Source organism: Pseudomonas sp. CG7 (genome assembly GCF_023701885.1).
Lineage (GTDB): Bacteria > Pseudomonadota > Gammaproteobacteria > Pseudomonadales > Pseudomonadaceae > Aquipseudomonas > Aquipseudomonas zanjanensis.
In genome coordinates this window covers 25259-82730 of record NZ_JABAEE010000002.1, presented here as the reverse complement: position 1 = coordinate 82730, position 57472 = coordinate 25259, and the positions used below count along the sequence as shown (strand labels likewise).

51 protein-coding genes and 1 pseudogene (1 of these 52 only partly in view) are annotated in these 57472 nt (G+C 61.2%); 27 read left to right on the top strand and 25 right to left on the bottom strand.

What is annotated here, in order from left to right; all coding sequences use genetic code 11:
• Positions 1-328: the beginning of a methionine ABC transporter ATP-binding protein gene (locus HGO40_RS01400; protein ID WP_250961581.1), read on the bottom strand. 680 nt of this gene lie to the left of the window's left edge; the window shows 328 of its 1008 coding nt (coding positions 1-328); the start codon lies at positions 326-328; its stop codon lies beyond the left edge, outside the window.
• Positions 329-688: 360 nt separating this feature from the next.
• Between HGO40_RS01400 and katE the strand changes: the two genes are divergently transcribed.
• Positions 689-2827 (top strand): catalase HPII, encoded by a 2139-nt coding sequence (katE, locus tag HGO40_RS01395; RefSeq protein ID WP_250961580.1) that lies wholly within the window; start codon positions 689-691, stop codon positions 2825-2827.
• 132 nt (positions 2828-2959) lie between these two features.
• On the opposite strand, the gene HGO40_RS01390 is transcribed toward katE, so the two are convergent.
• The 4 genes from HGO40_RS01390 to zur are packed head-to-tail and all read right to left on the bottom strand — an operon-like array spanning position 2960 to position 5756.
• A complete protein-coding gene (locus HGO40_RS01390; RefSeq protein WP_250961579.1) occupies positions 2960-3673 on the bottom strand; it encodes a PA5502 family lipoprotein in 714 nt (237 codons plus the stop codon).
• Positions 3674-3710: 37 nt separating this feature from the next.
• The gene (gene znuB, locus HGO40_RS01385; RefSeq protein WP_250961578.1) at positions 3711-4499 is read right to left on the bottom strand and encodes a zinc ABC transporter permease subunit ZnuB; all 789 of its coding nucleotides are present in this window, start codon (positions 4497-4499) and stop codon (positions 3711-3713) included.
• Positions 4492-5274, bottom strand: coding sequence for a zinc ABC transporter ATP-binding protein ZnuC (gene znuC / locus HGO40_RS01380; RefSeq protein ID WP_250961577.1), 783 nt, complete (start codon positions 5272-5274; stop codon positions 4492-4494). The genes znuB and znuC overlap by 8 nt, the downstream gene beginning before the upstream one ends.
• Positions 5274-5756 (bottom strand): zinc uptake transcriptional repressor Zur, encoded by a 483-nt coding sequence (gene zur / locus HGO40_RS01375; RefSeq protein WP_053126886.1) that lies wholly within the window; start codon positions 5754-5756, stop codon positions 5274-5276. Before zur ends, znuC begins: the two co-directional genes overlap by 1 nt.
• 66 nt (positions 5757-5822) lie before the next feature.
• Here zur and znuA point away from each other — a divergent pair, with 66 nt between their 5' ends.
• The gene (znuA, locus tag HGO40_RS01370; RefSeq protein WP_250961576.1) at positions 5823-6755 is read left to right on the top strand and encodes a zinc ABC transporter substrate-binding protein ZnuA; all 933 of its coding nucleotides are present in this window, start codon (positions 5823-5825) and stop codon (positions 6753-6755) included.
• Between the two features lie 131 nt (positions 6756-6886).
• Here znuA and HGO40_RS01365 read toward each other — a convergent pair whose 3' ends face one another.
• Together HGO40_RS01365 and HGO40_RS01360 are read right to left on the bottom strand one after the other, a co-directional pair.
• The gene (locus HGO40_RS01365; RefSeq protein ID WP_250961575.1) at positions 6887-7837 is read right to left on the bottom strand and encodes a homoserine kinase; all 951 of its coding nucleotides are present in this window, start codon (positions 7835-7837) and stop codon (positions 6887-6889) included.
• 58 nt (positions 7838-7895) lie between these two features.
• Positions 7896-8183: a DUF2782 domain-containing protein gene (locus HGO40_RS01360; protein WP_053126892.1), complete on the bottom strand. Its 288-nt coding sequence runs from the start codon at positions 8181-8183 to the stop codon at positions 7896-7898.
• A gap of 74 nt (positions 8184-8257) precedes the next feature.
• Here HGO40_RS01360 and polA point away from each other — a divergent pair, with 74 nt between their 5' ends.
• On the top strand, positions 8258-11026 hold the full coding sequence (gene polA, locus HGO40_RS01355; RefSeq protein ID WP_250961574.1) for a DNA polymerase I: 2769 nt from the start codon (positions 8258-8260) through the stop codon (positions 11024-11026).
• A 548-nt stretch (positions 11027-11574) separates the two neighbouring features.
• Here the strand turns inward: polA and yihA are convergent.
• Positions 11575-12216: a ribosome biogenesis GTP-binding protein YihA/YsxC gene (gene yihA / locus HGO40_RS01350; RefSeq protein ID WP_250961573.1), complete on the bottom strand. Its 642-nt coding sequence runs from the start codon at positions 12214-12216 to the stop codon at positions 11575-11577.
• Between the two features lie 191 nt (positions 12217-12407).
• On the opposite strand from yihA, the gene HGO40_RS01345 reads away from it, so the two are divergent.
• The 7 genes from HGO40_RS01345 (at position 12408) to HGO40_RS01315 (ending at position 19699) form a co-directional block, all read left to right on the top strand.
• The gene (locus tag HGO40_RS01345) at positions 12408-12698 is read left to right on the top strand and encodes a c-type cytochrome (protein WP_003196231.1); all 291 of its coding nucleotides are present in this window, start codon (positions 12408-12410) and stop codon (positions 12696-12698) included.
• A 46-nt stretch (positions 12699-12744) separates the two neighbouring features.
• The gene (locus tag HGO40_RS01340) at positions 12745-13356 is read left to right on the top strand and encodes a c-type cytochrome (protein WP_250961572.1); all 612 of its coding nucleotides are present in this window, start codon (positions 12745-12747) and stop codon (positions 13354-13356) included.
• A 187-nt stretch (positions 13357-13543) separates the two neighbouring features.
• Positions 13544-14185 (top strand): thiol:disulfide interchange protein DsbA/DsbL, encoded by a 642-nt coding sequence (locus tag HGO40_RS01335; RefSeq protein ID WP_250961571.1) that lies wholly within the window; start codon positions 13544-13546, stop codon positions 14183-14185.
• A 15-nt stretch (positions 14186-14200) separates the two neighbouring features.
• A complete protein-coding gene (locus tag HGO40_RS01330; RefSeq protein WP_250961570.1) occupies positions 14201-15079 on the top strand; it encodes an endonuclease/exonuclease/phosphatase family protein in 879 nt (292 codons plus the stop codon).
• Positions 15076-17127, top strand: a complete 2052-nt coding sequence (locus tag HGO40_RS01325) for a diguanylate cyclase (RefSeq protein ID WP_250961569.1) — start codon at positions 15076-15078, stop codon at positions 17125-17127. Before HGO40_RS01330 ends, HGO40_RS01325 begins: the two co-directional genes overlap by 4 nt.
• Before the next feature lie 103 nt (positions 17128-17230).
• Positions 17231-18010: an N-acetylmuramoyl-L-alanine amidase gene (locus HGO40_RS01320; RefSeq protein ID WP_250961568.1), complete on the top strand. Its 780-nt coding sequence runs from the start codon at positions 17231-17233 to the stop codon at positions 18008-18010.
• 75 nt (positions 18011-18085) lie between these two features.
• On the top strand, positions 18086-19699 hold the full coding sequence (locus tag HGO40_RS01315) for an EAL domain-containing protein (RefSeq protein ID WP_250961567.1): 1614 nt from the start codon (positions 18086-18088) through the stop codon (positions 19697-19699).
• Positions 19700-19707: 8 nt separating this feature from the next.
• On the opposite strand, the gene HGO40_RS01310 is transcribed toward HGO40_RS01315, so the two are convergent.
• Positions 19708-21498, bottom strand: a complete 1791-nt coding sequence (locus HGO40_RS01310; RefSeq protein WP_250961566.1) for an ATP-binding protein — start codon at positions 21496-21498, stop codon at positions 19708-19710.
• A 10-nt stretch (positions 21499-21508) separates the two neighbouring features.
• Positions 21509-22855, bottom strand: coding sequence for a sigma-54-dependent response regulator transcription factor AlgB (gene algB, locus HGO40_RS01305; RefSeq protein WP_250961565.1), 1347 nt, complete (start codon positions 22853-22855; stop codon positions 21509-21511).
• 439 nt (positions 22856-23294) lie between these two features.
• Here algB and HGO40_RS01300 point away from each other — a divergent pair, with 439 nt between their 5' ends.
• From HGO40_RS01300 to HGO40_RS01280, 5 genes are all read left to right on the top strand, one after another.
• Positions 23295-23600: a hypothetical protein gene (locus HGO40_RS01300; RefSeq protein WP_250961564.1), complete on the top strand. Its 306-nt coding sequence runs from the start codon at positions 23295-23297 to the stop codon at positions 23598-23600.
• An 80-nt stretch (positions 23601-23680) separates the two neighbouring features.
• Positions 23681-23845: a DUF1328 domain-containing protein gene (locus tag HGO40_RS01295; RefSeq protein WP_003177151.1), complete on the top strand. Its 165-nt coding sequence runs from the start codon at positions 23681-23683 to the stop codon at positions 23843-23845.
• A gap of 2 nt (positions 23846-23847) precedes the next feature.
• The gene (locus tag HGO40_RS01290) at positions 23848-24315 is read left to right on the top strand and encodes an inhibitor of vertebrate lysozyme family protein (protein ID WP_250961563.1); all 468 of its coding nucleotides are present in this window, start codon (positions 23848-23850) and stop codon (positions 24313-24315) included.
• 702 nt (positions 24316-25017) lie between these two features.
• Positions 25018-26349, top strand: a complete 1332-nt coding sequence (gene gltP, locus HGO40_RS01285; RefSeq protein ID WP_250961562.1) for a glutamate/aspartate:proton symporter GltP — start codon at positions 25018-25020, stop codon at positions 26347-26349.
• Positions 26350-26539: 190 nt separating this feature from the next.
• On the top strand, positions 26540-27769 hold the full coding sequence (locus HGO40_RS01280) for a spore maturation protein (RefSeq protein ID WP_250961561.1): 1230 nt from the start codon (positions 26540-26542) through the stop codon (positions 27767-27769).
• 232 nt (positions 27770-28001) lie between these two features.
• Here HGO40_RS01280 and HGO40_RS01275 read toward each other — a convergent pair whose 3' ends face one another.
• The 6 genes from HGO40_RS01275 to HGO40_RS01250 all read right to left on the bottom strand — a co-directional run bounded on the left by HGO40_RS01275 (position 28002) and on the right by HGO40_RS01250 (position 35802).
• Positions 28002-29009, bottom strand: coding sequence for a DUF5924 family protein (locus tag HGO40_RS01275; RefSeq protein ID WP_186706417.1), 1008 nt, complete (start codon positions 29007-29009; stop codon positions 28002-28004).
• Between the two features lie 263 nt (positions 29010-29272).
• Positions 29273-30661, bottom strand: coding sequence for a M16 family metallopeptidase (locus tag HGO40_RS01270; protein ID WP_250961560.1), 1389 nt, complete (start codon positions 30659-30661; stop codon positions 29273-29275).
• Between the two features lie 215 nt (positions 30662-30876).
• Positions 30877-32535: a Na/Pi cotransporter family protein gene (locus HGO40_RS01265; protein ID WP_250961559.1), complete on the bottom strand. Its 1659-nt coding sequence runs from the start codon at positions 32533-32535 to the stop codon at positions 30877-30879.
• Positions 32536-32863: 328 nt separating this feature from the next.
• Positions 32864-33631 carry a TerC family protein gene (locus HGO40_RS01260; protein ID WP_186706414.1) on the bottom strand — a complete coding sequence of 256 codons (768 nt, stop codon included), beginning with the start codon at positions 33629-33631 and terminating at the stop codon, positions 32864-32866.
• A gap of 77 nt (positions 33632-33708) precedes the next feature.
• Entirely contained in the window at positions 33709-35016 is a 1308-nt protein-coding gene (locus tag HGO40_RS01255) for a CitMHS family transporter (RefSeq protein ID WP_250961558.1), read from the bottom strand.
• Positions 35017-35463: 447 nt separating this feature from the next.
• Positions 35464-35802: a DOPA 4,5-dioxygenase family protein gene (locus HGO40_RS01250; RefSeq protein ID WP_186706413.1), complete on the bottom strand. Its 339-nt coding sequence runs from the start codon at positions 35800-35802 to the stop codon at positions 35464-35466.
• Between the two features lie 84 nt (positions 35803-35886).
• Between HGO40_RS01250 and HGO40_RS01245 the strand changes: the two genes are divergently transcribed.
• Positions 35887-36546, top strand: coding sequence for an NAD(P)-dependent oxidoreductase (locus HGO40_RS01245; RefSeq protein WP_250961557.1), 660 nt, complete (start codon positions 35887-35889; stop codon positions 36544-36546).
• A gap of 73 nt (positions 36547-36619) precedes the next feature.
• Here HGO40_RS01245 and HGO40_RS01240 read toward each other — a convergent pair whose 3' ends face one another.
• Positions 36620-37570: a choline sulfate utilization transcriptional regulator gene (locus HGO40_RS01240; RefSeq protein ID WP_250961556.1), complete on the bottom strand. Its 951-nt coding sequence runs from the start codon at positions 37568-37570 to the stop codon at positions 36620-36622.
• Between the two features lie 114 nt (positions 37571-37684).
• On the opposite strand from HGO40_RS01240, the gene betC reads away from it, so the two are divergent.
• From betC to HGO40_RS01225, 3 genes are all read left to right on the top strand, one after another.
• Positions 37685-39199, top strand: coding sequence for a choline-sulfatase (gene betC / locus HGO40_RS01235; RefSeq protein WP_250961555.1), 1515 nt, complete (start codon positions 37685-37687; stop codon positions 39197-39199).
• A gap of 15 nt (positions 39200-39214) precedes the next feature.
• The gene (gene choX, locus HGO40_RS01230) at positions 39215-40135 is read left to right on the top strand and encodes a choline ABC transporter substrate-binding protein (protein WP_250961554.1); all 921 of its coding nucleotides are present in this window, start codon (positions 39215-39217) and stop codon (positions 40133-40135) included.
• Between the two features lie 161 nt (positions 40136-40296).
• The gene (locus HGO40_RS01225; protein WP_250961553.1) at positions 40297-41865 is read left to right on the top strand and encodes a SulP family inorganic anion transporter; all 1569 of its coding nucleotides are present in this window, start codon (positions 40297-40299) and stop codon (positions 41863-41865) included.
• 201 nt (positions 41866-42066) lie between these two features.
• On the opposite strand, the gene aroE is transcribed toward HGO40_RS01225, so the two are convergent.
• Both aroE and hemF read right to left on the bottom strand, forming a co-directional pair.
• Complete coding sequence (aroE, locus tag HGO40_RS01220; RefSeq protein ID WP_250961552.1) at positions 42067-42888, bottom strand: shikimate dehydrogenase; 822 nt, start codon at positions 42886-42888, stop codon at positions 42067-42069.
• 13 nt (positions 42889-42901) lie between these two features.
• Positions 42902-43816, bottom strand: a complete 915-nt coding sequence (hemF, locus tag HGO40_RS01215; RefSeq protein ID WP_250961551.1) for an oxygen-dependent coproporphyrinogen oxidase — start codon at positions 43814-43816, stop codon at positions 42902-42904.
• 164 nt (positions 43817-43980) lie between these two features.
• Here hemF and HGO40_RS01210 point away from each other — a divergent pair, with 164 nt between their 5' ends.
• On the top strand, positions 43981-44958 hold the full coding sequence (locus tag HGO40_RS01210) for an NADPH:quinone reductase (protein ID WP_250961550.1): 978 nt from the start codon (positions 43981-43983) through the stop codon (positions 44956-44958).
• Between the two features lie 423 nt (positions 44959-45381).
• On the opposite strand, the gene tsaC is transcribed toward HGO40_RS01210, so the two are convergent.
• The 3 genes from tsaC to HGO40_RS01195 all read right to left on the bottom strand — a co-directional run bounded on the left by tsaC (position 45382) and on the right by HGO40_RS01195 (position 48201).
• A complete protein-coding gene (gene tsaC, locus HGO40_RS01205; RefSeq protein ID WP_250961549.1) occupies positions 45382-45939 on the bottom strand; it encodes an L-threonylcarbamoyladenylate synthase type 1 TsaC in 558 nt (185 codons plus the stop codon).
• A gap of 61 nt (positions 45940-46000) precedes the next feature.
• On the bottom strand, positions 46001-47095 hold the full coding sequence (gene dprA / locus HGO40_RS01200) for a DNA-processing protein DprA (protein WP_250961548.1): 1095 nt from the start codon (positions 47093-47095) through the stop codon (positions 46001-46003).
• A gap of 80 nt (positions 47096-47175) precedes the next feature.
• A complete protein-coding gene (locus HGO40_RS01195; protein WP_250961547.1) occupies positions 47176-48201 on the bottom strand; it encodes a LysM peptidoglycan-binding domain-containing protein in 1026 nt (341 codons plus the stop codon).
• A gap of 154 nt (positions 48202-48355) precedes the next feature.
• On the opposite strand from HGO40_RS01195, the gene def reads away from it, so the two are divergent.
• The 5 genes from def to HGO40_RS01170 all read left to right on the top strand — a co-directional run bounded on the left by def (position 48356) and on the right by HGO40_RS01170 (position 53085).
• Entirely contained in the window at positions 48356-48862 is a 507-nt protein-coding gene (def, locus tag HGO40_RS01190) for a peptide deformylase (RefSeq protein WP_030138961.1), read from the top strand.
• A 71-nt stretch (positions 48863-48933) separates the two neighbouring features.
• A complete protein-coding gene (gene fmt / locus HGO40_RS01185) occupies positions 48934-49893 on the top strand; it encodes a methionyl-tRNA formyltransferase (RefSeq protein ID WP_250961546.1) in 960 nt (319 codons plus the stop codon).
• Positions 49890-51200, top strand: a complete 1311-nt coding sequence (gene rsmB, locus HGO40_RS01180) for a 16S rRNA (cytosine(967)-C(5))-methyltransferase RsmB (RefSeq protein ID WP_250961545.1) — start codon at positions 49890-49892, stop codon at positions 51198-51200. The genes fmt and rsmB overlap by 4 nt, the downstream gene beginning before the upstream one ends.
• 24 nt (positions 51201-51224) lie before the next feature.
• Positions 51225-52598: a Trk system potassium transporter TrkA gene (trkA, locus tag HGO40_RS01175; protein WP_250961544.1), complete on the top strand. Its 1374-nt coding sequence runs from the start codon at positions 51225-51227 to the stop codon at positions 52596-52598.
• 175 nt (positions 52599-52773) lie between these two features.
• Positions 52774-53085, top strand: coding sequence for a tetratricopeptide repeat protein (locus HGO40_RS01170; protein ID WP_250961543.1), 312 nt, complete (start codon positions 52774-52776; stop codon positions 53083-53085).
• Positions 53086-53105: 20 nt separating this feature from the next.
• Here HGO40_RS01170 and HGO40_RS01165 read toward each other — a convergent pair whose 3' ends face one another.
• From HGO40_RS01165 to HGO40_RS01155, 3 genes are all read right to left on the bottom strand, one after another.
• Positions 53106-54278 carry an MFS transporter gene (locus HGO40_RS01165; protein ID WP_250961542.1) on the bottom strand — a complete coding sequence of 391 codons (1173 nt, stop codon included), beginning with the start codon at positions 54276-54278 and terminating at the stop codon, positions 53106-53108.
• A gap of 286 nt (positions 54279-54564) precedes the next feature.
• The gene (locus tag HGO40_RS01160) at positions 54565-55473 is read right to left on the bottom strand and encodes a DMT family transporter (protein WP_250961541.1); all 909 of its coding nucleotides are present in this window, start codon (positions 55471-55473) and stop codon (positions 54565-54567) included.
• Positions 55474-55476: 3 nt separating this feature from the next.
• On the bottom strand, positions 55477-56451 hold the full coding sequence (locus HGO40_RS01155; protein ID WP_250961540.1) for an aKG-HExxH-type peptide beta-hydroxylase: 975 nt from the start codon (positions 56449-56451) through the stop codon (positions 55477-55479).
• Between the two features lie 521 nt (positions 56452-56972).
• On the opposite strand from HGO40_RS01155, the pseudogene HGO40_RS30710 reads away from it, so the two are divergent.
• Both HGO40_RS30710 and HGO40_RS01150 read left to right on the top strand, forming a co-directional pair.
• Positions 56973-57068, top strand: a pseudogene (locus HGO40_RS30710) (potassium transporter peripheral membrane component); the annotation flags it as partial.
• Between the two features lie 92 nt (positions 57069-57160).
• A complete protein-coding gene (locus HGO40_RS01150; RefSeq protein WP_250961539.1) occupies positions 57161-57472 on the top strand; it encodes a tetratricopeptide repeat protein in 312 nt (103 codons plus the stop codon).

The following is a 57472-nucleotide window of genomic DNA, read 5'->3' as shown; positions in this document are numbered from 1 at the left end:
CCAGGGTCAGCGGCAGTGCCACGTTGTCGGCCACGGTCTTGGACGCCAGCAGGTTGAAGTGCTGGAAGATCATCCCGACCTGTTGGCGGAAACGGCGCAGGCCACTGGCGTCCAGGGCGGTGACTTCTTCACCGTCGACAATGATCTTGCCGCCCGTGGAATCTTCCAGGCGATTGATCAGGCGCAGCAGGGTACTTTTTCCTGCACCGGAATGGCCAATCAGGCCGAAGACCTGACCGTTCTCAATCGTCAGACTGGTCGGATGCAGGGCGGGGATATCCCTACCGGCAACCCGGTAGGTTTTATGGACGTTTTGAAACTCGATCACGTAGCGAACCTTGTGGGGCGCGTTGGAAAAGGATCAGCGGTTAGCCGGGCGCGCATTTTAGCCTGTCCGTATAGAGGTTCTTAGCATTTATTTGCGATCGGACCAGTCATTTGGCAATAACGCGATCAAAGGCCATAAAAAAGGAACACAGCCAAACGGCATGGGTCACTCATTAAGCCACTCGAAACTGCGTCGAACTCCAGAGTCCAGTCTACGGCGTAGACGTTGTTCATTGAATGAAATGACCGTGGCGAGGGAGCTTGCTCCCGCTGGGATGCGTAGCAGCCCTTTGTGAGCGCTTTGCGCGAAAGCGGGAGCAAGCTCCCTCGCCACAGGGAACGCAAAGAGGAGTCATGCCTGATGAGTATCAACAAGCCCACGGTCGACAAGAGCCAACTGGCCGGGACCGACACCTTGGACCGCGGTAACACCAACGCCAAGCTCGAAAGCCTGGAACAGTTTCGCTCCGACGCCACCGAGCAGGCGCTGCGCACCAACCAGGGCGTGAAGATCGCCGATAACCAGAACACCCTGCGCGCCGGCCCACGCGGGCCCTCGCTGCTGGAAGACTTCATCATGCGTGAAAAAATCACGCACTTTGACCATGAACGGATCCCGGAGCGCATCGTTCACGCCCGAGGCACCGGTGCCCATGGTTACTTTCAGGCCTATGAATCCCATGCGGCCCTGACCAAGGCTGGTTTCCTACAAGACCCGAGTAAAAAGACGCCAGTGTTCGTGCGCTTTTCCACAGTGCAAGGTCCACGGGGGTCCGGTGACACCGTGCGGGACGTGCGCGGCTTTGCCGTGAAGTTCTTTACCGACGAAGGCAACTTCGACTTGGTGGGCAACAACATGCCGGTGTTTTTCATTCAGGACGCGGTGAAGTTTCCAGACTTTGTCCACGCGGTAAAACCCGAGCCCCATAACGAAATTCCTACGGGCGGCTCGGCCCACGACACGTTCTGGGATTTTGTCTCGCTGGTGCCGGAATCGGCCCACATGGTGATCTGGGCGATGTCTGACCGGGCCATTCCAAAAAGCCTACGCACGATGCAGGGCTTTGGCGTGCACACCTTCCGTATGATCAATGCGGAAGGCCGCAGTAGCTTCGTCAAGTTTCACTGGCGACCCAAGGCCGGGACCTGTTCCCTGGTGTGGGACGAAGCCCAGAAACTCGCGGGCAAGGACACCGACTACCACCGTCGCGACCTGTGGGAATCCATTGAGCTGGGCGACTACCCGGAATGGGAGTTCGGCGTGCAGATCGTTGCCGAGGAGGACGAGCACAAATTCGACTTCGACCTGCTCGACCCGACCAAGATCATTCCCGAAGAACTTGTGCCTATCACCCCGTTGGGCAAGATGGTGCTTAACCGCAACCCGGATAACTTCTTCGCCGAAGTCGAGCAAATCGCTTTCTGCCCTGGGCACATCGTGCCGGGCATCGACTTTTCCAACGACCCGCTGCTGCAAGGCCGGCTGTTTTCCTACACCGATACGCAGATCAGCCGACTCGGTGGGCCGAATTTTCATGAGCTACCGATCAACCGGGCGATTACGCCGGTGCACAACGGCCAGCGCGATGCCATGCACCGCACCACCATCGACAAGGGGCGGGCGTCCTATGAGCCGAACTCCATCGACGGTGGTTGGCCGAAGGAAACTCCGCCGGGTCCGCAGGACGGTGGCTTCGAAAGTTACCCAGAGCGTATCGATGCCTACAAGATCCGCCAACGCAGCGATTCGTTCTCTGATCATTTCTCCCAGGCGCGGCTGTTCTACAAGAGCATGAGCCCCCACGAAAAAGAGCACATCATCGCCGCCTACAGCTTCGAGTTGGGCAAGGTCGAGCGGGAGTTCATCCGGGCGCGGCAGGTCAATGAGATCCTGGCCAACATCGACTTGGAACTGGCCGGGCGGGTAGCAAAAAACCTCGGCTTGCCGGCACCGACCGCAGGTACTGTCGATGTTCCGACGCCTTCGCTGGAACAATCCCCGGCCTTGAGCCAGGCGAACCTGCTGTCCGGTGACATCAAGACGCGCAAAGTGGCGGTGTTGGTGGCCAACGGTGTCGATGGGGCGATCATCGATACGCTCAAGCAGGCTCTGGAGGCTGAGGGCGCCCACGCCAAAGTGCTGGGGCCGACCTCGGCGCCGGTCACCACGGCCGATGGGAAAACCCTGGCGGTGGATGCCTCCATGGAAGGCTTGCCGTCGATTGCCTTTGACGCGGTGTTCGTGCCCGGTGGCGCGGAGTCGATCAAGGCCTTGAGTCGCGACGGCGTGGCGTTGCATTACGTGCTGGAGGCCTACAAGCATCTGAAAGCCATCGGCCTTCATGGTGAGGCCCGGCAGTTGTTGGTGGAGTTGAAGCTGGAGGTGGATGCGGGGTTGATCGAAGACGCGGATGCGAGCGGTTTTTCGCGGTTTTTCGCGGCGATTGCTCAGCATCGGGTTTGGGCGCGGGAGCCCAAGGCGAAGGCGGTTCCGGCTTGATGGCTGCCTGAAAGGGATTTGTTGTCTGGTAGGGCGCTATCGCGAGCAAGCTCGCTCCCACAGTGGTTTTGTGTCGATCACAAAATCTCATGTGGGAGCGAGCTTGCTCCGGGCGGCGTTCCGACGATGCCTTTAGGGCTTACGCGGTGTCAAAACAACCTGCGCCGGCACACTGCGCAAAATCTGCTTCTGCAGCTTCAGGTCAAACCCCGGGTCCAGCTTCTTGACCCGCTTGCTCAGCAACGTCGCCAACCACGGATAATCATCGGTACGCGGCGCCTGGATGCTGACGTCGCACTGATAATTCACCACATCGGCGGCGATGGCGTCCAATTGCCGACGCATTTGCTGGATATCGGCTATGTTGAGCGCAACGGTAGTGCTGGGTGCGCTCGGGTCGATCAACTTGGCGACCGGTTTGGCTTCGGCGGCCTTGAGGTCGGCCTCGGCTTTTTCCAGGTCGGCCTTGCGGGCTTCGGCGATGGCGCTGTTGACCTCGCCAGTGCGCGCTGGGGCCTTGGGCATCAACGCTCGGGCACGGCTCAGGGCGGTGGCGGCGGCGTTGACATCGCCTTTTTGCAGGTCGATCTGGCTGCGGCGCAGATACGCCTCGGCCAATTGCCGCTGGTAGGGTTCCAGCGTCGGGTCTTCGGGCGACTGGGCTTGCAAGGCGGCCAACTGGCCTTCAGCGGTGGCCAGCTCATTGCTGGCCAAGCTTTGTTCGAGCTGCGCGATGGCCGGGCCCCGCGTATCGGGAGCCTGGGTGCCCGGCGGAGTACTCTGGCACGCGCCCAGCAGCAGGGAAAATGCGACAAGGAGCAGATAACGGGAGGCGAACGGCTTCATTCCTGCGACTCTCTATTTGCGCAAAAAGCGAGCAAGTCTACACCCCTCGACGGGGCAGGACAAAACTCAGCAGAAACAACGCAGCGGCGCTGACCACAATCGACGGGCCGGCCGGGGTGTCCTTGAACCAGGAAAGGGCCAGGCCGCCACACACCGCGAGCATGCCCAGCCGGCTTGCGCCCAAGGCCATTTGCTCGGGTGAGCGGGCGTGACGCTGTGCCGCAGCCGCCGGAATGATCAGCAATGAAGTAATCAGCAACACACCGACAATCTTCATCGCCACGGCGATGACCACCGCAATCAGCAGCATCAGCGCCAAGCGCAGGCTGACCACGGGTAAACCCTCGACCCGCGCCAGTTCTTCATGGACGGTGACCGCCAGCAACGGTCGCCACAGCGCCACCAGCAACAGCAACACCGCCGCGCTGCCGCCCAGGATCCAGGCAAGGTCCGTAGGACTGATCGCCAGCAGATCGCCGAACAGATAGGCCATCAGGTCGATCCGCACGTCGCGCATGAAGCTCAGCACCACCAGCCCGAGGGACAACGTGCTCGGCGCGAGGATGCCCAGCAGCGTGTCGGACGCCAGTGGCTGGCGCTGTTGCAGGGTGACCAGCACCACCGCCAGCAACAGGCAGCCAACGGTCACCGCGATGGCCGGGCTGACATCCAGCAGAAAACCCAGGGCCACGCCCAGCAGTGCCGCGTGGGACAAGGTGTCGCCGAAATAGGCCATGCGCCGCCAGACCACAAACGAACCCAGCGGACCGGCGACCAGGGCGAGTGCCAAGCCTGCGAGCAGGGCGTACAACAGAAAATCAGCCATGCTTGCAGCCGTCTCCATGAACATGATTGGAAGCAGAAGGGGCGCTGACCACCGAGCCATGAAGGTCATGGGCGTGGTCATGGTGGTGGTGATAAATCGCCAGGCTTTGTGCGTTCTTTCCGAACAACTCGACGAAGGCCGGATCGCCGCTGACTTGCTCGGGATGCCCGGAGCAGCAGACGTGGCGGTTGAGGCAGACCACCTGGTCGGTGGTGCTCATCACCAGGTGCAAGTCATGGGAGACCATCAGCACGCCGCAGCCGTGGCGGTCGCGCAGGCGCGTGATCAGGCTGTACAGCTCGGCCTGCCCCGCCACATCGACGCCTTGCACCGGCTCATCGAGCACCAACAATTCAGGCTCGCGCAGCAGGGCGCGGGCCAGCAGCACGCGTTGCATCTCGCCACCGGACACGCTTTGCACTGGGCTGTCGCTCACCTGTTCGGCGCCGACCTCGTTGAGCGCAGCCAAGGCCCGGGCGCGGTCCACGCCAGGCACCAGGCGCAGGAAACGCAGCACCGACAGTGGCAGCGTCGGGTCGACGTGGAGTTTTTGCGGCATGTAGCCGACGCGCAACCTGGGCTTGCGCCAGACGCTGCCGCTGTCGGGCTTGAGCAAACCCAGCACGGCGCGTACCAGGGTGGTCTTGCCGGCGCCGTTGGGGCCGATCAAGGTCACGATCTGCCCCGGCTCGACGCTCAGGTGGATGTTGTCCAGCACGTTCTGCCCGGCGAACGTCACGGCCACCTGCTCGCGGCGGATCAGCGCGTTGCTCATCAGGCCCCCTGGCAGCCGGAGCAGAGGCCGACGACTTCGACGGTCTGGGTGTCGACGACGAAACCGACGTCCTTGGCGCTGGCGACGATGGCATCGCTGATGGATTTCTGTTCCAGCTCGATGGCAGCGTGGCATTCGCGGCAAATCAGGAATTGGCCTTGGTGGGCGTGCTCCGGATGGTTGCAGCCGACGAAGGCGTTGAGCGACGAAATCCGATGCACCAGACCGTTTTCCAGGAGGAAATCCAGCGCCCGATAGACGGTTGGCGGCGCGGCGCGGCGGCCGTCCTGTTCGCTGAGCACCGCGAGGATGTCGTAGGCGCCCAGTGGCTTGTGGCTTTGCCAGACCAGTTCCAGCACGCGCCGCCGCAGGGCGGTCAGGCGCAACCCTTGGCGCGCGCAGATGGCGTCGGCCTCGGACAGCGCGCTGTGCACGCAGTGGGAGTGATCGTGGGGACGACTGGCAAGGGGTGTAATAGGCATGGGCAGCGACGAGTTTAGTGAGAGACGTTATTATGTTACCCGTTCTCGCCTCTACGAGTGGTCATCGTGTCCCGATTTTTTTCGCTCTTTGTCGCTTTTGTCGCAAGTGTTCTACTGATCGGCCCGGCCCAGGCCGACGTCAAGGTCCTCACCAGCATCAAGCCGCTGCAGTTGATCGCCGCCGCCGTGCAGGACGGCGTGGCCGTTCCAGAAGTGTTGCTGCCCCCGGGGGCTTCGCCGCATCACTACGCGTTGCGGCCCTCCGATGTACGCAAGGTGCAGTCGGTGGACCTGCTGTACTGGATTGGGCCGGACATGGAAGGTTTCCTACCGCGCGTGTTGAACGGTCGTACCCTGCCCTCCGTTGCGGTGCAGGAGCTGCCCGGGCTCAAGTTGCGTCACTTCGCCCAGGACAGTGCGTCCCACGAGGATCATGACCATGATGAGGGCGATGATCACGATCACGACCATCGCCCCGGCACCGTGGACGCCCACCTGTGGCTGTCGCCGCACAATGCGCGGGTGATTGCTGCCAGGATGGCGGCTGACCTGAGCGCGGCGGATCCAGCGAATGCGGCCCGCTATCAAAACAACCTCAAGGGCTTCAACCAGCGCCTCGATGCCTTGGACACGCGCCTCAAGACGCGCCTGGCCGGGGTTGCGGGCAAGCCGTACTTCGTCTTCCACGAGGCGTTCGATTATTTCGAAGACAACTACGGCCTCAAGCACGCCGGGGTGTTCGCCGTGGCTGCCGAAGTCCAGCCCGGCGCCCAGCATGTGGCGGCGATGCGCACGCGCTTGCAGGCGGTGGGCAAGACCTGCGTCTTCAGCGAACCGCCCCTGCGCCCGCGCCTGGCCGAAACCCTGGTGGCCGGGTTGCCGGTGAAACTGGCGGAACTGGATGCACTGGGCGGCTACACCCCGGCGACGGCGCAGGGGTATGAGCAGTTGTTGGAGAAGTTGGGCAATGATTTGGCGGGGTGCCTGGAGTCGTTATAACCCCACTGCTCTTGTGGCGAGGGCGCTTGCTACCGCTGGGCCGCGAAGCGGCCCTAAAAAATCTTGCGGTCGCTGCGCAACCGAGCGGGAGCAAGCTCCCTCGCCACAAAGGCATTCAGATCCACTAGGTGTCAGAGGGCGAACGGCAACACCGTATGAACCGTCTGCCGCTGCGCCAACCGCTGCTGGAACTCCTTTGGGTCATGGATCAACACATCCTGCCCGGCAACCGATTCGGCGGCGATCAACCGCGACAGCCAGAACCGCACGCATGCCACGCGCAACAGGGTCGGCCATAGCTCGGCCTCGGCAGCCGTGAACGGCCGCAACGCTGCATAAGCACCCAGCAACGCCCGGGCCCGGGCGCCATCGAGCACGCCGTCGTCATCCGAGCACCAGTCATTCAGGGCGATGGCGACGTCATACAGCATCGGCCCGGAGCAGGCGTTATAGAAGTCGATCAGCCCGGTCAGGTGCGTGCCTTCGAACATCGCATTGTCGCGGAACAGATCGGCATGGATGTTGGCCCGGGGCAGCGCCAGGATGCCGACCTTCTTTAACGAAATTTCCTCCAGCGCAGCCTCCAGCAGCTGACGCGGTTCGGCGTCGAGGTGCGAAAGCAGCTTGCCGCCCTCCTCCTCCATCCAATCCAGGCCGCGATCGGTCTTGCGCTTGATCATGTTGTCGCGGGTCGCCAGGTGCAGATGGGCGAGCAATTCGCCGACTTGGGCGCAATGCTGAGCGTTGGCCTGCTTGATGTGCTTGCCGGCCAGGCGCGGTTGCAGCAGCGCCGGTTTGCCCGCCAGCTCCCGCAGCGCGACGCCGTCGGTGGTGCGCAAGGCGTAAGGCACCGGCAGGTTGGCGTCGTGCAGCACGTCCAGCAGCTCAATGAAGAACGGCATTTCCTGCACCGGTCCGCGTTCGACCAGGGTCAGGACGAACTCGCCCTGCTCCAGGCTGATAAAGAAATTGGTATTTTCGCTGCCAGCGGCGATCCCCTGGAAATCAAGCAAGCGGCCGAGCCCGTAAGGGGCGAGAAAGGTTTCCAGCTCGGGCCGAGCCAGGGGCGTGAACACAGACATGGTTAAACTGCCAGTACGGGCGCCCTTCAGCGGGCGCCGGTTGAAGTCGCGAGCGGTATTACCACTCAAAGATTTTCCACGAAGGGATCAGCATATCCGGCTGGTCCGAGCGGATGAAGTTTGCATCAGTGCCATCGGCGCGTACCAGGAAATAAGGCTTGCCGTTCTTGGGCGTGACCTTGATCGCGTACAAAAAGCCGTTTTGCCGATACTCCTGAATGGTTTTATCGCCTTCGGTGCGGATGGTGACATCCGGGTCCGCCGAGGGTGCGTCATCCGCTGCCATGACGGCCAACGGGGTGAATGCAAACAAGCCAGCCAGTAACAGGCGATTTAGTGTACGCATGATAACCTTGTCCCTTTGTCGTCAACGGTCCCGCTATTCTAGCCCCGGACCCGCCGAAAAGGTTGATCCTGCTCATGAGCCAAGCCCCCCTCGTCCTGGTGGACGGTTCTTCTTATCTGTACCGCGCCTTCCACGCGCTGCCACCGCTGACCACGTCCAAAGGCCTGCCGACCGGTGCGGTCAAGGGCGTGCTGAACATGCTCAAGAGCCTGCGCAAGCAGTATCCGGACAGTCCGTTCGCCGTGGTGTTCGACGCCAAGGGTGGGACGTTTCGCGATGCACTGTACGCCGAATACAAGGCCAACCGCCCGAGCATGCCCGACGACATGCGCGTGCAGATCGAACCGCTGCACGCCAGCGTCAAGGCCCTGGGCTTCCCGTTGCTGTGCGTGGACAACGTCGAGGCCGATGACGTGATCGGCACCCTGGCCCGCAGCAGCGCGGCGGCCGACCGTCCGGTGGTGATCTCCACGGGCGACAAGGACATGGCGCAGTTGGTCGACGGGCACATTACCTTGGTCAATACCATGACCGGTAGCGCCCTGGACGTGGCTGGCGTGAAGGAGAAGTTTGGCGTCGCTCCGGAGCAGATCATCGATTACCTGGCGTTGATGGGCGATTCGTCCGACAACATCCCGGGCGTCCCGGGTATCGGACCGAAGACCGCTTCCGGCCTGCTGGTTGGCGTCAACGGCGGCCTGACCGAGTTGTACGCGCAACTGGACATCGTCGCCACCTTGCCGATCCGTGGCGCCAAGACCCTCGCCGCCAAGCTCGAAGAGCACAAGGAAATGGCGTTCCTGTCCTACGAACTGGCGACCATCAAGACCGACGTACCGTTGGATGTCGGTCTCGACGACCTGCAAATGGGCACGCCCGACCACGAGAAACTGGCCGAGTTGTATACGTTGCTAGAGTTCAAGAGCTGGTTCGAAGAAAACCAGCGGGACGCCAAGCGTGCCGGCCAGGAGATCCTCGAAGTGGCCGAAGAACAGCCCGGCGCTGCCGAGGCCAAGTACGAAGTCATCCTCGCCCAGGCGCGCTTCGATGCGTGGCTGGCGAAACTGGAAAAAGCTCCGCTGTTTGCCTTCGTCACCGAAACCGACGGCGGCGATGCCCAGCATTCGCAACTCGTCGGCTTGTCGTTCGCCGTGGCCCCGTTCGAGGCGGCCTACATCCCGCTGACCCATTCCTACATGGGCGTGCCGGAGCAACTGGACCGCGACACAGTGCTCAAGGCGCTCAAGCCGCTGCTGGAAAACCCGGACAAGCTCAAGGTTGGCCAGCACGCCAAGTTCGAAACCAACATCCTGGCCAATTGCGCCATTGGCGGTGACCAGAACAACGGCATCCTGGTCCAGGGCATCGCCTTTGACACCATGCTGGAATCCTACGTGCTGGATTCCACTGCGACCCGTCACGACATGGACAGCCTGGCGCTCAAATACCTGGGCCAAAGCAAGACCGATTTCCAGGACATCGCCGGCAAAGGGGTCAAGCAACTGACCTTCGACCAGATTTCCCTGGAACTGGCCGGCCCTTACGCCGCCGAAGACGCCGACGTGACTTTCCGCCTGCACCAGGCCTTGCAGGAAAAGCTGGCCGCCACGCCAAGCCTGGGCCCGGTGCTCAACGACATCGAAATGCCGCTGATGCCGGTCCTGGCGCGCATCGAGCGCCAGGGCGCGCTGGAGGATGCCAACCTGCTGGGCGTACAAAGTGGTGAGTTGGGCGAGAAGTTGGTGGCGCTGGAGCGTGAGGCGTTTGCCATCGCCGGTGAGGAATTCACCCTCGGTTCGCCGAAGCAATTGGGCGTGATCCTGTACGAAAAGCTCGGCTTGCCGGTGCTCAGCAAAACCGCCAAGGGCCAGGCTTCCACCGCCGAAGCGGTGCTCGCCGAATTGGCGGAGCAGGATTACCCGCTGCCCAAGGTGCTGATGCAGTACCGCTCCCTGAGCAAGCTCAAGAGCACCTACACCGATCGCCTGCCGGAACAGATCAACAGCCGCACCGGCCGCGTCCATACCAATTACCAGCAAGCCGTCGCCGCGACCGGGCGGCTGTCATCCATCGACCCGAACTTGCAGAACATTCCGATTCGGACCGCCGAAGGCCGGCGCATCCGCCAGGCGTTCGTTGCGCCGAAAGGCTACAAGCTGCTGGCGGCGGACTATTCGCAGATCGAACTGCGGATCATGGCGCACCTGGCCAAGGATGAAGGGTTGCTCCACGCCTTTCGCAATGACCTGGACGTGCACCGGGCCACGGCCGCCGAGGTGTTCGGCGTCGACCTGGAAGCCGTCACCCATGACCAACGCCGCAGCGCCAAGGCGATCAACTTCGGCTTGATCTACGGCATGAGCGCGTTCGGCCTGGCCAAGCAGATTGGCGTCGATCGCAAGCAGTCCCAGGCCTACATCGACCGCTACTTCGCCCGCTACCCGGGTGTGCTGGCCTACATGGAGCGCACCCGCGCCCAGGCGGCCGAGCAAGGTTTTGTCGAAACCATTTTTGGTCGTCGCCTGTACCTGCCGGACATCAACGCGAAAAACCCGGCCCTGCGCAAAGGCGCCGAGCGCACCGCCATCAACGCGCCGATGCAAGGCACGGCGGCTGACATCATCAAGAAAGCCATGGTTGCCGTGGATGGCTGGCTGCCGGCGTCAGGGCTGGATGCGAAAGTCATCCTGCAGGTCCACGACGAACTGGTGCGGGAAGTGCGTGAAGACTTGGTCGACCAGGTGCGCGAAGAGATCCGCCAGCACATGAGCGCCGCCGCCACGCTGGACGTGCCGCTGCTGGTGGAAGTGGGCGTGGGCAATAACTGGGACGAGGCGCACTGATTCCCACGTCCTGAGGCCTAGGGCTCTTGTGGCGAGGGAGCTTGCTCCCGCTCGGCTGCGCAGCAGCCGTAAACCGGGCGATGCGGTCTGCTGGAAAAATGCAGGGGCCTGCTGCGCAGGCCAGCGGGAGCAAGCTCCCTCGCCACAGGGGATTGGTGTCAGGATAGGGAGATGGCCATCGCGAGCAAGCTCGCTCCCACATGGGGTTTGTGTCGAGCCGAAGATCGAGCCCAACACCTACCCCACTGTGGGAGCGAGCTTGCTCGCGATAGCGTCAGCCCAGGCAATCGATGCCGCATTGAATCACCGCAAACCCAGGTATGGCTTCGTTAGCTCGGAAAATTCCTACGGTTATTTCCAAAAAAATCTGAACTAAACCCGTGAATCGCCACTCAGAGATTCTGAATGGCTGGTGAAGCCCTTCAATGCTCCTATGTTGTGTTAAGTGTTGGCAGATATCTGGACCCCGCCCTAGCGGTCCGGAACTTGGACCCCGAACTTCCCCCTCCCCATAAGAAGTCCGGGGTTTTTTTTGCCTGCGATTTGGCTTATTCGGCCTCTTCGCTGCCCTTGTCCGCCAATTCCATCCAGTCCGCCAGCACGGTATAGGCTTCTTCCAAGCCCATGCGCTTGGGTGCCGAGAACAGTTGGATGGTGATCGCGTCGCCCCAGCCCTTGCGAATTTCCGATTGCACTTTGAGCAAGGTATTTTTCGCCGCGCCGTAGGTGAGCTTGTCGGCCTTGGTCAGCAGAATGTGCATCGGCATGCCGCTGGCGACCGCCCAATCGAGCATCAACAGGTCGAAGTCGGTCATCGGATGGCGAATATCCATCATCAAAATCAGGCCTTTCAGACTCTCGCGGCTGCCCAGGTAGGCTTCCAAGTGACGCTGCCAGTGTTGCTTGAGCGGGATCGGTACCTTGGCGTAGCCGTAGCCGGGCAGGTCGACCAAACGCCGTTCATCGTCTAGCTTGAAGAAGTTCAAGAGCTGCGTACGACCCGGGGTTTTCGAGGTGCGTGCCAGGCTCGCAGGGGTCAAGGTGTGCAGCGCGCTGGATTTGCCGGCGTTGGAACGGCCGGCAAACGCCACTTCAAAGCCTTCGTCGTCTGGGCATTGATCGACTTTGGCGGCGCTGAGCATGAAGGTGGACTGTTGGCACAGGCCAAGGATAGGGTTCTTCAGTTGCATGGGATTTCCGATGTGGGCGGCGTCGGGAATGGACGCGGCAAGCTGTGTCGTTTCCGTTTCAGTGACGCCAGTATATAATGCCGCAGATTTTGTGTGCGCTTTGTCCCAGCGTAGGATGAAGCTCACGGGAGCGACCGACCGAAATTGCGCATTAGAACGCAGCTCGTTCCCAACCCTGAAAAGGTCGTTTTATGACGAAATGGCTGCTAGCTGCCGGTGTCTTGATGCCGCTTTACAGCGCTCAGGCTACACAGGATCCGGAAGCTGTGTACAACCGTGTTTGTGGTGCCTGTCATTCCGGCCAACTCCCCATGGCGCCCCGCAAGGGCGATCAGGAAGCTTGGACGCCGAGGTTGGCGAAAGGTATGGAGACGCTGGTGCAACACGTGACCCAGGGTTTCAAGGCGATGCCGCCGCGTGGTTTGTGCATGGACTGCAGTGCCGAGGATTACCGAGCCATCATCCAGTGGATGAGCGAGTGAACCCGGTCCATAACTCTTTAACCCTTAGCCGTAGTTGGATTAGCTGATGAACAAACTGATCGTGAGTCTGCTGTTGACCTTGGGGATATCCGGCGTAGCCCACGCCGCTGGCAACGCCGCTGCCGGTCAGGCGAAAGCGGCCGTATGCGGGGCCTGCCACGGCCCGGATGGCAATAGCATGGCGCCCAACTTTCCGAAACTGGCGGGCCAGGGCGAGCGCTACTTGACCAAGCCGCTGAAGGAAATCAAGGACGGCAAGCGTGTCGTGCTGGAAATGACCGGCCTGCTGACCAACCTGAGCGATCAGGACCTGGAGGACATCGCGGCCTACTTCGCCAGCCAGAAGGGCAGCGTTGGCGCCGCCGATCCAAAACTCGTGGCTCGTGGTGAAGCGCTGTTCCGCGGCGGCAACCTGGAAAAAGGCCTGCCAGCCTGCACTGGCTGCCATTCCCCTGACGGCAAGGGCAACGCCGCTGCCGGTTTCCCACACTTGGGCGGCCAGCATGCCCAGTACATCACCAAGCAACTGACCGATTTCCGCAAGGAAGAAGGCGGTCGTGCCAACGACGGTGACGCGATGACCATGCGCACCATTGCCCGCAAGCTGAGCGACGAAGATATCGCCGCCGTTTCCAGCTACATCCAGGGCCTGCACTAAGGCCGTTGCGAGGGGATACACCTCTTGCAACGTTAACGCTCGATTAATCTGTCGATGCGAGCATCAAAAGGGTGGCTTTGGCCGCCCTTTTTTGTGGCCGCTGCCGTTACACTAGAGAACTTGAACCCGCCACGGTCTGTCTTAGAAACAGGCCTTGCCAGGTCCCCTCATTGTCCAGGAGTAAAGCATGCGTAATCTGATCATCAGCGCCGCGCTCGTCGCCGCCAGCCTGTTCGGCATGACTGCCCAAGCGGCTGAAAAGCCCGCCGCCCCCTATGTCGAATTGACCAACCCCGTTCCGGTGGCAGCGCCTGGCAAGATCGAAGTCGTGGAGCTGTTCTGGTACGGCTGCCCGCATTGCTACGCTTTTGAACCGGTGATCAACCCATGGGCTGAAAAACTGCCTTCGGACGTCAATTTCGTCCGCATTCCTGCCATGTTCGGTGGCCCATGGGACGCCCATGGCCAGATGTTCCTGACCCTCGAAGCGATGGGTGTCGAGCACAAGGTTCACGCGGCGGTATTCAACGCGATCCAGAAAGAAGGCAAGAAGCTGGTCAAGAAAGATGAGATGGCGGACTTCCTCGCCACCCAGGGCGTCGATAAGGACAAGTTCCTCGCCACCTTCGATTCCTTCGCTATCCAGGGCCAGATCAAGAAGGCCCGCGAGCTGGCGAAGAAATACGAAATCACCGGCGTACCGACCATGGTCGTCAACGGCAAATACCGCTTTGACATCGGCTCTGCCGGCGGTGCCGAACAAGCCCTGCAACTGGCCGACCAGTTGATCGCCAAAGAGCGAGCGGCCACCAAGGCTGCTGCCAACTAAGCGCGGCCCACGCCCATGGCCCGCTGGAGTACCGAACGCATCGTTGGCCTGCATGAACCACGGGTCAACGAGCATCATGTCACGTCCACGGGCCTGCCTGGCGACAGCCGCTTGCGGCTGCTCAGCTTCAATATCCAGGTGGGCATCAGCACCGAACGCTACCGGCATTACCTGACCCGCGGCTGGCAACATTTGCTGCCGCACACCGGGCGTGCCGGCAACCTGCAGAAAATCGGCGACCTGCTCAAGGACTTCGACCTGGTGGCCTTGCAAGAGGCCGACGGCGGAAGCTTGCGCTCAGGCTACGTCAATCAGGTGGAACACCTGGCCCAACTGGGCGCTTTTCCCTACTGGTACCAGCAACTCAATCGCAACCTCGGACGCCTCGGCCAGCACAGCAATGGCGTGTTGAGTCGCCTGCGCCCGTGGGCGATCGAAGATCATCCGCTGCCGGGCCCCAAGGGCCGCGGGGCGATCCTGGCGCGTTTCGGCGAAGGGCCGGAGGCGCTGGTCGTGGTCATGATGCATTTGGCCCTCGGGGCGCGTACCCGGACAATGCAGCTGGCCTATATTCGCGAGCTGATCGGCGGCTACAAACATCAGATCCTGATGGGTGACATGAACACTCACGCCACTGACTTGCTGCAGACCTCGCCCTTGCGCGATCTCGGCTTGCTCGCCCCGCAACTGGAAGCGACATTCCCCAGCTGGCGCCCACAGCGCTGCCTGGACCATATTCTATTGAGCCCGACCCTGACCCTCGAACGCGTCGAGGTGCTGGCCCAACCCATTTCCGATCACCTGCCGGTCGCGGTAGACATTCGTTTGCCGGGTTCGCTCACGGCCGATGCATTCCCCGCGCTGAGTACTGCCCTCGCGGATCCGAATGAATGAGCGACGACGCCGAACGTTGGAGAGAGAAATACCTCAAGAGCATCGAACAGCAGGAAAAGCTCGAGCGCCGCTGGGATGCTCGGCTCGACTTGCTGCGTCGTGGCCTGGTACGCAGCACCCTGGCCGCCGAGGGCACTGACCGGGCTGTCGATCAATGCATGAAAGAGATGCGCGAGGTGGTGCGCACCGATGACATGGATGCCGGCCTCGCTGCCCTGCTGCCGCGCCTGGAGAAAGCCGTACTCGATTCCGAGCAACGCCGCGAAACCCGGGTCGAGCAGACGAGCGCTGCGTTGACGGCCCTGGTCGCCCAGTTGCAGAGGCTGCCGTTGCCCAAAGAAGTCAGCCGGCCGCTGAAGAAGTTTGCCAAGCAACTGGAGGACCGGGCCGGCCAGGCCCGGGAGATTCCGCTGCTGCTCAGCGAACTGAGCGGTTTGCAAGGCAAGGCACTGAGCGCCTTGGACGCCCCTGTCGAACCGAATCGACCCGGTCTGCTGCAACGGCTGTTTGGCGGCCAAGGCCATGAGGAATCGGCGCCGCAGCCCCACGAGCCCGCCCAGGCCAGCGTGGCGCCTGCGTCAGAAACGACTCTGCCGGTAGCCGTTGGGCCGGCAGATGATGCAGCCTCCGTCGCACCAGGGCCAGCACCGCAGCCATTGGTCGCGGCGCAAGCACCCGAGGCGACGCCCGATCCGGTCGGCCCGGTTGCGCCGCAGAGCCACGGCGCGGCGTCCCCCACTCCGACACCCGTCGCCGAAGTGATTCAGCCAACCAGCGAGCTGGACGAAGCAACCGAGCCCGCCCCGCCGCAACCACCGGTCGCCCACGAGCTCCCGGTAGCGGCGTCCAGCCCGGAGAATCCCGACGAGCTGATGCCCGAGGAGGAGCCTCAGGCCTTCCCCGCCCCTTCGTCGCCGCCAACAGAAGTCGAGCCCGACGAACCCCTGGCCGCCGCCGATATCGTAGACGCCCACTACGCCCTTCCCGACTCGCCGGAACCGTCCTACAGCTCGGTCGCCAAACACATTGACGACACCTTGTTGGGCCTGTTGGGCGACCTGACCTTGCCCGAACGCCATCGCCCACAAGCCGAAGCCATGCGTGAGCGGCTGCGAAATGGGCTGAACTGGTACGAACTGCTGCCGATCCTCGATGATCTGGCGGTATTGATGCTGGCCATCACCGACACCGGCCAGCATGAATTCGAAGCGTACTTGCAGCGCCTCAACGATCGGCTGGAGTCCTTCCAGAGCAGCCTGCAAGCCGCCAGTGAAGACCACGCCGACAACCTGTCGGCCTCCCGGGAAATGGACACCCAGATTCGCGAACAGGTGGACGGGCTGCAAAGCAGCGTGCAACAAGCCGATGACCTGGAAGGCCTCAAGCAGGTGCTGGAAAATCATCTCGAAGGCTTGCTCGGCACAATGGACCAACACCGCGAGCAACGGGATCAGCGCGAGCAGGAAGTCTCGCCGCGCCTGAAAAGCCTGGCCGATCGTGTCGCGCTGATGGAGCAGGATGCCCAGGTCGTGCGGGAAAATCTCGAAGAGCAACGGCAAAAAGCGCTGGTCGATCCGCTCACCGGGTTGCCCAACCGTGCTGCCTGGTCCGAGCGGCTGGAACATGAAGTTGGCCAGTGGCAGCAACACGGCAACAGCTTGCTGCTGGCCATGCTCGACCTCGATCATTTCAAGCGCATCAATGACAACTACGGCCATCTGGCCGGCGACCGGGTGTTGAAATTGATCGCTTCAGTCCTGCGCAAGCGCCTGCGTGGCGGCGATTTCATTGCACGTTTCGGTGGCGAAGAGTTTGTCCTGCTGGTGCCGGATACGCCCCTGGCCGCTGGCGCCAAGCTGGCCGAGGCGCTGCGCCTGGCCATCGAAGCTTGCCCATTCCATTTCAAGGGCGAGCCGGTGACCGTGACGGTATCGGTGGGCATGACGGCCTTCAAGCCGGGCGAACACAGCGATTCAGTGCTTAAAAGAGCCGATCAGGCGCTCTACCGGGCGAAAAATGCCGGGCGCAACCGCGTGGAGTTGGGCTGAGGGCTAATTGTTCCAATTTGTTTATTATCGTCCCGCGCACCGGATCATCGCGGGGCGATACGTTACACTGTTGCATTACTTCCAGCACGTAATGCCTTTCGCCATGAAATTTCTTTCGCTCATCGTTGCTTTAATTGTCCTGGCCGGCTGCACCAGCGGCCCGCGGTTCGACACCAGTCACCCTTCCGTCAACCATGACAACCGCATCCAATTCGTGGTGGTGCACTACACCTCGGCTTCCCTGGAACGTTCCCTGGCCCTGCTGACCCACGGCGAAGTCAGTGCCCATTACCTGATTGGCGACGATAAGGACGCAACCATCTACAAGTTGGTGGATGAAAGCCGACGTGCCTGGCACGCCGGGGAAAGTGAATGGGAAGGTCGGACCTGGCTCAATTCCAGTTCCATTGGCATCGAAATCGTCAATCCGGGTTTCATCGACACGCCCACCGGGCGTCTCTGGTATCCCTACAGCGAAGCCCAGGTCCAGGCCCTGACCGTCTTGCTCAAGGACATCCTGAAGCGCAACGGGCTCACCCCGCGCAGCATCATCGGCCACAGCGACATCGCGCCCCTGCGCAAGCTCGATCCGGGGCCATTGTTCCCTTGGAAGCGCCTGGCGCAGGCGGGCTTGGGAGTATGGCCGGACGAGCAGGCCGTCGCGCGCCAGCAGGTGCTCTTCGCAGCACAGCTACCGCCCGCCAGCTGGTTCCAGGCCGAACTGGCCCGCCTGGGCTACCCAACGCCCCGGACCGGCGAATGGGACGTGGCCACCCAGCAGGTGCTGGCCGCCTTCCAGATGCACTACCGTCCGACCCGCTTCGACGGCACACCGGACGCGCAAAGCGCGGCGATTCTGCAGGTGCTCAACCAGACAAAATAATGACGCCCGTCCGACGAATCGGGCCAAATCCAAATCAGAGGCTATAACTCATTGGTAACTTTCGGATTACCGATGATGACGGCTGCCCGCGAAAACCTACAGAGCTGGCTCCATCGCCCCTTTTTCCTGGCGATGATAGCGGCTGCCTTGAGTACCGTCCTGCTGCTGGCGGGCAGTCTGTTCGTGGTCGTGCAGCAGATCCAGCAGCGTGAAAGCGACCAGATGAATGCCCAGGGCGAGCGCTTCCTGCTCCGCCTGGAACAGCTCTTCGGGCAACTGCGTGAAAGCCTCGACGACCTGCAAAACCAGCCCTTGCGCGGCTGCGACGATGACATGATCGCGACCTTGCGCGAGGTCAGCTTCAACTACCGTTTCGTTTATGAAGCGGTGTACATCGATGGCAGCGGCGTTTGTACCAATCGCCCGCGCCCGAGTGGATTGTCGGTGACCCGCCCGCCCGACCTCCGGGGCCCGACCTACAGTTATTGGCTCAATACCACCACCGAACCCGATGAAGACCGCGCGGCGTTGATGCTAGGGCGCGGCAATTTCCGCGTCGCGCCCTCCCGTGGACATCTGGCCGACGTGGTCGACCTGCCACCCGGCAGCAGCTTGCTAGTGGTCCTGGATCATGGCGAGCGAGCCATTCCCGTGTTGGGCACCCAACAACGCTGGCCACCTGCGGAGCCTTGGCCGCCGAAAAGCCAAAATGCCCTGCAGGTGACGCAGACCCGATTGATCTATCGGATGCCCACCGACAGCCCGGAATATCAGCTAGTGCTGATTGCCCAGCGCAACGGTTTCAAGGTTCCGCCCTATGCTTGGTGGATGTTGCCCGTCAGCCTGGTGCTGGGCCTGGGGATTGGTTTCCAGGTGTTTCTGCTGGCACGCCACCGCCAGTCCATGGATGCCGAACTGCACGGGGCCATTCGGCGCGGTGAACTACAGGTGTTGTACCAGCCGATTTTCGACCTCGACAGCCGCAACTGCGTCGGCGCCGAAGCCTTGCTGCGCTGGCGACGACCGGACGGCACCCTGACCAGCCCGGACTTGTTTATCCCGATGGCCGAGAACACCGGGCAGATCCGCCAGATCACCGATTTCGTGCTGCAACGACTGTTCGACCAATTGGGCCAGCTGTTGCGAGCCAATCCGCAGTTGTATATCTCGGTGAACCTGGCGGCCTGCGATGTAATGGTGCCGCGTATAGGCGAAGTCATTGCGCGCCTGTTGGCCCTGCATCGGGTCTCGGCGAACCAGATAGCTTTCGAAGTGACCGAGCGCGGGCTGATCGATGTGTTGGTCGCCCGGGATAACCTGCAATCGCTGCGTGATGTCGGGCATCAGGTGCTGATCGACGATTTTGGCACCGGTTATTGCAGCCTGGCCTACCTGCAGACTCTGCCGGTGGACTGCCTGAAAATCGACAAGGCTTTCATCGACGCCTTGGGCCACGACGCCGCCAGCAGCGGTGTGGCCCCGCACATCATTCGCATGGCCCACGCCCTGGAACTCAAAGTGATCGCCGAAGGCATCGAGCATGAAGCCCAAGCCTCCTATTTGAGCAGCGAAGGGGTGAGGTTCGGCCAGGGCTGGCTGTTCGCCCATGCCCTCAGCGCGGTGCAGCTCATTGAGTTGATTACCCGCGGCCGACGCCTGCGCGGACGTCGCCTTGATGATGAAGCCTAAGCCGTGAGTCAGACCGTCAGCGCCATGTAGAACTGCGTGCCCTGCCCCGGCCTGGAATACACGCCCATGCGGCCGCCGTGGAGCTGGACGATTTCCTTGCACAGGGCCAGGCCGAGGCCGGCGCCACCCTTCTTGCGTCCGACTTGGACGAAAGGCTCGAAGATCCGTCCCTGTTGGCCGTAGGCAATGCCTTCACCGTTGTCTTCCACGCTGATGATCACCCGCTCGCCATGGCGTCGGGCCTGCAAGCGGATCTGGCCGTCTTCGCCGGTGTGGCGCATGGCGTTGTCGATCAGGTTGTCGAGCACGCGATCCAGCTGCCCGGCGTCGGCATGCAGCCGTGGCAACGGACCCTGGATGGCCACGAGCAGCTCGATACCCTTGGCGTGGGCCTGTTCGGCGAACCGCAACCGGGCATCCTCCAGCAGGTCGTCGATGGAGCAAGGCGCCAGGGTCAGCTTTTGCAGGCCGTTCTGGTAGCGAGAGAAATTCAGCAGGTCATTGATCAGTTGCATCAGCCGCTGCATTTCTTCCGTGACGGTGTTAAGCAGGTCCGCCTCGCGGGACTCCGGCGGGAAGTGCAGGCGTTCCTGCAACAGGCCGAATGCCATGTGCATGCCCGTCACCGGCGTGCGCAGCTCGTGGGAGGCACGCAGGACGAACTCGCTGCGCACCCGTTCGAAGGCGCGCTGTTCGGTGACGTCATGCAGCACCATGACCGCGCCGAGGATGTGGCCCTGGGTATGACTGACCGGCGTGAGGCTGTAGGTCAGCACCCGCGACTCGCCGTCGACCTCGATGCTCAGGTCTTCCGGCGCGCGCTCCAGGGTTCCACCGCGCAATACCAGGTGCAATTCTTCATCCAGTTCCAGGCGTCCCAAGGCCTCGCCCAGCCCTTGGCCCAGGCGCGCCTCATCCCAGCCCAATTGGCGCTGGGCCACCGGGTTGAGGTGTTCCAACTGGCCTTGGCGGTCAATCATCAGCAAGCCGTCGTCGATGCTGTCGAGCACGGCTTGCAAACGCTGCTGGCCGGCGAGCAGTTCATCGACATTGGTGGCCTGGTGTTCGCGCAGTGCCTGGGCCATGCCCCCGAAGCGACGGGTCAGCAGATTCAACTCCGCGGCGGAAGAAATGGGCAGCGTGACCTCGAAATTGCCCTGGCCGATGTCATCCGCCGCCGCGGCCAGCGCCTCGATCGGCGCGCCGAAACGCCGGGCAATGCCGTGGGCCGTGATAAAGCCGATGATCAGCACCGCCAGCCCCACCAGGCCCAGCAGCCCGGAAATCCACAACGCACGTTTCCGGGCGCGGTCCTGGGTTTCACTGATGTTGCTCAAGGCCTCGCGATAACCCTCGATCAACCCGTTACGCAGCACGTTGAATTTCTCGGTGAGCGCCTTGATGCCGGTGAGCTGGCTCGCCTGCTGGCGAGCCGCGGTGAAAGCCTCGAGACACTCGACATAGTCGGCCTTGGCCCGGCTGAAGCTGACCGCTGCATCGTCCAGTTTCCGTTCGTGGGCAATCCCCTCGTCGCTCAACGCCAGGTATTGCTGCTTGGATGCCTCCAGCGCAGCCAGGTCGGGCGTGTCGTCGAGCATGATTATCAACTGATCGCCCAGGGTCTGGCGCAGCTTGAGGCCCAGGTCCAGCAGGATGAAGTTGTCGCGTACCGATTGTTCCTGGGTGTTGGCCATCTGCATCACGCTGACCAGGCCAAGCACCAGCCCCAGCAAGGCCACGGTGATCAGCGCCGAGATGCTGAGAAACAGTCGCGTGCGCAGCTTCATCGCCAGTTTCATAAGGTGTCGCTCACAGGTTGTACTGCTTGCGTTTGCGATACAGCGTGGAAGCATCGATACCCAGGGTCTTGGCCGCCTGGTCGAGGGTGTCGGCCGTGGCCAGTACTGCACCGATGTGGGCCTTTTCCAGTTCATCGAGGCTCAAAGCGGCACCGATGCGCGGCGCATTGTTGACCGGCTGCTCGGCCATGCCCAAGTGACTGATTTCGACTTTTTCCTGTGGGCAGATGATGCTGGCCCGCTCGACCACGTTGCGCAGTTCGCGGATGTTGCCGGGCCAGCGATAGCCTAGCAGCGCTTCACGCGCCTCGTCGCTGAAGCCCCGGGCCGGGCGCGCGTACTCCTTGACGAAGCGGGCCAGGAAGCGATCAGCCAGGGGCAGGATGTCTTCGGCGCGCTCACGCAACGGCGGCAGGTGCAGGGTGATGACATTCAGGCGATACAGCAGGTCTTCGCGAAAGCGCCCGTCGCGCACCATGTCTTCGAGGTTGAGGTTGGTGGCGGCGAGAATTCGCACATCGGCGCGGCGAGTGACCGGGTCCCCTACCCGCTCATATTCCTTGTCTTGGATGAAACGCAACAACTTGGGTTGCAAAGTCAGCGGAAAATCGCCGATCTCGTCGAGAAACAGGGTGCCGCCGTCGGCCTGGTTGACCCGGCCCAAGGTACTTTCGCTGGCGCCGGTGAACGCCCCTCGGCTATGGCCAAACAACTCGCTTTCCATCAATTCGGCAGTCAGTGACGGGCAATTGATGGTGACGCAGGATTTCTTCGCGCGCTTGCTCCAGCCGTGGATCGCTCGAGCCAGCTCGCCTTTACCGGTGCCGGATTCGCCGAGGATCAGGATGTTGGCGTCGGTGCTCGCCACTTGGCGCGCGGTCTCCAGCACGCCTTTCATCGCCGGACTGTGGGAGTCGAGGCCGTCCTTGGGTTTACGCACCTCGCCTTCCAAGGCTTCGAGCCTTGCCGACAGTTGGCGCACTTCCAGTTGCTTGGCGGTGGCCAGGCGCAGCTGATCCGGGCTGCAAGGCTTGACCAGGTAATCGGCGGCGCCGGCCTGGATGGCATCGACCGCGGTGTCGACGGCCGAGTGGGCGGTGACGATCACCACTCGCATCCACGGCGCCTGGATACGCATTTGTGCCAGGACATCCAAGCCGTTGTCTTCCCCCAGGCGCAGGTCGAGAAAACACAGGTCGAACACCTGGCGTTGCAGCAGTGCGTCGGCTTGGGCAGCGCTGTTGGCCGTGGCGACGGTATAGCCTTCGTCTTCCAGGCAGTAACGGAACGTACGCAGGATGGCGGACTCGTCGTCTACCAGCAGAATGCGGCCTTGGTGCTCAGTGGCGGATTCCATTTTTCCTACGCTCCTTTAATGAATGATGTTGGTTAGTGTCAGAAAAATCGGGCAAGTTGCATGGTCGATTCTGAGGGGATATTACCCACCGAGCGTGCCTCTGTGGATGTCTGACTCCTAAAAGCCTGATTTGAGTTCCTTTTTTTCTGCTTCCTACGGGTCGGACGGTTCGTATCGCTGATTCCGACGGCTGTTTCTGACAGGCCATTCCAAAACAACCTAACGCCTTTTTCCTTCCCGTCGTGCAATACGCACGACGTGCGCGCGGGCCATCGTGCAGGATGCGCTCCTCATGCTTCGCAAATATTTCATAACACGTTGATTTTAAAGGAATTTAGATCAATAAAGTTCCTGGCACGCCGGCTGCAATGTTCTGGTCAACGTGGCGTAAGAGCGCCTCAAACCAGATCACCACACCCGGGTGGGGAGGAATTTCAGGATGAATCGTCAAAGTGCCGCCCAATTTAAAAGCGCCGCCCAATTTCGACTCTCTTCTCTGCACTTCCAGCAGGGCTTGTGGGCTGCCCTGGCCCTGTTGGTCACGCTCGTGATTGGCCAGCAATGGTTGCTCTGGCAAGAGCGCCAGCAACCCGAAGCGCCGCAAGTTTCGATTCATCGCGCCCCACAAACCCACTTCAGCGCCGTCAGCAACCTCAAGGAAGCGTCCGCTGCCATGCGCATGATGGATGTCGATCAGGTTCAACCAGTGACCGACATGCCGCGTGAAGAGCGCTGGGTGTTTTAACCCGATGTACCGGTCGTCCACTGCGCCGGAACCATCACCGCCAGACCCTCACTAAATAGAAAAGCGTAAGGAGAATCACCATGTTGAGCTGGGCAATTACCTTCCTGATCATTGCCATCATCGCCGCCGTACTGGGCTTCGGTGGTATCGCAGGCACCGCCACGGGCATCGCCAAGATTCTCTTTGTCGTGTTCCTGGTGATGTTCATTGCTTCCTTCTTCTTTGGCCGTCGTGGCCGAGGCTGACCATGAGCGTTTCATTCAAAGGACTGGCCGCCGCCCTGTTGCTGGGCGGCAGTGCCATGGCAATGGCTGCCAATGACGGACAGATGCGCGTCAACCAAGTGCTGCAGGCGGACCCGCAATACCGCGAGACTTGGCAGCACGTCGTGAAAAAAGAAGAACGCTTGCCGGAATGGGTGATGAACCTCTCAGGCAAGTCGGAACAACAGATGAATGCGGTCGAGGAAGACGGCGAGAAGTATTTGGTGGGCCCGCTCTGTGAGCTTGAGGCGTCGTGTCTTAATCAGCGTCTGATCGTTGCCTTCAGTTTCGACAAGGACGAGGCCTATGCCATGTTGGTGGAAGTCCCTGCCGGACTGCCCGCCGACAAGTCCCCGACCCGTCATGCCGATTACCGTTTCCTCGGTAATCCCAATGAAGGTATGCAAGAACTGTTGATGGAACAACTCAAGAAAGATCCGAACTGGTACTGATTCTGAAAATGGGAAAAGCAGCCCTGCTTTTCCCTGCTGCACAGCCCGAGGAGGGCCGGTGCATGACCAAGGGGCCGGGATGTTCTGACGGATGAGCGTCGGAGTGACCTACGGGCACAAGGGGTGCCTGCGAAAGGGCCGGGTCAGGTAAAAGCTGCGACGCAAGTTCGCAAAGCCGCACGGCTTGGCGAACTTGCGTAGAGCTTCGTGTCGCACAATGCGTGAGCCAGAGCGATTGGGGTCTTCTGGCGTCATACGCCGGCCGCGATGCGGCATTTTGTCTCCTCCCACCAATTTATTGCCCTTTCCCCGACCGTATATCGGAGAATGCCGAGATAAATTGTCTCGTGGGCTGCGCCTCGTTGCGTCGCCATTTCATCGGTTTCCCAACCCAGGCGGAATCAGCCCAGCTACGCTGAAATGGCCGCTTCACGGCACTTATGCCTGCACAAATGGCGCATTCGAACCGCTTGCAAGGCGGGTTTCGTTTGGAAAATCTCATGCCGATTCGGCATGGGGTAGGCGGTTACGGCATTAGACGATCCCCCCTGGCATCGCAATAGTTGCGCCTTTTTTCGCCTGCCAGTAAGCCGCTCGCGCGCGCTCGGGGTGACCTTATACGGGGGCAGGGGCGTGAATGTTTTTCGTCATCGACGAGCATTCGCGCCCCTGCCCGAGTCCAACTGAAGTAAGGGTAACGATATGAAGAAGGCACGACTAAGCCTCGCCTGGCAGATCCTCATCGGTCTGGTGCTAGGGATTGCATTGGGCGCGCTGCTCAACCATTTCAGTGCCGAGAAGGCCTGGTGGATCAGCAACGTGCTGCAACCGGCGGGCGATATCTTTATCCGTCTGATCAAGATGATCGTGATCCCGATCGTGATTTCCTCGCTGATCGTCGGTATCGCCGGGGTGGGTGATGCCAAGAAGCTCGGGCGTATCGGTCTCAAGACCATCCTTTACTTCGAAATCGTCACCACCATTGCCATCGTCGTCGGCTTGCTGTTGGCCAACTTCTTCCAGCCGGGCACTGGCATCGACATGAGCACCCTGGGCACGGTGGATATTTCCAAGTACCAGGCCACGGCGGCGGAAGTCCAGCATGAACATGCGTTCATCGAGACCATCCTCAACCTGATCCCGTCGAACATCTTTGCCGCCGTCGCCCGTGGCGAAATGCTGCCGATCATTTTCTTCTCCGTCTTGTTCGGCCTGGGCCTGTCCAGCCTGCAATCGGACCTGCGCGAGCCGCTGGTGAAAATGTTCCAGGGCGTGTCGGAGAGCATGTTCAAAGTCACCCACATGATCATGCAATACGCCCCGATCGGTGTGTTTGCCCTGATCGCGGTGACAGTCGCCAACTTCGGCTTCGCCTCCCTGCTGCCGTTGGCGAAACTGGTGATCCTGGTTTACGTCGCCATCGCCTTCTTCGCCTTCGTGGTGCTGGGCCTGATCGCCCGACTGTTCGGCTTCTCGGTGCTCAAGCTGATGCGCATCTTCAAGGATGAGCTGGTGCTGGCCTACTCCACCGCCAGTTCCGAAACCGTGCTGCCGCGCGTGATCGAGAAGATGGAAGCCTACGGTGCGCCGAAAGCCATCTGCAGCTTCGTGGTGCCGACCGGGTATTCCTTCAACCTCGACGGTTCGACCCTGTACCAGAGCATCGCGGCGATTTTCATCGCCCAGCTGTACGGCATCGACCTGTCCATCAGCCAGCAATTGCTGCTGGTGTTGACCCTGATGGTCACGTCCAAGGGCATCGCCGGCGTGCCGGGCGTGTCGTTCGTGGTGCTGCTGGCCACCTTGGGCAGCGTGGGCATTCCGCTGGAAGGCCTGGCCTTCATCGCCGGTGTCGACCGCATCATGGACATGGCCCGTACTGCGCTGAACGTTATTGGCAACGCCCTGGCGGTGTTGGTCATCGCGCGTTGGGAAGGCATGTACGACGATGCCAAGGGCCAGCGCTACTGGAACTCCCTGCCGCACTGGCGCAGCAAGGAGCCGTTGCCAGCGGGGGAAACTTCCAGCAATTGATGCCTGCCTTGAGGCCGCCATCGCGAGCAGGCTCGCTCCCACACTGACGAGTGTTCCCTGTGGGAGCGAGCCTGCTCGCGATGGCGGCGGCACATTCAACATCAAGCCAACCAAACCCCGGAGCAATCCGGGGTTTGTCGTTTCTGCCAGCCCCGCTATCATTCGCGGCATCTTCCGAGGGACTTAACCGATGCTCAATGGCCTGTGGCTTGGCTTCTTTATCGTGGCAGCCGTATCGGCGCTGGCGCAGTGGCTGATTGGCGGCAACGCCGGGATATTCGCCGCCATGGTGGAAAGCATTTTCGCCATGGCCAAGCTGTCGGTGGAGGTGATGGTCCTGCTGTTCGGCACCCTGACCCTGTGGCTGGGCTTCCTGCGCATCGCTGAAAAGGCCGGCATCGTCGACTGGCTGGCCAAGGCCCTCGGCCCGCTGTTCTTGCGCTTGATGCCGGAAGTGCCTGCCGGCCATCCTGCGATCGGCCTGATCACCCTCAACTTTGCCGCCAACGGCCTGGGGCTGGACAACGCGGCCACCCCCATCGGCCTCAAGGCCATGCGCGCCCTGCAAGACCTCAACCCCAGCCCGACCATCGCCAGCAACGCACAGATTCTGTTTCTGGTGCTCAATGCCTCGTCGCTGACCCTGCTGCCGGTGACCATCTTCATGTACCGCGCCCAGCAAGGCGCGCCGGATCCGACCCTGGTGTTCCTGCCGATCCTGCTCGCCACCAGCGCCTCGACCCTGATGGGGCTGTTGTCCGTGGCGTTCATGCTACGCCTGCGGCTGTGGGACCCGGTGGTGCTGGCTTACCTGATTCCGGGTGCGCTGGGGCTGGGTGGCTTCATGGCGCTGTTGGCGACGCTCTCGGCCACGGCGCTGGCGGGGTTGTCATCGATCCTCGGCAACCTGACGCTGTTCGGCCTGATCATCTTGTTCCTGGTGGTGGGCTCACTGCGCAAGGTCAAGGTGTATGAGGCCTTTGTCGAAGGCGCGAAAGAAGGGTTCGACGTTGCCAAGAGCCTGCTGCCGTACCTGGTGGCCATGCTCTGCGCCGTCGGCGTGCTGCGGGCCTCGGGCGCGCTGGATTTCGGCCTGGACGGTATCCGCCACCTGGTGCAGTGGGCCGGCCTGGACACGCGGTTCGTCGATGCCTTGCCGACCGCCATGGTCAAGCCGTTCTCTGGCAGCGCCGCCCGGGCCATGTTGATCGAGACCATGAAGACCTCCGGCGTGGACAGCTTCCCGGCCCTGGTGGCGGCGACCATCCAGGGCAGCACCGAGCCCACGTTCTACGTGCTGGCAGTGTATTTCGGTGCCGTGGGCATCCAGCGGGCGCGCCATGCCGTGGGCTGCGCGCTGCTGGCGGAATTGGCCGGGGTCGTGGCGGCGATTGGCGTTTGCTACTGGTTCTTTGGCTAAGCGGTGGGAGTGAGTTTGCTTGCGATAGCGGTGGTTCAGCTGACAGCGCTGCTGGATGTGCCGCCGTCATCGCGAGCAAGCTCGGCTCCCACAGGACAAGTGTCCTGCCCAAAGCCATGAACACCGCCAATTCCCTGTGAAGGCAAGCAAGCTTGGCTTGCTCCTCCCAAAGCCATGCACGCCGCGAATCCCTGTGGGAGCGAGCTTGCTCGCGATAAGGTCCGAAGGACCTTCAGTCCGTCACCTCGAAACGCAGCACGCCGATCATCTGGCCGTTTTCCGTGAGCACTCGCACTTGCCATTTGCCGGTCGAATTTTCCGGGAAGTTCTGCTTATGGGTCCAGGCGCGATAGCCTTCCTTGCGCCCGCCATGGATGTCCAGGGCGATGCGGTCGACTTCTTTGCCGTTGAACTGCCAGACATGATAAATCCGCTCATCGAGCCCTCGCGGCGCATTGATGGCCGTGTAGGCGTACAGGCCGTTGCCGCGAATCTGCGCCGCGCTGACCTGCTTGAGGCTGGCGCCCGGCGTGCGGTCCTCCAGCTGGGTGCTGATGGCCACTTCGGTCATCCACAGCGTGGCCGGTGGCACCCAGGAGCGCAGCATCCACCCAGCGGCCCCAATCCCCACGGTGATGCAGAGGATCGCCAGGGCGTTGCGCACGGTGCGGATCGGGAAGATCGAGGCCAGGCTGGGAAACGACAGCAACATGGCAGTGCCCAGCGCCAGCTTGAAGCTCTGGTCGGTGGTCAGGTGCAGGATCACCGGCAATGCGGTGAGCAGGGCGGCGAACAGCGTCAGCGTGTGCAGCGCCAGGAACGCCCAGCGCCGGGGCGCCAGCCATTTGTAGTACAGCGGATCGGTGATCGAAATCAGCGCCGCGATGGTCAGCAGCCCGGTGAACAGCAGCTGGCTACTGTTCCAGGTGGTGGTGATAAAAAAGAACGGTAGGACAAAAAACAGGCTTTCCTGGTGAATCATCTGCGTGGCATAGCGCAACAGCGGCTGAGGGATTTCCCGTTTGAAAATCCGCGTGAACAGCCGGGTCATGCTGTTCTCCACCATCAGCCAGAGCCAGCTCACCAGCATCATGATGGCGATCCAGGTCGCCAGGCCCTGCTGGCGGTCCACCAGCATGAAACTGCCGACCCCGGAGATGAAACCACCGAGCGCAATGACCCCTGGATAGCGCTTCATCAATTCAAGGATGCGCTGGAGATAGACCGTCAGGTTTTGCATTCAGTGGTTTCACAGTAAGTCGTAGGAAATATCCCTGACAGAGTATCGCCAGGACGATGACAAGGCGAGGAGCGCGACGCCTACCGTGGCTATCTTTTGTGGCGAGGGAGCTTGCTCCCGCTGGCCTGCGAAGCAGGCCCCTGCATTTCTTCAGACAGACCGCATTGCCCGGGGTTGCGACTGCTGCGCAGCCGAGCGGGAGCAAGCTCCCTCGCCACGGGATTTGAGTGCTCCTGAGCGAGGGTCATCGCGAGCAAGCTCGCTCAATCAGACGTCGGTCGCGCCCTGCGACTCCATCGCCACCCAATCCCCACCAGCAGCAACCCCAGCAAACCAGCCAGCCCCCAGACAAGCTCATCATCACTGAGCAACGGCTTCTCGATGCGCAAATACCCCGGGTCCTTGAGCAGTTCGCGCAGGGCCGTGTTGGCCTGTTCCAGGCTCACCCCCTGCAGGCGGACCGCCGGGTTGGCGAAGCGGCCGTCTTCGTAGTCACCCAGGGCGCTCCAGTAGTAATCGGCCAGGGCGCTGTTGCCTTGAACCGCCCAGGACTGATGGGCGATGGCCGCGCGTTTGATGCGCACGAAACTGGCCGGGTCCAGGCCATCCTTGAGCAAGGTCTTGCGCAGTTCTTCGAGGGCTTGTTCGGCTTCGGGCAGGTCCTCGCGGGACAGGTCGGCGTTCAGGCTGAAGAAGCCAACGCCGCCGAACACTTCGCGCTCGGTCCACGGCCCGTAGGACAGGCTGCGGGCCAGGCGCAATTGACGGTAGAGCGCCCAATCCAGGTAATCCTTGAGCAGGTCGAACGTCTCGTCATGTTGCTCGTCCAGCACCGGCTCGGGGAACAGCCAATGCAGCTTGGCGCTGTCGCCGACCAGGCCACGGATCAGATTGCGCTTGGTGACCGCCTTGTAGCGGATCTGCGGCAGCGCCTCGTGGACACTGGGCTCCACCGGTTCGAGCTCGCCAAAGGCGCGTTCCAGGTAGGCCGGCAGCAGTCGGTCGAGATCGCCGACGATGATCAGCGTCATGTTGTTCGGCGCATACCAGTCCTTGCGCACTTGTTCGAGGCGGGCGAGGGTATGGCGCTGGACCTCGGGCCGTTCCGCGCAGCGCAGGCCCAACTCAACCGCCAACTGATTGCTGGCCGTGTGGCCCAGGTCTTGGCGATCGAGCCAGCGTTGCAGGTGGGTGTAGTGGCCGCCGTCTTCGCGCTCCACCACCCGCTTGGCCGCTTCCAGGGCTTTTTCATCGATGCGGGTGCGGGTCAACAGCGCCAGCAGCAGGTCCAGGACCTTGCGTTGATTGCGTGCCGGCGCCTCGATGACAAACGTGGTGTCGGCGTTGCTGGTGAACGCGTTCCACTCGCCACCCAAGGCTTGCATGCGCTCTTCCAGGCCGCCTTCGCCGCTTTCGTCGACGCCGCTGAACAGCAGGTGTTCGAGCAGGTGCGGCAGTTCTTTGTCGGCGCAACTGAAGTCGTCCAGGCCCACGCCCACCACCAGCCGGATCGCCACGTGCCCGCGCTCGGTGCCCGGCTTGAGCAGCAATTGCAGGCCGTTGGGCAGCGTATAGCCTTCGACCTGGAACCGGTCGAGGGCAACCACGGGCAATGAACCGAGCAAAAGAAAGGCGAGCAACAGACAACGCATAAAGGCTTCCTGGCGGCTGGGTGGAGGTCCATGGTGTCGGGCAGGCCGTCAACGGCGGAGTGTCGCCCGGAGTCGGCTCGCTCCCCCTATCGAATCTATGCGGTGTTCATGACAACGGGAGCAGGCGGGCCGGTGAACGGTTTCAGGCCCTAGCCATTGTTTTTGACTGACGTTTTTCACTGACATTGTTACTGACTGACCAATGCGCCAGTCGTTCACGGCGAATGGGTAATGTCGGAAATTTCATCGGCCGCCAGGGCGCCGATCTCGGACGTTTCCAGCACCACGTAGGCACTGCCGCAAAACAGCGAATTGAGGCGTCGCATGTCAGCGATCAGCTCCAGGTGCAGGGAACTGGTCTCCATGCTTTGTACGACTTTGCGTTGCAAACGGCTGACATGGGCGTGGGCCATGCGCCGCTCCTGCGCCCGAAAGCGACGTTTCTCACGCAACAACTGCCGGGCGCTTTCCCGGTCGGCGCTGAGGAATACCGACAGGCCCAATCGCAGGTTGGCGATCAAGTGGCTGTGCAACCCCGCCAATTCCTCCAGGCCGACCTCGGAAAAGGAACGACGTTGCGAGGATTTCTGCTGCTGGACCTTGCGCAACATGCGCTCGATGAGGTCGCTGGCCAGCTTGAGGTTGATCGCCAGTTCGATGATCTCCGCGCAGCGGCGGCTGTCCTGTTCGCTGAGGTCCTCACGGGGCATTTGCGCCATGTACAACTTGATGGCGCTGCACAGCGCTTCGACGTCATCGCTCATGCGCCGGACGTCCTGGGTCACCGCCGTTTGCGCACCGCGCAGCACGTCCAGCATGGCTTCGAGCATGTTTTCGATCAGGTCGCCGATGCGCAAGGTTTCCCGGGCCGCGTTCGCCAGGGCCAGGCTAGGGGTGGCGAGGGCGGTGGCGTCCAGGTGGCGGGGCTTGGCCGTGCCGTTGGTCTCGGGCCGCTCCGGCAGTAGCCAGGCACAAAGCCTGGCCATCGGGCCGACGCTGGGCAGCAACACCAGGCACCGCACGGCGTTGTAGAGCAGATGGAAGCCGATCACGGTTTCCTGGGGGCTGAAATCCAGGCTATCGAGCCAGCCCACCAGCGGATCGAGCACCGGAATGATCAACACCAGCCCGATCAGCTTGTACAGCAGGCTGCCAAGCGCCACCTGGCGTCCGGCGGTGTTCTGCATGCTGGTGCTGAGGAACGCCAGGATGCCGCTGCCGATGTTGGCGCCGATCACCAGGCCGATGGCCACCGGCAGGCTGATCACCGCGGCGCCGGCCAGTGTCGCGGTCAGCAGCACGGCAGCGAGGCTGGAGTAGGAGACCATCGCGAACAGCGCGCCGACCAGCGCATCGAGCAGGATGTCGCCGGTCAGTGAAGCGAAGATCACTTTCACGCCTTGGGCGTGGGTGATGGGCGCGGCGGCTTCGACGATTAACTGCAAGGCGAGGATGATCAGGCCCAGGCCGATGCTGACCCGGCCCATTTGCCCGACGCGCGTCTGTTTGCGCGAGAGGAAAAAAATCACCCCGAGGAAAATCAGCAGCGGTGACAACCACGACAGGTCGAGGGTCAGCACCCGCGCCATCAGCGCGGTACCGACATCGGCGCCGAGCATCGTCGCCAGGGCCGGGGTCAGCGCCATCAGGCCCTGGCCGACGAACGAGGTGACGAGCATGGCCGTGGCGTTACTGCTCTGGACCATGGCCGTGACCATGATGCCGGCGATGAACGCCAGCCAGCGCCGGGACATGTTCTGGCTGATGACGTGGCGCAGGTTCGAGCCATAGACCCGCAGGATGCCAGTACGCACGATATGCGTGCCCCAGATCAGCAGGGCCACGGCGGAGAGCAAATTGAGCAGGGTCAGCATGAGAGGCCCCCTGTTAGCGTCCCAAAGGAACAAATGGGTGATGCCACATTCTTCGTTCTTGTACTTAAGCTGTAGTTGGCGAACGGTACGGGCGCCAGCATTGCACAGCTAAAGAATTGATTGAAACAAAACTGTCATGAAAATAAATTCCTCAAACACCCCTGTGGGAGCGAGCTTGCTCGCGATGAGGCCATAACATCCAACATCTTCTTCGACTGTCAGGCCGCTATCGCGAGCAAGCTCGCTCCCACAGGTATTGCATCCGGCCGCTTTCCCGCAGGCATGAAAAAGGGGCTCCAAGAGCCCCTTTCATTCACTGCCCTCTACCTTACTGACCCGGCATGTCCTTGCGCAGTTTCACCGGATCCTGTTGCTTGCGCTTGCGTGCCATCGCGGTGCGCATCTTGATGTTGACTGCTTCCACCGCCAGGGAGAACGCCATGGCGAAGTAGACGTAGCCTTTTGGCACGTGCACGTCGAACGACTCGGCGATCAACACGGTACCGACCACCAGCAGGAACGACAGCGCCAGCATTTTCAGCGACGGGTGCTTGTCGATGAATGTGCTGATGGTGCCCGAAGCCAGCATCATCACCAGTACGGCGACGATGATTGCCGCGACCATGACCGGCACATGGGAAACCATGCCGACCGCGGTGATGACCGAGTCCAGGGAGAACACGATGTCGATGATCGCGATCTGGATGATGGTGTAGATGAAATTGCCGCCCTTGCCCGAAGGCGCGTCGCTGCTTTCATCTTCGCCTTCCAGCGCGTGGTACATCTCTTGGGAGCTTTTCCACAGCAGGAACAGGCCGCCGAAGAACAGGATCAGGTCACGACCGGAGATGCCCTGGCCGAACACTTCGAACAAATCGGCCGTCAGGCGCATGACCCAGGTGATGGACAGCAGCAACAGGATCCGCGTGATCATGGCCAGCGCCAGACCGAAAATCCGGGTGCGCGCCTGCATGTGCTTGGGCATGCGGCTGACCAGGATCGAGATCATGATGATGTTATCGATGCCCAGAACGATTTCCAGGGCAGTCAGGGTAAAGAAGGCAACCCAGATTTCCGGGTTGGTCAGCCATTCCATGTGAGTTCCTTTGAGCGAGTGTTAGGCCGCGCCGCGCCTTCGGTTACCCGAGAGGGGCGACGCAGCGGGCGTTGCTTTTATAGAGTGCTGAACAGCGGAAAAATCCCCATCAGCAAGGCGGCGAACATTATGCACAGGCAAACCAGTACTGCCCACTTCAAGGTGAAGCGTTGGTGATCGCCGAACTCGATTCCCGCCAGGGCCACCAGCAGATAAGTCGACGGATCCAACGGACTCAGCAGATGCACGGGCTGGCCAACGATGGAGGCACGGGCCATTTCGACGGCGGTGATGCCGTAATGACTGGCGGCTTCGGCCAAAACCGGTAACACCCCGTAATAAAATGCATCGTTGGACATGAAGAACGTGAACGGCATGCTCACCAATGCGGTGATGACCGCCAGGTAAGGACCGAGGAATTCCGGAATCACCGCCAGCAGGCTCTTGGACATGGCGTCGACCATGCCGGTGCCGGACAGGATGCCGGTGAAAATCCCTGCCGCAAAGATCAGCCCGACCACCGCCAGTACACTACCGGCGTGCGCCGCGACGCGGTCTTTCTGCTGTTGCAGGCACGGGTAGTTGACGATCATCGCGATGCTGAAGGCCACCATGAACAGCACCGGCAATGGCAACAGGCCGGCGATCAGGGTGCACATCAGGGCCAGGGTCAGCGCGCCGTTGAACCAGATCAGCTTCGGACGGCGAGCGTCCGGGAACTGGGACACGCTGATTTCGCTGTGGTCGATCTCGTCGCTCGCCAAGTGCAATTCACCCAGGCGCGCCCGCTCGCGTTTGCCATACATGTAGGCGATTGCCAGGATTGCCACGACACCGGCCAGCATGGCGGGAATCATCGGCACGAAGATGTCGGACGGGTCCACGTGCAGCGCACTGGCCGCCCGGGCGGTCGGGCCACCCCACGGGGTCATGTTCATCACGCCGCCGGCAAGGATGATCAGGCCAGCCATGATGCGCGGGCTCATGCCGATGCGGCTGTAGAGCGGCAGCATCGCGGCCACGCAGATCATGTAAGTGGTCGCGCCGTCACCATCAAGGGAAACGACGAGCGCCAGAACGGCGGTACCGACCGAAACTTTCAACGGGTCGCCCTTGACCAGCTTGAGAATCTTGCGCACGGCCGGGTCGAACAGGCCGGAGTCGATCATCAGGGCAAAATACAGAATCGCGAACATCAGCATCACCCCGGTCGGGGCGAGCTTGGTGATGCCTTCGAGCATCATCGGGCCGATTTTCGGCGCGAAGCCACCGAACAGGGCGAACAGGATCGGGATGATGATCAGGGCGATCAGCGCGGACAGGCGCTTGGTCATGATCAGGAACATGAACGTGATGACCATGGCGAAGCCAAGGAAAGTCAGCATGGGAAATACTCCAGGCGTGGCGCGGCTATGGAAGGCGAACCGGACAGGTCAGCGCAGGATGCAAAGCACGGGGCGGACGAATGGAGTGGGTGCAGCGGGACGGGTAGCAGCGGACATCAGAATCACCATTGTTGTTGTTAAAAAGGCCGAACGAGCATCAGAAAAACTCGTTGTAGGCCACCGGTCTGTTGCCGGTAGGTGAGGCGCTCCTAATCGCGCAAGCTTTCAGCAGCCTTTCGCCGCTGCAATGGTTGATGACTGGCCAAGCGAGCCGTGTTGCGGAGTTGTTGTGTGCTGCTGTGCTGCTGTGCTGATGTGCTGCTGTGCTGCTGTGCTGCTGTGCTTTTGTGGCGAGGGAGCTTGCTCCCGCTGGGCTGCGCAGCGGCCCCAGGATTTTGCGGCCGCTGCGCAACCGAGCGGGAGCAAGCTCCCTCGCCACAAAAGCAGTCAGGTTTTTGCTTTAAAGGCTGAAAGATTCAACGGCCGCACCGCCCCCATCCAGATCGCATGGTCGGTGTGATCGGCCAGGTCATCGCCGGTCTCCGGGTGCAGGAAAATCACCAGCCCCTTGCGATTCAGGGCCAGCCACGGCAGGACCACGCCGATGTACTGCGGATCGAAGGCCAGCTGACAACTCCAGTCCGGGTGGGGGCCGACCGGGCGTTGATGGACGCGGCCCATTTTCAGCGGGAACAACTGCGCCGCTTCCTCACACAGCGCCCGCGCCTGGTCGAGGGTGTTGGCATCGAAATACACGTGGGCGTGGTAGCCCTTGATCCGCTGCATCTGTTTCTCCTTGAAAAGAGGCCGAACCCTCGCCGCTTGCCGCGGGTCAGAGCCTTTACAGGCGGGACAACGAGGAAAACAGCCATGAAAAACGCCGAAACCCCGGTCATCAAAGTGGTGCTCTATGGTGCCATGAGCAGCCTCGGCAGTGCGTTGATGGCTGAACTGCTACGGCGCCAGCATGAGGTCATCGCCATTCTCGACGACCTCACCGCCCTGGCCCCACGCCCGGGCCTGCGAACCAAGACCGGCGATCTGTTCGACCCGGAGCGGGTCAAGCAAAGTGTCGCCGGCGCCAGCGCCGTGGTGTGCCTGTTGAACGCACCAGGGTTGCCGATGAACAGCGAACAGGTGGAGCGCACCTTGATTCCCGGCCCGGTGGAGCAGGTCCTGGCAGTGGATGCCCTGATCGCCGGCATGCAGGCGGTGAACATGACACGGCTGTTCCTGGTGGGCGATTTTGCGATGCTGGACGAAGAACAGGCCGACGATGATTTGCAGCGCCATGCCGCCGAAGAGATGCTCGACGCCCTGAAGAGCAGTGCCTTGCAGTGGACCTTGATCAACGCGCCCTACGCCGCGCCTGGCCTGGGCATCGAACATTTCAGCCAGGTCAGTACCAGCCTGGAACCCGGTCTGGCCGAAACCTTGGAGCGGCTCAACCGCGTGGCGGTCGGCATCGCCGACGAGCTGCGCCTGAACCTGCACGTGGGCGAGCACGTCAACTTCGTGCCCGCCAATTAGCGATGGACATCCCGTGGCGAGGGAGCTTGCTCCCGCTGGGCTGCGAAGCAGCCCTAAAACGATGGCCACGTACTCAAACAGCAATCGACGGCAACGGCAATCCCGTGAGCGATTCGGCGCTGTTGGCCTGTTCTTCCATCAGCCAATCGACGAATTGCCGGATCAACACACCGCGCCGTTTACGCTGGGGCAAGACCACGTAATACCCCAGCCGCGACAGCACCGTTTCCGCGATCGGACGACACAACAGGCCCTGGGCCAATAAGTTATCCACAAGGTGCCGCCAGCCAATCGCGACGCCTTGGCCGCCAATCGCCGCCTGGATGAGCAGCGTGTAGTTGTCGAAGCGCAACTGTCCGGGCGCCGGCGGCGAGGTGATGCCCAATTCGCGGAATACACCACTCCAGTCGAACCAGCTGTTGCTGTTGCTCGCGCGCAAATGCAGCAACGGAAATTCCGCCAAGGCCTGGGCGGGCAAGGGCAGGGGACGTTCCTTGCGCAGCAGCGGGCTGCACACCGGGAAGACTTCTTCGCTGAACAGCCAGCGACTTTCGCCTTGTTTGAAGCGACCGTCGCCGAACAGTACGGCAACGTCGATATCGGTGCGGAGCATGTTGTGGTTGCGTTCACTGGTCACCAGGCTCACGTCCACCTGCGGGTTGGCGGCGTGAAAGCGATGCAGGCGCGGCATCAGCCAATAGGCGGCGAAGGCGAAGTCCGTGGCGACTTGCAGCACCTCATGCTGGTGTTGGGCGGTGATGGCGCTGAGCCCGGCATCGATGCTCTGCAAACCGGCCTGCACCTGCTCGAACAGGATCGTCCCGGCCTCGGTCAGTTCGATGCCGCGGTAGATGCGATCGAACAACCGCGTGCCCAGTTGCTCTTCCAGGCGCTTGATCTGCTGGCTGATGGCCGGTTGCGTGGTGCCCAGCTCAATCGCCGCCGCGGTAAAGCTTTGTTGGCGGGCCGCGGCTTCAAAGGCTCGGAACAGTTCCAGGGACAGGTTACCCAGGGCGTCATACATAAGCTGTGCTTATCCTAGTCATTATCCTGCATGGGCTTTACCCCAAAACCCGGGGGCTACATGCTCAATCGCAGCAATGTCGCATAACTGCCTACTATGGAATGCCGCGAATACATGAAGCGCAAGAACATTCTTTTCATCATGGCCGATCAAATGGCCGCGCCAATGTTGCCGATCTACGGTCCTTCACCGATCAAGCTGCCGAACCTGTCACGCCTGGCCGCCGAGGGCGTGGTGTTCGACGCCGCCTATTGCAACAGCCCGCTGTGCGCGCCGTCGCGGTTTACCCTGGTGAGCGGCCAGTTGCCAAGCAAGATCGGCGCGTACGACAACGCGGCGGACTTTCCCGCAGATGTGCCGACCTACGCCCATTACCTGCGCCGCCTCGGCTATCGCACGGCGTTGTCCGGCAAGATGCACTTTTGTGGCCCCGACCAACTGCACGGCTACGAAGAGCGGCTGACCAGCGACATTTACCCGGCCGACTACGGTTGGGCGGTGAACTGGGACGAGCCGGACGTGCGGCCCAGTTGGTACCACAACATGTCGTCGGTGTTGCAGGCCGGGCCTTGCGTGCGCACCAACCAATTGGAATTCGATGAAGAAGTGGTGTTCAAGGCCCAGCAGTACCTGTTCGACCACATCCGCGAGGACGGTGAACAGCCGTTCTGCCTCACCGTGTCGATGACCCACCCACACGACCCGTACACGATTCCCAAGGCCTTTTGGGATTTGTATGACGACAACGACATCCCATTGCCCCAGACCCCGGCGCAAACGGACCTCGATCCACATTCCCAGCGACTGCTGAAGGTCTATGACTTGTGGGACAAGCCGCTGCCTGTGGATAAGATTCGCGATGCCCGTCGCGCCTATTTCGGCGCATGCAGCTACATTGACAGCAACGTCGGCAAGCGGCTGCAAACCCTGGAGGACACCGGTCTGCTGGACGATACGATTATCGTGTTCTCCGGCGATCACGGGGACATGCTCGGCGAAAAGGGCCTCTGGTACAAAATGCACTGGTTCGAAATGGCCGCTCGCGTACCGTTGCTGATCAGCGCACCAGGGCAGTTCGCCAGCGCCCGGGTGGGCGCGGCCGTGTCCACCGCCGACTTGCTGCCGACCCTGGTGGAACTGGCCGGGGGCACGCTGGAACCGGGCTTGCCGCTGGATGGCCGTTCGCTGGTGCCGCACCTGCAAGGGCAGGGCGGCCATGATGAAGTCTTCGGTGAGTACATGGCCGAAGGCACCATCAGCCCGTTGATGATGATCCGTCGTGGCCCTTGGAAATTCATCTACAGCGAAGATGACCCGTGCCTGCTGTTCGATGTTCGCAACGATCCCAAGGAATTGGAAGATCTCAGCCAATCCGCCGAGCATCTGTCCCTGTTCAGCGATTTTCTCGCCGAAGCCCGCGCCAAGTGGGATATTTCGACCATTCACCAACAGGTTCTTGCCAGCCAGCGCCGCCGCCGTTTCGTCGCCCAGGCGCTGACCCTGGGCAAACTCAAGAGCTGGGATCACCAGCCGCTGGTGGACGCCAGCCAGCAGTACATGCGTAACCACATCGACCTCGACGATCTGGAGCGCAAGGCCCGTTATCCACAACCCTGCCAAAACCAATAACGTAAGGGGCAAGCCATGCAAAAGTTATCCACAGTACTGACCGCTGGGCTGTTGGCATTGAGCAGCGTTTCGGCCTGGGCCGAGCAAAGCTGCGAAACGGTGAAGATGGCCGATCCGGGCTGGAGCGACATTGCCGCCACCAATGCCATCACCGGTTTCCTGCTGGACGGGATGGGCTACAAGGCCAAGGTCGACACCCTCGCCGTGCCGATCACCTTCGGCGGCCTCAAGGACGGCCAGGTGGATGTGTTCCTGGGTAACTGGATGCCGGCGCAGCAGGGCTTCTATGACAAATTCGTGGCCAATGGCGACGTCACGCAACTGGCCAAGAACCTGGACGGCACCGAGTTCACCCTGGCGGTCCCGGACTATGTCTGGGACGCGGGTGTGCATAACTTTGCCGACCTGAACAAATTCGCCGACAAGTTCGACAAGAAGATCTACGGCATTGGTTCCGGCGCCCCGGCCAACCTCTCCCTTAAAGAGATCATCAAGACCAACGACTTCGGCATGGGCGAGTGGAAACTGGTGGAGTCCAGCGAGCAGGCGATGTTGGCGGAAGTCTCCCGGGCGGTGAAAAAACAGAAGTTCGTGACCTTCCTCGGCTGGACCCCGCACCCAATGAACGTGCAATTGAAAATGCACTACCTCAAGGGCGGCGAGAAATACTTCGGCGACACCGGCAGCGTCTATACGCTGACGCGCAAAGGTTATGCACAGGCCTGCCCGAACGTGGGCAAGCTGCTGACCAACCTGAGCTTCACCCAGGAAATGGAAAACAGCATCATGGCCGAGGTGGTCAACAACAAGGTCAGCAACGCCGATGCGGCCAAGGCCTGGATCAAGGCCAACCCGGCGGTGCTGGATAAATGGCTGGAGGGTGTGAAGACATTGGATGGCAAGGACGCGTTGGCGGCGGTGAAGGCCAAGCTCTAGGCATAATGGCGAGCGGCTTTTGTGGCGAGGGAGCTTGCTCCCGCTGGACTGCGCAGCGGTCCCGATTTTTTGCGGCCGCTGCGCGACCGAGCGGGAGCAAGCTCCCTCGCCACATGGGTTCACCTGAGACTCTTGCGCCAAACCCCATTCCTTGAGGCCCCATGGCAATCCCCACGCGCCATTCACTTTTTCCCTTCCTGAGCTGGCTGCCCCGGCAGACCCGGGCCAGTGTCGGCCGTGACCTGATCGTCGGCCTCAGCGGCGCGATTCTCGCGTTGCCGCAATCCATCGCCTACGCCCTGATTGCCGGCCTGCCTCCCGAGTACGGCTTGTACGCGGCGATCGTACCGGTGCTGATCGCCTGCCTGTGGGGTTCGTCGTGGCACCTGATCTGTGGTCCTACGGCGGCAATCTCCATTGTCCTGTACGCCACCGTCAGTCCGCTGGCCGTGCCCGCATCCCAGGACTACATCACCTTGATCCTGCTGCTGACGGTGCTGGCGGGTATCTTCCAGTGGTTGCTGGGTTTGCTGCGTTTCGGGGCGCTGGTGAATTTCGTCTCCCACTCGGTGGTGCTGGGTTTCACCCTGGGCGCGGCGGTGGTCATCGCCCTGGGGCAGTTGCCGAACCTGCTGGGCCTCGACCTGCCGAACGAAGCCACGGCGTTGAGGGGCCTGCTGATGCTGGTCGACCACATCGGGGCTGTGGATAAGGCATCGCTGCTGCTGGGATTGGGCACTTTGATTCTGGGGGTCGTGCTCAAGCGCTTGCTGCCGCGTTGGCCGAGCCTGTTGATAACTTTAGTCATCAGCAGCCTGGTAGTCTGGTTGTGGCCGGCGATGTTCGGGCATGTGGCGCTGGTCAGTGCTTTCGCCGGGCGCCTGCCGCCGCTCACTTTGCTGCCGCTGGACCTGGAGCTGATCCTGCGCCTGCTGCCCGGTGCCGTCGCGGTGGGCATGCTCGGGTTGGTCACCAGCCTGTCTATCGCTCGTTCATTGTCGGTACGGTCCGGGCAGTTGCTCGATGCGAATCAGGAGGTGAGGGCGCAGGGGCTTTCCAACATTGTCGGAGGATTTTTCTCCGGATCATTGTCAGCCGGTTCCTTCACCCGTTCCGGCCTCAGCTATGAAGCCGGGGCCTGCTCGCCCCTGGCCGGGGTGTTCTCGGCCTTGTGGGTGGCGCTGTTTGCGGTCGCCGGGGCGAAACTGATCGCGCACATCCCGATTCCCGCCATGGCCGGCAGCATTTTGCTGATCGCCTGGGGGCTGGTGGATCACCGGGGTATCCGCGCGTTGTACCGCGTGAGTCGCGCCGAATTCGTGGTGATGAGCCTGACCTGCCTGGCCACGTTGCTGCTGGAACTGCAAACCGCCATTTATGCCGGCGTGCTCGCTTCGCTGTTCTTTTACCTCAAGCGCACCTCGCAGCCGCGGGTACAGCATTTTCGCGAAGGGGAGGCGGAGATGCTGCGGGTCGGCGGCTCGATCTTTTTCGGCGCCAGCCATTACCTGCAAGTGCGCCTGCAACGGTTGCAGGCGCAGCGGGTGGTCATCGATGCCCAGCCGATCAACTTCATCGATTATTCCGGGGTGGAAATGCTCCATCAGGAAGCCCGGCGCCTGCGCGGCCAGGGGCGTAGCCTGACGTTGCGCATGGCCCGGCCGCAGGTGGTGGAGGAGTTGTTGAAGTTGGAAGGGGCGCAGGCGTGCCCGATTCATTTCGAAGACTAGGGCTCAAGGCAGACATACCTGTGCTCAAGGCAGGCATCCCCTGTGGCGAGGGAGCTTGCTCCCGCTGGGCTGCGAAGCAGTCCTAGAGGGCTTGCCAACCTTAAGTGTCGTGCGGTCAGTCAGGCGGGCGCTTCGCACCCGAGCGGGAGCAAGCTCCCTCGCCACAGTTCACAGTTCACAGTTCACAGTTCAGTTCACCGTTCATAGCGCCAACTGGCGGCGCAGCTCGGCCAGCACCGGTGCGGTGTCCGGGCGTACCCCGCGCCACAGGTAGAAGGCTTCGCCCGCCTGTTCGGCGAGCATGCCCAGGCCATCCATCGCCACCGCCGCCCCGTGCTCACGGGCCCAACGGCAGAATGAAGTCGGTTCCTTGCTGTACATCATGTCGTAGCAAACCGTCTTGCCGGGCTCGATCAAGCTGGCGGCAATCGGTGGCACGTCCCCTGACAGGCTCGCGGAGGTGGCGTTGATGATCAGGTCCACCGGCTCTTGCAACCAGTCGAAGCCACTGGCCGAATCCGGCCCCAGGTCGGCGAACAACTCGGCGAGCAATTCGGCTTTTTCCACCGTGCGATTGGCGATGATCACCGAGGCCGGCGCTTCGGCCAGCAGCGGTTCCAGGGCGCCGCGCACCGCGCCGCCGGCGCCGAGCAAGAGGATGCGCTTGCCCTTGTGGCTGAAGCCGGCGTAGACGGTCAGGTCCCGGACCAGCCCGGCACCGTCGGTGTTGTCACCCAACAGGCGACCGTCGGCCAGCTTGCTCAACGTATTGACCGCCCCGGCCCGTTGGGCCCGCTCGGTCAGGCTGTCGGCCAGGCGAAAGGCGTCCTCCTTGAACGGCACCGTGACGTTCGCCCCACGCCCCTCGCGGAAAAATGCCTGGGCGCACCCGGAAAAATCCTCCAGCGGTGCCAGCAGCGTGTTGTAGTCCAGGCGTTGCCCGGTCTGCTCGGCAAACAGGCGATGGATCAACGGCGACTTGCTGTGGCCGATCGGGTTACCCATTACAACGTAGCGGTCCATGGATAATCCCCGTTCAGGCCGTTGCCAGCCAATCGCGATCCTGCAGGAAATACTCGGTCAGCCGCGCTTCTTCGCTGCCCGGCTCGGCTTTCCAGTCGTAGCCCCAGCGCACTTGCGGCGGCAGGGACATCAGGATCGACTCGGTACGTCCACCCGATTGCAGCCCGAACAGGGTGCCGCGGTCATAGACCAGGTTGAATTCCACGTAGCGCCCGCGGCGGTATTCCTGGAACTCCCGTTGCTGGGCGGTGAACGCATCGTGCTTGCGACGACGCACGATCGGCAGGTAGGCATCGATATAGGCGTCGCCGATGGCGCGCATGAAGGCGAAGCTGGTGTCGAAGTCCCACTCGTTCAGGTCGTCGAAAAACAGGCCGCCGATGCCCCGGGGCTCGTTGCGCTGCGTGATGTGGAAATAGCTGTCGCACCAGGCCTTGTAGCGCGAATAGACGTCCGGGCCGAACGGTTCGCAGGCTTGCTGGGCGATGCGGTGCCAATGCACGCAATCCTCTTCCACGCCGTAATAAGGCGTCAGGTCGAAGCCGCCGCCAAACCACCAGACCGGCTCTTCGCCTTCCTTCTCGGCGATGAAAAAGCGCACGTTGGCGTGGGAAGTCGGCACGGGGGGGTTGAGGGGGTGGATCACCAGCGACACGCCCAGCGCTTCGAAGCCGCGACCGGCCAGTTCTGGCCGATGGGCGCTGGCCGAAGGTGGGAGACCGCTGCCGAAGACGTGGGAAAAGTTGACGCCGCCCTTTTCGATCACCGTGCCGTTTTCGATCACCCGCGTGCGACCGCCACCGCCGGCAGGCCGGGTCCAGGCGTCTTCGATGAAGCGCGTGCCGCCGTCCTCGGTTTCCAGGGCGGCGCAGATACGGTCTTGCAGGTCGAGCAGATAGGCTTTCACGGCCTCGGTGCGAGTGGACATGACATCACCTTGATCAGGGCTACGCTACGCGGCGTATAGCGGGCCGGTGGCAAATGGGCGCACAGGATACCACCGCACTTGCCCACGCCACAGTTGACGACGGTCAAGCTTAGGAGTCCGATAGCAGGCTTGGTAAAAAGTCCTGCGACAAGGAGAAAGTGAAGATGGCCAAACGTATCCAGTTCAGTTCCCACGGCGGTCCCGAAGTGCTCGAGTACGTCGAATACCAGCCGGCCGAGCCGGGCCCGCAGCAGGTGCGCGTCAGCAATAAGGCGATCGGCCTGAACTTCATCGACACCTATTACCGCAGTGGTCTGTATCCGCCGCCAGCGCTGCCTTCTGGCCTGGGCGCCGAGGGCGCGGGCGTGGTCGAGGCGGTTGGCTCCGACGTCACCCGGTTCAAGGTCGGCGATCGCGTGGCCTATGGCAGCGGTCCGCTGGGCGCCTACAGCGATGTGCATGTGTTGCCCGAGGCCAATCTGGTGCACCTGCCCGAAGCCATCAGTTTCGAACAGGCCGCCGGGGTGATGCTCAAGGGCCTCACCGTGCAATACCTGCTGCGCCAGACATATGAACTCAAGGGCGGCGAAACCATTTTGTTCCACGCGGCCGCCGGTGGCGTCGGTTCCCTGGCCTGCCAATGGGCCAAGGCTCTAGGCGTGAAGCTGATCGGCACTGTCAGCTCGGCGGAAAAAGCCGCCATCGCCAAATCCCACGGCGCCTGGGAAGTCATCGACTACAGCAAGGAAAACGTCCCGCAGCGCGTGTTGGAATTGACTGACGGCAAGAAAGTCCCGGTGGTGTACGACGGCGTTGGCAAGGACACGTGGCTGACGTCTTTGGATTGCACGGCGCCTCGTGGCCTGGTGGTGAGCTTCGGCAACGCCTCCGGCGCGGTGGACGGCGTGAACCTGGGGATTCTCTCGGCCAAGGGCTCGCTGTACGTCACCCGCCCAACCCTGGCGACCTACGCCAACAACGCCGAAAACCTGCAGCGCATGGCTGATGAATTGTTCGGGATGATTGCCAGCGGCAAGCTCACGGTGGATATCAACCAGCGTTATCCACTGGCGGAAGCGGCCAAGGCCCATACCGAGTTGTCAGCGCGGCGCACGACGGGGTCGACCATTCTGCTGCCTTGAGATTGGGTACCCAAGGGTACATGCAGTACCTGTGGGAGCGAGCTTGCTCGCGATAGCGGTGGGTCAGCCAACATTAATGCCGGCTGACCTGACGCCATCGCGAGCAAGCTCGCTCCCACACTTGTTCGGTGGTGTTCATAAGTACTGTGTGCAACACAAAACCCTGTGGGAGCGAGCCTGCTCGCGATAGCGGTGTATCAGTCAACATTGATGCTGGCTGACCTGGCGCCATCGCGAGCAAGCTCGCTCCCACACTTGTTCGGTGGTGTTCATAAGTACTGTGTGCAACACAAAACCCTGTGGGAGCGAGCTTGCTCGCGATAGCGGTGTATCAGTCAACATTGATGCTGGCTGTCCTGGCGCTATCGCGAGCAAGCTCGCTCCCACAGTGGTTTATGCAAGATGCAACGTTTGTGTTCGGGCTCAGTCCGGCCGCACGACCTTGCCGGTCGCCAGGTCGCGAATCACGCTGGGGTTCTTGCGCCCGCCCAGGTTGCCGCCCAGCACCAGGTCGATCTGCCCGCGGAAATACTGCTCGACGCGAATTCGCGTGCGCGCTGCCGGGCGCCCCTGGGGGTTGGCCGACGTGGACACCAGCGGCCCGACCAGCGCACACAAATCACGCACGGTGGGATGATCACTGACCCGCAGCGCGACGGTGTCGTGCACGCCAGTAATCCACTCCGGCAGCAGGTTCTGGTGCGGCACCAGCCAGGTATTGGGCCCTGGCCAGGTGCTGGCCATGCGGTCCATCCAGGTTTCGGGGAAGTCTTCGAACAGAAAGTCGAACTGGTGGATGTTGTCCGCCACCAGGATCAGGCCTTTGTCGGGCAGCCGCGACTTGATCGCCAGCAGGCGTTCCACGGCCTCCTCGTTCCATGGGTCGCAACCCAGGCCCCAGACCGCTTCGGTTGGATAGGCAATCACCGCCCCGGCGCGAATTTCTCGCGCGGCTTGTTGCACACGCCAACTGTTGACCATGAAAGATTCTCCCGCAACGCAATTAAGGCTGTGGGCAGTTTACCGATCTTCCCCATAAAACCTAGCGTGCGAACCAGCGTCCGTTGTCACGAGCGGCGCGCCCCTCCATTTCCAGCTCGGTCAACGCCGCCTGCACCTTGGGCAAACCCCAGCCACTGGCGTCGGCCAGCGCCTCGCTGCTCTGCGGCGCGGCATGCAGCAGGCGCAGCAGCGGATGGGTCACGGCCACAGGCTCGGCGGCCAGCGGCAGTCGTTGCCAACCGCGCAACGCTTCAAGAATGTGCTCGACGGTTTCCACCAGCGCCGCACCGTCGCGGATCAGTTGATGACAGCCCCGGGCCCCAGGGTGATGGATCGAGCCAGGAATGGCATACACCTCGCGACCCTGTTCCGCCGCCAGGCGGGCGGTGATCAGCGAGCCACTGGCGACACTCGCCTCTACCACCAGCACCCCCAGGGACAAACCGCTGATGATTCGGTTGCGGCGCGGAAAGTTGCTGGCGTTAGGCGCTGCGTCCAGCGGGAATTCCGAAACCACCGCGCGGCCCTGGGCAATCATCGCGTCCGCCAGCCGACGATTGCGCTGTGGATAAAAATTTTCCAGGCCAGTGCCGAGCACGCCGACGGTGCATCCGCCAACGTCCAGCGCCGCCTGATGGGCCGCCGCATCGATGCCCAACGCCAAGCCACTGGTGATGACAAAACCAGCGCCGGCCAGGCTTCTGGAAAACGCCGCCGCCGTGTCCATGCCCGGCCGCGATGCCCGACGACTGCCGACCATCGCCAGCTGCGGTTTTTCCAGGATCGAGGGGGCGCCAGCGACGAACAGCAGCGGCGGTGCGTCGCTGATTTGCGCCAGCAGCGCCGGGTAATCAGGCTGGTCCCACATCAGTAAATGCTGGGCCGGGCCGTCTAGCCAGGCCAATGCGTGGGCGGCGCCGTCACGTATGTCCGGGGCGCGTCGGGCCTCGGCGCACGTGGCCGGCAACCCCAGCGCCCGCCAGGCGCTGGCCGGTGCGCTGATGGCTTTGGACGCCGAGCCAAAGGCCTCCATCAAGGTCATGAAACGTTTAGGGCCCAGCGCCGGCAAGCGATGCAAGCGCAGGCGGGCCTCCAGTTCCGCAGGCGGAACCGAAGCAGATTCAGGCAATGGCATGTGATCAATCCTTGATCATTATCGTCCCGCTGAAACGGGAACAAGCTGTGGATAACTCTGTTGGTAACTTGTGAGACCCGTTACGGATTGCGCACCTTGTCGAGGATCGCCAACGACCGCGAGGCGTACAGCACCAAGCCGTAACTGAGTTTGTCGTAAGTGCGGAACACCATCAGCAGGCCGGCCCGTTCATCGGGGATTTTCACCGGCTCGCCGGTGATGCGGTCGCGCACGGTTTCACCGGTCTTCATCACCGCCAGTACGTTGCCTTCCACCAGCCCGTCGCGCCGCCCCTTGTTCAGGGTGACCACGTCCAGCGCGCCGATCTGCGTCACGCCCCGGGGGACATCGAGGATCAGGCCTTGGATGTCCGATTTCGGCGCGCTGGGCATGAAGGTCGAGTTGATCGAGCGCTCTTCGCCGCTGAACAGCCGATCACCCAGGCGAACTTCCTGGGTGGTGCGTTGCAGGGCCAGGGGGGTGACATCGCCCTCGCTGGCGCCCACTTCGCCGCTGCCGATGTCGTCGGCGTTGATGCCCAAAAATTCCTTGGGCTCGGGGTCGGTGTAGACCTTGCCCTGGCGGAAGATGCCGTACGCCGTCTGGCTCTCATCGAACGCACCACGAGCGAAGACCCGGTCCCCCATGCCGCTGAGCACCCGCTCGGCATTGCCGGCGACGACGTAGGGCGCCTTGTTGAAATCTTCCGCCGTGTCGACGATGCGGTTGCTCAGCAAAAAGCTGTTGATGGCTTGCAGCGGAATGCTCGGGATCGCATCGGCCACCGGCGAACTGCGAATGCGCGGCGACAGCTTGATGGTGCCCCGCGAGGCGCCGCGATTGAGGGTCAGGCGCGGCTGGCCGTTGACGTAGACCAGCGACAGGGTGTCGCCCGGATAGATCAGGTTGGGGTTTTCGATCTGTGGGTTGGCCTGCCACAGCTCCGGCCATTTCCACGGCTCGCGCAGGTATTTACCGGAAATGTCCCACAGCGTGTCCCCCGTCACCACCGTGTATTGCTGGGGAAAACCTTCCCGAAGTTGCACTTGCCCGTGCGCGATACCGGCCGAGGCCAGGAGCAGCAGGGCGAGTAGTGATTTCCTCATGCGGTGAATCCCTTTATTATGTGCGTTCGCGTAAAACGCCAGAGCCCCCGTGGCTCGCTCTGTTCAAGAGCAACGTTTTACAACGGTAGCCTGCATCCCGACACACGCCAGGCCAGCCACCCGACTTTACCTCACACGTGCATTTATCAAGCTTATGGCCATTTTGAACATTCTCGAATTTCCGGACCCGCGCCTGCGCACTATCGCCAAACCGGTGGCCGTAGTGGACGACGAAGTGCGTCAGCTGGTCGATGACATGTTTGAAACAATGTATGAGGCGCCCGGCATCGGCCTCGCCGCGACCCAGGTCAACGTGCACAAGCGTATCGTCGTCATGGACCTCTCCGAAGACCGCAGCGAGCCCCGGGTGTTCATCAACCCCGAGTTCGAAACCCTGACCGACGAGATGGACCAGTACCAGGAAGGCTGCCTGTCGGTGCCGGGCTTCTACGAAAACGTCGACCGTCCGCAGAAGGTCAAGATCAAGGCCCTGGACCGTGACGGCCAGCCTTACGAACTGATCGCCGAAGGCCTGCTGGCGGTGTGCATCCAGCACGAATGCGACCACCTCAACGGCAAGTTGTTCGTTGATTACCTGTCTAATCTCAAGCGTGACCGGATCAAGAAAAAACTGGAAAAGATCCATCGCCAGAACGCTTGATGCCCCTCTTCAAAGGCTTGCCGCGGCAAGCCTTTTTCTTTTTGCGACTGCTTTGTAATTGAGAGTTTTCCATGACTGAGCCACTGCGCATCGTCTTTGCCGGCACTCCCGAGTTTGCCGCCGAACACCTCAAGGCCCTGCTGGCCAGCCCCCATGAAATCGTCGCGGTCTACACCCAGCCGGATCGTCCCGCAGGTCGCGGGCAAAAACTGATGCCCAGCCCGGTCAAACAACTCGCACTGGAAAATGGTTTGCCGGTGTTGCAGCCGCCGACCCTGCGCGACGCCCAGGCCCAGGCCGAACTGGCGGCGCTGAAGCCCGACTTGATGGTGGTGGTCGCCTACGGCCTGATCCTGCCGCAAGTGGTGTTGGACATCCCGCGCCTGGGTTGCATCAACAGCCACGCCTCGCTGCTGCCGCGCTGGCGCGGTGCGGCGCCGATCCAACGTGCGGTGGAAGCCGGCGATGCCGAGAGCGGCGTGACCGTGATGCGTATGGAAGCCGGCCTGGACACCGGGCCGATGCTGCTCAAGGCCAGCACCCCCATCAGCGCCGAAGACACCGGCGGCAGCCTGCACGACCGCCTCGCGCTGATCGGCCCGCCAGCGGTGGTCCAAGCCATTGCAGGTCTGGCCGCCGGCACGCTGGAAGGCGAAGTGCAGGATGACAGCCTCGCCACCTACGCGCACAAACTGAACAAGGACGAAGCCCGCATCGACTGGAGCCGCCCAGCCGTCGAGCTGGAGCGCCTGGTGCGGGCCTTCAACCCTTGGCCGATCTGCCACAGCACCTTGAACGGCGAAGCCCTGAAAGTGCTGGCGGCCAGTCGCGCCGAAGGGAAGGGCGCACCCGGAGAAATCCTCAGCGCCAGCAAGGACGGCCTCGTCGTTGCCTGTGGCGATCAAGCACTGTGCCTGACGCGCCTGCAACTGCCCGGCGGCAAGGCGCTGAACTTCAGCGACCTGTTCAACAGCCGTCGTGAGAAATTCGCCGTCGGCACCGTCCTCGGCCAAGCGGCGGACGCCTCATGAACCCGCGTCTGGCCGCCGCCAAGGCACTTGCCGCCGTCCTCAGCGGCAAAGCCTCGCTGAACAGTTCCCTGCCGACCCAACTGGACAAGGTCGAAGATCGCGATCGCGGTTTCACCCAGGACCTGGCGTTCGGCACCGCCCGTTGGCAGCCGCGCCTCTCGGCCCTCGCGGCCAAGCTGTTGCAGAAGCCGTTCAAGGCCGCCGATGCCGACGTCGAGGCGCTGCTGCTGGTAGGCCTCTATCAACTGCTCTACACCCGCGTCCCCGCCCACGCCGCCATCGGCGAGACCGTGGGCTGCGCCGACAAGCTGAAAAAACCTTGGGCCAAGGCCCTGATCAACGCCGTGTTGCGCCGCGCCCAACGGGAAAGCGAAACCCTGCTGGCGGAACTGGAACACGACCCGGTGGTGCGCACCGCCCACCCGCGCTGGTTGCAGAAATCCCTCAAGGCCTTCTGGCCCGAGCAGTGGGAAGCCATCTGCGCCGCCAACAACGCCCATCCGCCGATGATCCTGCGGGTCAACCGTCGCCACCACACCCGCGATGCCTACCTGGCGTTGCTGGGCGAGGCGGGCATCCCGGCCATCCCGTGCCAATACAGCTGCGACGGCATCATCCTGGAAACCCCGGGCGATGTGCGCGCACTGCCGGGCTTCGCCGAAGGTTGGATCAGCGTCCAGGACGAAGCCGCCCAACTGGCCGCCGACCTGCTGGAGCTGGCGCCCGGCCAACGGGTGCTGGACGCCTGCTGCGCGCCAGGGGGCAAGACCTGTCACATCCTCGAAGCCGAGCCGAAGCTGGCCGGCGTGGTGGCCGTGGACCTGGAAGCCAAGCGCCTGGTGCGGGTGAAGGAAAACCTCGAACGCCTGGGCCTGGACGCCGAGTTGTTTGCCGCCGACGGTCGCGACGCGGCTGCGTGGTGGGACGGCAAACCGGTCCAGCGCATCCTCCTCGACGCGCCGTGCTCGGCCACCGGCGTGATCCGCCGCCATCCGGACATCAAGCTCACCCGCCAGCCGGACGACATCGCCGCATTGGCCGTGTTGCAAGGCGAACTGCTCGATGCCCTGTGGCAGACCCTCGAAGTCGGCGGCATGCTGCTCTACGCCACCTGCTCGACCTTGCCGACCGAAAACACCGACGTGATCGAAGCCTTCCTCGCCCGCACGCCAGGCGCCCGGGAGCTGGACATCGCCACCCAGGCCGGCCTCAAGCAGCCTCACGGCCGGCAGTTGCTGGCCCAGGAAGGCGGCCACGATGGGTTCTATTACGCCAAGCTGATCAAAATCGCCGCCGCACGCGGTTAAAACCGATTCGATAGGAGTGAATGGATGAAAATCATCATCCTGGGTGCAGGGCAGGTCGGCGGTTCGCTGGCGGAACACCTGGCCAGCGAGGCCAACGACATCACCGTGGTCGACACCGACGGCGAACGCCTGCGCGACCTCGGCGCCCGTCTCGACATCCGCACCGTGCAAGGGCGCGGCTCCTTGCCCACCGTGCTGCGCCAGGCCGGCGCCGACGACGCCGACATGCTCGTGGCCGTGACCAACAGCGACGAAACCAACATGGTCGCCTGCCAGGTCGCCCACACGCTGTTCCACACCCCGACCAAAATCGCCCGGGTGCGCGAAGCCGCCTACCTGACCCGCGCCGACCTCTTCGACAACGAAGCGATCCCCGTGGACGTGCTGATCAGCCCCGAACAGGTGGTCACCAACTACATCAAGCGCCTGATCGAACACCCTGGCGCCTTGCAGGTGATCGACTTTGCCGAAGGCAAGGCACAACTGGTGGCGGTCAAGGCCTACTACGGCGGCCCGCTGGTGGGCCAGCAACTGCGCCAATTGCGCGAGCACATGCCCAATGTCGAGACCCGTGTCGCCGCGATTTTCCGCCGTGACCGGCCGATCCTGCCCCAGGGTGACACGGTGATTGAAGCCGACGACGAAGTGTTCTTCATCGCCGCCAAGGCGAACATTCGCGCCGTCATGAGCGAAATGCGCCGCCTCGACGAGAACTACAAACGCATCGTCATTGCCGGTGGCGGCCAGATCGGCGAACGCCTGGCCGAAGCCATCGAAAGCCGCTACCAGGTCAAGATCATCGAGATGAACCCGGCGCGCTGCCGCTACCTCTCCGACACCCTCGACAGCACCGTGGTGCTGCAAGGCAGCGCCTCCGCCCGCGACCTGCTGCTGGAAGAAAACATCGCCGACGCCGACATCTTCCTGGCCCTGCCCAACGACGACGAAGCCAACATCATGTCCTCGCTACTGGCCAAGCGCCTGGGCGCGAAAAAGGTCATGACCATCATCAACAACCCGGCCTACGTCGACCTGATCCAGGGCGGCGACATCGACATCGCCATCAGCCCGCAACTGGCAACCATCGGCACCTTGCTCGCCCACGTGCGCCGCGGCGACATCGTCAGCGTCCACTCCCTGCGCCGCGGCGCGGCCGAAGCCATCGAAGCCATCGCCCACGGCGACGCCAAGTCCAGCAAAGTGATCGGCAAAGCCATCCGCGACATCGGCCTGCCACCCGGCACCACCATTGGCGCGATCATCCGCGACGAAGAAGTGCTCATCGCCCACGACGATACTGTCATCCAGACTGGCGACCATGTGATCCTGTTCCTGGTGGATAAGAAGCACATTCGCGATGTCGAGAAGCTGTTCCATGTGGGGTTGAGCTTTTTCTGATCCAGGCTGTGCGGTGGCAGTCATGGCCTCATCGCGAGCAAGCTCGCTCCCACACCGGGTCTCCATTGCTCACAAATATCGTGAGCAACCCCCAACCCCTGTGGGAGCGAGCTTGCTCGCGATAGCTATCCAACAGCCACTGATCAACCCCTGACACACCGATAAGGACGCCCCCATGCTCGACTCCCTGGAAAAAATGCTCGCCAAGGGCATGGACAACGCCCTTCTCCGCTTCGGCCTCGGCAAAGGCTACCTCGACCTAGGCGAATTCCCCCGCGCCGCCGAACACCTCCAACGCTGCGTCGAATTCGACCCCAAGTATTCAGCCGCCTGGAAACTACTGGGCAAGGCCCACCAAGGCCAAGGCGACACCGCCGCAGCCCGCCAAGCCTGGGAACAAGGCCAGGAAGCCGCCCGCGCCCACGGTGACAAACAAGCCGAAAAAGAAATGACTGTGTTCCTCAAGAAGCTGGATCGCCACCCCTGAACACAGACAAAACAAGACGATCAGGCACCTGCTGTTATCGGACCCGTGTGCCCTTGGGCAAAGCGAGTCGCCGATGTCTGTAGCAAGAGAACAATGGACAAGGCAATCATCAGAAACGGTATCAGCCACGCGCTCTCAATCAATGCCAGTTGCAGGCTGAGGATTAACAGCAAGACCGGCGTTGCGAGGGCATTCGCCCGGCTAACACATGCACCAACGGCAGCCTCGCTGTAGCGGTAGGCAATAGCGGCTCGGATATGCACCCGCGCACCGCCAAAGGCCATGCCAAGGATCAGCAGGCTCAGAGCTTTGCGCACCAGGGTATCCGGCACCATAAACCATACCGCTGCGGAAATGACGGCCAGCCCGATCAGCCCGGAGAGAAATACCGATAGATTGCGACCGGTATTACTCAGAATGATCAGCACGCCCACCAACGCCATCCCCAGGCCAAACACTGCATCCAGCACACCCAGCTCAAATAGCGCCCAGCCATGGCTCGACACATACACTGGGAGCATGAAGTTGAAGGCACCGAGGATTGGCCAGATCAGTACCATTGGCACAAACAGGGTGAGTGGAAGCTTGGCGGGCGCAACTGTCTCGCTAGTCTCTTGTGCCACCACCGAGCGACCATGGCGGATGTAGCAAATCGCTGATACCAGCAGGAATCCAGCGCCCAGAAAAATGAAGAACCCCATACCTGGCAGGATCGGCATCAAGCCGGCTGCCAACAACGGCCCAATCATCAGGGCCGCTTGACCGGTTGCAGTGGTTGCACCACTGATGCGCCTGACAGAGGCTTGATCCATACCGCGCTGAACCTGGGTGAACCACATATCCAAGCTGGCTTCGAGCAGCATGAAAACCAGCCAGACAAAAAGGTTGGCGACTAGCAGCGCAAGGGTGATGTCTCGGCTTGCCCCTACCACCAGGCTGAGGCCGGCCAGACAAAACGTAAACCAGCTGCTCATTTTTCGCCCGTTCATTCGCACCGACAGCCGCTTGATGATCACCGGCGTGATGAAGGCCGGAATGAACGAGCAAAAAATCGCCAATGCCAAAGGCAAATAACCACCTTCGTTCTGGTTGAGGATGGTCCACGTCAGGGAGACCACCAATGCCCCGGAACATAGGCGGTAAGCCGTTGAGCAGACTAAAAAAATAGCCAATTCTTTTGAAAAACTCTTCATGAAGATTTCCCTATCGTAAGCGTTTCGGCATGACGGAAGTGAACGGCATCCTTGAGCGCTGTGAACGACCGCCTGGGCCGTGATAAATGCTGGCCATAGCGTTTTCATGCACGCTAAAACCCCGTTTTAAAGACGCTTATAAAGTTAAACTTGCAATTACATCAACGAGCAAAAATGCGTTCAAAAATGACAAGCGGAACGCACTTTTTCTGGGCGGCTTGGCCGAGGCGGCATTGAAATGGTGCATATGTTCTTGCGGAAAATTTTAAACCTGAGCAAGGTGGTGTCATCGCTGTATGGCGGTCTTGTTAAACAACAGCTCAATGCTATGTCGTAGGTTGAACAAGATCACGCCGCAGAAAACCAAGCCTATCGATAGAATGACTGTTCCGTTTATCGGGTAGCTGAAAAACAGGTAGGAAATGATGATGGCGAAAAACGGAACCAGCAAGCCGATGGGGGCCACGGTGGAGCCGGAATACTTCCTGATGTTGTAGTTCCATATCCAGTACCCCAGCAGAGTCGTCACGTAAGACTGTGAGATCAGCGACACGATGACTTTGTAATTTATCGCATCCTTCAGGCTATAGAATGAGTCGGCACCTTCAAAGTACAAGGCCAGAACAAATAGAACTGGAAGGCTGAATAAGAAGCTCCAAACCATAAAGGGCAGCAGGTCTGTAGGTTTGTATTTTTGAATAATAAAAGTACACATGCTAAAGCAAAAAGCTGCGAGCAAGCAGGTAGCAACGCCCAAGGGACCTGAACCCTGATTGTTATTAATTAGCATCAAAAACAGTCCAGCGAGTGATATCGCGAGGGCGATAATGCTGATGTTGGAAGCTCTTTCCTTAAAGGCAATCAGGCCAATGATAAAGGTAATGAACGCGCTGAGCTGAATGATGAGGGATACCGTGCCGGGAGAGGTGCCTGTATAGATGGCGATGTTGGCGCAGCCCCATATTCCGCCCCCAAACAATAATCCATAGGCGGCGAGTACATAAGCTGGAATCTTAGGTCTTGGCATGAAAAATACAAACGGGAAGACGCAAAGCGAAAACCTGACAAATGTCATCACGAAGGGTTTGATTTGTTCAAGCCCTACCTTGATCAAGGCGAAGTTCCCACCCCAGATCAGCGCCACTAGCAATAAAAATGCGTAATCCTGTGGGGCGATTTTTTTAAGACTGCTCATGGGTCAAAATCCATTTTTCAGCATGTCATCATACACATTGCGAAAAGGTGATATTTTGGTCATTTCTTCCAAGCACTCATCGAAAATTTGTTGCCCCATGGGCGTCAACACCCCGTCCCGCTTGATCTGGGCTGCGGTCGCGAAAAATCGCTTCTCAGCCACCCGCCCTTTCTCAAGTGCTTCCTCTGCTAGTTTCCCAGGTGCTATTTTTCCCAAGCCAGCCATCGCGAGTGCAATTCTGGCCAGTACGAAAAGTGCGTGGAATATACCGAGCATGGGACGTGCATCAGGCCTGAATGGCGCTGTGTATAATTCACTTTCTGGATTCAAGACAAAGCGGTCATCTGTGCTTTTTAAAAACAGCCTTAAATGAGCCGCCTCATGGACTACCTGTTGTGCGTAATAGATGGGGCTATGGACTTCATCGGCCCATATCAAAACCAGCCCTAATAAATTGTAACTACTGGCCGATCTGACATGGTATTCATCACCTGGCCCCGTCAAGACTATTTCATCTATTAGGATCTCAGCTTCATTGTAGAGATCTATCGATTGGGCTTTGAGAAGTTCTATTCCGGCGATTAACTTGGCTTTCTCAACCTCAGCAACATCAGCGCTGATGAACCCAATGCTGATTTTGCCAGACGCCTCTTCTCGTATTTCATCGGCAACCAAATCAATTTCTTCTGTTCGGTTGTTTTCAGAGAATCCGGAAACCCTGAATCCTTCTGCTCCTTGCCTTTCGCTTTGCTTGGCTTCTTGAAAAAAAAGTAAGCCCGAATCCGCATCATTGGCTTGCAGGCTTTTGATGCATTTATTGTAGAACGCGAAAGACTTCCAGGACAGCTTGGTCACGGCGTCGGATTTTTGATAGTTGTCATCGAACACGCTTGCCAAGTAGGTCATCGACTCTTTGTATTGATTGAGCAATGCGTAAGCGTCTTGGCGATACTCTTCGTTTGTGATTAAGATGCTCAATTGTTTCCTCCTTGAAAACGGGCTCTCCATAAAAAGAAGGACCGCCATAGGAATATGGCAGTCCTTCTAATAAATCACCGTCGAAATATTATTCGCCGATAGATTTGTTTACGCTCGACAGCGCAACCATTGCAGTCAGGCTCAGTGCGGATTGAGATACGATCAGTTTGGACATATCGAGTTTCATAAAAAGCTCCATTTTTTTGAAAGATTATGCCATTCGCATTTCATTGCAAGGCAGAGCGAAACTAACATAACCATTTTGATAAATGACACTATTATTTTTTCGCGGTATATACCCATTCGCTATATTGGATCCAATTTCAGGAATATGAATTGTCGCTTGGTCGTCGAAGAGCAAAAAGTCAACCTGACTAAGCCGTGTCATAGTTTTTGGCGCCAGATTTATCGGAGGCTGGACATGAGCCAGAATATTTCGCCCGCTGCTTCAGCAGCGCGGAACACAGGCATGGTCGTCACGACCTTATGGGGCTTGGACATCGTCGGCGGTATCGCGGTCGATCCGGACCGGCGACCCTGTGATCCTGTTCCTGGTGGATAAGAAGCATATTCGCGATGTCGAGAAGCTGTTCCATGTGGGGTTGAGCTTTTTCTGATCCAGGCTGTGCGGTGGCAGTCATGGCCCCATCGCGAGCAAGCTATCCAACAGCCACTGATCAACCCCTGACACACCGATAGGGACGCCGCCATGCTCGACTCCCTGGAAAAAATGCTCACCAAGGGCATGGACAACGCCCTTCTCCGCTTCGGCCTCGGCAAAGGCTACCTCGACCTAGGCGATTTCCCCCGCGCCGCCGAACACCTCCAGCGCTGCGTCGAATTCGACCCCAAATATTCCGCAGCCTGGAAACTACTGGGCAAAGCCCACCAAGGCCTAGGCGACACCGCCGCAGCCCGCCAAGCCTGGGAACAAGGCCTGGAAGCCGCCCGCGCCCACGGTGACACACAAGCCGAAAAAGAAATGACCGTGTTCCTCAAGAAGCTGGATCGCCACCCCTGA

Coding starts and splice junctions, on each gene's coding strand:
- algB (WP_250961565.1), bottom strand. CDS start 22,855: ATGGAATCCGCCACTGAGCACCAAGGCCGCATTCTGCTGGTAGACGAC.
- HGO40_RS01345 (WP_003196231.1), top strand. CDS start 12,408: ATGACGAAATGGCTGCTAGCTGCCGGTGTCTTGATGCCGCTTTACAGC.
- HGO40_RS01160 (WP_250961541.1), bottom strand. CDS start 55,473: ATGAGCAGTCTTAAAAAAATCGCCCCACAGGATTACGCATTTTTATTG.
- HGO40_RS01340 (WP_250961572.1), top strand. CDS start 12,745: ATGAACAAACTGATCGTGAGTCTGCTGTTGACCTTGGGGATATCCGGC.
- HGO40_RS01255 (WP_250961558.1), bottom strand. CDS start 35,016: ATGCTGACTTTCCTTGGCTTCGCCATGGTCATCACGTTCATGTTCCTG.
- HGO40_RS01275 (WP_186706417.1), bottom strand. CDS start 29,009: ATGCAAAACCTGACGGTCTATCTCCAGCGCATCCTTGAATTGATGAAG.
- HGO40_RS01260 (WP_186706414.1), bottom strand. CDS start 33,631: ATGGAATGGCTGACCAACCCGGAAATCTGGGTTGCCTTCTTTACCCTG.
- HGO40_RS01365 (WP_250961575.1), bottom strand. CDS start 7,837: ATGTCTGTGTTCACGCCCCTGGCTCGGCCCGAGCTGGAAACCTTTCTC.
- znuB (WP_250961578.1), bottom strand. CDS start 4,499: ATGGCTGATTTTCTGTTGTACGCCCTGCTCGCAGGCTTGGCACTCGCC.
- HGO40_RS01300 (WP_250961564.1), top strand. CDS start 23,295: ATGAATCGTCAAAGTGCCGCCCAATTTAAAAGCGCCGCCCAATTTCGA.
- HGO40_RS01225 (WP_250961553.1), top strand. CDS start 40,297: ATGGCAATCCCCACGCGCCATTCACTTTTTCCCTTCCTGAGCTGGCTG.
- polA (WP_250961574.1), top strand. CDS start 8,258: ATGAGCCAAGCCCCCCTCGTCCTGGTGGACGGTTCTTCTTATCTGTAC.
- znuC (WP_250961577.1), bottom strand. CDS start 5,274: ATGAGCAACGCGCTGATCCGCCGCGAGCAGGTGGCCGTGACGTTCGCC.
- HGO40_RS01270 (WP_250961560.1), bottom strand. CDS start 30,661: ATGCGTTGTCTGTTGCTCGCCTTTCTTTTGCTCGGTTCATTGCCCGTG.
- tsaC (WP_250961549.1), bottom strand. CDS start 45,939: ATGGTCAACAGTTGGCGTGTGCAACAAGCCGCGCGAGAAATTCGCGCC.
- HGO40_RS01320 (WP_250961568.1), top strand. CDS start 17,231: ATGAAATTTCTTTCGCTCATCGTTGCTTTAATTGTCCTGGCCGGCTGC.
- betC (WP_250961555.1), top strand. CDS start 37,685: ATGAAGCGCAAGAACATTCTTTTCATCATGGCCGATCAAATGGCCGCG.
- HGO40_RS01265 (WP_250961559.1), bottom strand. CDS start 32,535: ATGCTGACCCTGCTCAATTTGCTCTCCGCCGTGGCCCTGCTGATCTGG.
- def (WP_030138961.1), top strand. CDS start 48,356: ATGGCCATTTTGAACATTCTCGAATTTCCGGACCCGCGCCTGCGCACT.
- fmt (WP_250961546.1), top strand. CDS start 48,934: ATGACTGAGCCACTGCGCATCGTCTTTGCCGGCACTCCCGAGTTTGCC.
- HGO40_RS01290 (WP_250961563.1), top strand. CDS start 23,848: ATGAGCGTTTCATTCAAAGGACTGGCCGCCGCCCTGTTGCTGGGCGGC.
- zur (WP_053126886.1), bottom strand. CDS start 5,756: ATGCCTATTACACCCCTTGCCAGTCGTCCCCACGATCACTCCCACTGC.
- HGO40_RS01170 (WP_250961543.1), top strand. CDS start 52,774: ATGCTCGACTCCCTGGAAAAAATGCTCGCCAAGGGCATGGACAACGCC.
- HGO40_RS01295 (WP_003177151.1), top strand. CDS start 23,681: ATGTTGAGCTGGGCAATTACCTTCCTGATCATTGCCATCATCGCCGCC.
- HGO40_RS01325 (WP_250961569.1), top strand. CDS start 15,076: ATGAGCGACGACGCCGAACGTTGGAGAGAGAAATACCTCAAGAGCATC.
- HGO40_RS01335 (WP_250961571.1), top strand. CDS start 13,544: ATGCGTAATCTGATCATCAGCGCCGCGCTCGTCGCCGCCAGCCTGTTC.
- HGO40_RS01150 (WP_250961539.1), top strand. CDS start 57,161: ATGCTCGACTCCCTGGAAAAAATGCTCACCAAGGGCATGGACAACGCC.
- dprA (WP_250961548.1), bottom strand. CDS start 47,095: ATGCCATTGCCTGAATCTGCTTCGGTTCCGCCTGCGGAACTGGAGGCC.
- choX (WP_250961554.1), top strand. CDS start 39,215: ATGCAAAAGTTATCCACAGTACTGACCGCTGGGCTGTTGGCATTGAGC.
- HGO40_RS01210 (WP_250961550.1), top strand. CDS start 43,981: ATGGCCAAACGTATCCAGTTCAGTTCCCACGGCGGTCCCGAAGTGCTC.
- yihA (WP_250961573.1), bottom strand. CDS start 12,216: ATGCAACTGAAGAACCCTATCCTTGGCCTGTGCCAACAGTCCACCTTC.
- HGO40_RS01195 (WP_250961547.1), bottom strand. CDS start 48,201: ATGAGGAAATCACTACTCGCCCTGCTGCTCCTGGCCTCGGCCGGTATC.
- rsmB (WP_250961545.1), top strand. CDS start 49,890: ATGAACCCGCGTCTGGCCGCCGCCAAGGCACTTGCCGCCGTCCTCAGC.
- HGO40_RS01165 (WP_250961542.1), bottom strand. CDS start 54,278: ATGAAGAGTTTTTCAAAAGAATTGGCTATTTTTTTAGTCTGCTCAACG.
- HGO40_RS01280 (WP_250961561.1), top strand. CDS start 26,540: ATGCTCAATGGCCTGTGGCTTGGCTTCTTTATCGTGGCAGCCGTATCG.
- HGO40_RS01250 (WP_186706413.1), bottom strand. CDS start 35,802: ATGCAGCGGATCAAGGGCTACCACGCCCACGTGTATTTCGATGCCAAC.
- aroE (WP_250961552.1), bottom strand. CDS start 42,888: ATGGACCGCTACGTTGTAATGGGTAACCCGATCGGCCACAGCAAGTCG.
- katE (WP_250961580.1), top strand. CDS start 689: ATGAGTATCAACAAGCCCACGGTCGACAAGAGCCAACTGGCCGGGACC.
- HGO40_RS01240 (WP_250961556.1), bottom strand. CDS start 37,570: ATGTATGACGCCCTGGGTAACCTGTCCCTGGAACTGTTCCGAGCCTTT.
- HGO40_RS01310 (WP_250961566.1), bottom strand. CDS start 21,498: ATGAAACTGGCGATGAAGCTGCGCACGCGACTGTTTCTCAGCATCTCG.
- hemF (WP_250961551.1), bottom strand. CDS start 43,816: ATGTCCACTCGCACCGAGGCCGTGAAAGCCTATCTGCTCGACCTGCAA.
- HGO40_RS01390 (WP_250961579.1), bottom strand. CDS start 3,673: ATGAAGCCGTTCGCCTCCCGTTATCTGCTCCTTGTCGCATTTTCCCTG.
- HGO40_RS01245 (WP_250961557.1), top strand. CDS start 35,887: ATGAAAAACGCCGAAACCCCGGTCATCAAAGTGGTGCTCTATGGTGCC.
- HGO40_RS01360 (WP_053126892.1), bottom strand. CDS start 8,183: ATGCGTACACTAAATCGCCTGTTACTGGCTGGCTTGTTTGCATTCACC.
- HGO40_RS01315 (WP_250961567.1), top strand. CDS start 18,086: ATGACGGCTGCCCGCGAAAACCTACAGAGCTGGCTCCATCGCCCCTTT.
- HGO40_RS01330 (WP_250961570.1), top strand. CDS start 14,201: ATGGCCCGCTGGAGTACCGAACGCATCGTTGGCCTGCATGAACCACGG.
- gltP (WP_250961562.1), top strand. CDS start 25,018: ATGAAGAAGGCACGACTAAGCCTCGCCTGGCAGATCCTCATCGGTCTG.
- trkA (WP_250961544.1), top strand. CDS start 51,225: ATGAAAATCATCATCCTGGGTGCAGGGCAGGTCGGCGGTTCGCTGGCG.